The following is a 57,671-nucleotide window of genomic DNA, read 5'->3' as shown; positions in this document are numbered from 1 at the left end:
GGATTCGCGGTCCTCGCAAGCGAGTCGATCGTCGCAGAGTTGGAACACCTCTACGAGACTCGTGTCAAGACCGTTGCGAGGGTGAACTAACCCTTACAGGGTGAATTAACTCACTGAGGCGATTTTCGTGCCTCTCTGATGAACTGGGCGCACTGTTCTGGGTGACGCAAGTACGGAATGTGACCGGAGGCAACTGACTCGAACCGAGCATTCGGAATCAACTGGACGCTCGCTCGGACGTCGTCCGGTCTCCCGAGCGGGTCGTGTTCTCCCCAGACCATGGTTGTCGGGTGTTCGAGTCCACGCAACTCTTCGTCACTGATTCGAACTGACCTGTGCCACCCCCGAATCGAAAGCAACGCGTTGAATTCGCTGAGTCCTGCTGCCGCTGAGTTGGGGTCTCGTTCGTGAGCGGCAATCGCTTGGATGAACGCCGGGTAGTCCTGAATCGCATCTCGTTCCCCGAAGACTTCTGCGATGTCGAGGACACCTGCTTCGTCCGGTTTTTGCAGTCGCCGTATCACTCGATTGAGGAGTGGAACGGTGAGTGCTCGAAGTGGGAGTGGTGGCCGTGTTCCCGGGAACGCCGGAATCCCCCCGACGAGAAGTAGATTCCGGACTCGCTCGGGATGGGCGTTCGCAAACAGGATACCCGCATGTCCACCCATCGAATGCCCGACGAGGTCGACCTGTTCGATATTCAGTTCGTCTACGACGCCTCCGATGACGTCCACGACAGTCTGTCGAAGGTTTTGCTCGGTGCACACGAAGGCCTCACTGAGACCATACCCGGGCCTATCGAATCCAACGACGCGTGCGTCACCGAACTGGGCCATGAGCGGAGAAAGAAACGCTCCGAAAGCGGCTGTTCCGTGAACGAACAGCAGCGGAACGTCGTCGGTCGATGACCCCGCTTCGAACACGTGGGTTCGTCCGTATGGGTGGCCGAGGTCAATGAACGTCGACTTCGCATCGAGTCCAACTGCGTCGAACAGTGTGCGTTGTGCTGCTTCGAATCCCCCTCTCCACGTCTCCTCGGCTGGCGAGCTGTGCTCTGGTGTCCGGCTATCTGCCGATGTTGACATCGTCTCCCTCCCTCGTCGAACCCGACTCGGTGCTCTGTGTCTCTCTTCTCACCGAAGCGAGTACAACCCTAGAAATACGCGACGACGTGTGTTAACAATTGTCGTGTGCTCTCGCTCAGGGAAGTACGAATCGACGCCATGAAAGAACCAGTGAACGCCGAGAACAGTGAGAACTGGGAGATGGGTGGGTTGGCTGTCTCGGTCAGCGGTCCCGCGAGCGGTGACGGATGCCGACGGCGGCGATGACGATGACCACGAGGACCCACATAATGGCCAACAGGCCGTAGTTTAACCCACTCGATTCAGTAGGGTCGTCCTGACCAGTCCGTTCGGGCACTGTTGTACCGAACTTAGATTTCCCTTCTTCCACGTTCACGGTGATGGCCTCGCCGTTGACTGTGAGAGTATACTCGCCAGGCGAGTCGATGGTCTGTTCGAACGTGACGACTTCCGTCTGTCCGCCGGAGACGGAGACGGTTCTCGTCTCGACGACGCTATCGAACGCTTCGAACGTGAGGGTGTACGTACCCTCTTGGTCACCGGTGTTGGTGACCGTCGCGATGAGGGTGACACTCTCGCCCGGTCCGATGGTCGTTGCATCCGCCTTCAAGTCTGCGAGACTGAGGGTCGGGTTCGGTTCACCCACGACGACTTCTGTACTCGACTCCCCGATTGTGACGACGTACGTCCCGGCGGTGTCGAACCGGTAGTCGAAGGTGACGGTCTGCGATTCGCCAGACGCCACTGCCACTGTTTGGTTCGATACCACGTCGCCATCGACTGTGAGGTCGACTGTGACGTTCCCATCTGCACGTCCTGTGTTGGTGACGTCGGCGGAGAGAGACGTTGTCTCGTCAACTACCACGTTCGTGTCTGTGGAGATGTCCGAGACGGACAGTACCGGTTGACGAATCCCAACCGCGAAGTAGGACGTCCCGGGCGTGGTGGCTTCCATCACGTACCGACCATCGTTCTCTCGCAGCAGGCTCGTCTCGAGTTGTTCCCACGTTCCGTTGTGGTACCGATAGAGTGCGACGTTCTCGGGAGACGTCCCCCGGGCATCCAGGTCGCTCTTCGAGAGCGTGAAGACCACGGTGGCCTCTTCCAGATACTCGTCCATCGTCTCGTCTCCCTCTATTTCTAGGTAGAGCACTGTGTCGTCGACGGAGTCGACTTCTTCGACGTCTCTGGGTTTCTCTGTGAACCCTCTCACGTCCATGCTGAACGAGCGCGTGGACCGTGACAGCGTAACCGTGATCTCACGGATCTCTGTACCAGACTCTCCAGCCATCGATGACGGGGGTCTGAACTTGATTGGGTCTCCGCCTCTGGCGCCAGTCACGTCGTATTGCACGTGTGTCTCGGTCACTTCTGTCGTCTGCGTCTTCGCCGACGGCGACGACGACCCTCCACTACTGGAGCTACTGCTGCCGCCTCCACCGCCTCCGCCACCGCCTCCACCGCTGCTACGCGGGGTCGAGGTCGGAGTCGGTTCTGGCGTTGGGGTGGGGGTCGGCGTCGGCGTCGGAGTCGGTGTCGGAGTTGGGGTTGGAGTTGGGGTTGGCGTCGCGGTCGGCGTTGGTGTTGGTGTTGGGGTCGGTGTCGGAGTTGGGGTTGGAGTTGGGGTTGGCGTCGCGGTCGGCGTTGGTGTTGGTGTTGGGGTCGGTGTCGGTGTCGGTGTTGGGGTTGGAGTTGGGGTTGGCGTTGGAGTTGGGGTTGGCGTTGGAGTTGGAGTCGGGGTTGGGGTTGGAGTTGGAGTTGGAGTTGGAGTTGGAGTTGGGGTTGGAGTTGGGGTTGGGGTTGGAGTTGGAGTTGGGGTTGGGGTTGGGGTCGGTGTCGGTGTCGGTGTTGGGGTTGGAGTTGGGGTTGGCGTTGGGGTTGGAGTTGGGGTTGGCGTTGGGGTTGGAGTTGGAGTTGGGGTTGGGGTTGGAGTTGGTGTCGGCGTCGGCGTTGGGGTCGGTGTCGGGGTTGGCGTCGGCGTTGGAGTTGGTTCTTCACATGGACCCGCGCTTATGCTGACGTCCTGACTCATGTCGAGGGTGACTGTGCTCTGGTTTGCGTGGATGAGTCGGAACTCGCTGGTGCGGTTGTTTCCTCCGGTCCATGGCCAGTCGTTCCAGTGGTCTGCTTCCTCGTTGAACTCTGGGGTAATCGAGACGACGTCGCCGGCTTGGAGGTTCTCGAATCCGCGGTAGGCACCACCGTCACTTCGGTTGCCTGCCCACTTCCAGTCGATTTTCGCTGTCGAACCACTTATGATCCAGTCGTCGTCTTGGTTCCCGCCTGCGTAGTAGTCGTCTTGGACGACCCAGCCGTCCCCCGACGGAAGACCGTCGATGGTGAATGTCACTGTCCCTGCGTACGGGGCGTCACCGAGTTCGTCGTGGAGGATGACGAGACTGACGCCCTCTGAACCGTGGTAGAAGAAGATACTACTCACTTGGTTCTCTTGGAGATAGCCTGTTCCGTACGACGAGAAAATCCCAGACGGTGATGTCTCGTTGCTACGGTAGTCGTAGAACGATTCGACGGATTCGCTTCCGTCACCGAGCGCTTCGGCGGTGTAGCACATCCCGCCCTGCTCGACAGCGTAGACAGACGTGCCATCGTGTTGCGCAAGGGCGCCATTCATCCCTGTCGGGATGACCAGCATCAAGGCGATCACGACTACGAGGAGTCGTCGCAACGACCTCATCGTCTGACCCTTGGCCGAGTAGTCGCTGCCGCGTTCCGGTGCGAACCGGCTGGGTCGATCGGAGTCGCCGAAGGACGAAATACAGTATCTGAATCACTGGAGGGGGTCATAGACAGGTCTTGGTGAATGTTACGTTTGGAGGAGTTTGGTTATGGGCAGACAGAATGCTGGTTCCCAGTCGATGTGGTCTGGGTGTCCCTCGACAGGACACAGTTAACAGTTGTAGAATATCGGTTATTCACGACATAACGAGGCGGGTGATGGACAACATCGTGTGAAAATTAGCGTTCTGTATGACAGAGCTAATCCACGACACGAGCGGTTCACCACACGAAGGCAAAACGACGAACGCCGACACGTTGGATTCTCTGTCAGTCTGTCAACTAATAAATTGAAATTAATAGTGTTCCCATCGTCTGTATATTCTCCTGACGTACGCCTCGCGTACTCTGGTGGAGTGATCACGTATGGCTATGACCAATGTCGCCCCTGATGTAGAATCGATTGCTGAAGACGCATACCTCTACGGCCTCCAGCAGGTCATCTTCTACGAGACACGTTTCAATTACACCCAAAACGAGGGGAGTAACGTCTACACTGGTGTCAATCGCTGGTGTATCATCAACGATGGCCAACCAATAACGGCCGACTTCGATGCAGTCGTCACGCCGAACGCGACCACTCTCTATGCGACAGCGTTCCTCGACTTACAGGACGAACCCCTCGTCATCGAGATGCCTGAAGTGACGGACCGATACTTTTCGTTGCAGTTGATGAGCCAGTATGGGACGTATTTTCTCTACGCCGGCAACCAGTTCAACGGGACCGACGCTCGGTCGTACCTGATACTACCGGGGGATTACGACGGTGAGGTTCCGAGTGACTTCGTCACGACCGACGTCGTCTGGGCACCCACGAAGACTGCGTTCGCGAACGTCCGGTATGCCCTGCACGACCCGACCGACGAGGACGAAATCGCCCACATCAACGAACTACAGGCCGAGACGACCATCACGCCACTCAGCGAGTGGCTTGCAAACGGTCACTCAGGGGTGCCACGTGAAGAACAATCAGTCGTCCCCGGCGACTACGAGACCTTCCCACGAATGAGTGAACTCACTGCTCGACAGGTAGAAAAACAGACCGCTGAGGACTTTTTCACGTTCCTCTCCCTCGTCTTGAACGACCCGAGCATGCCACTACTCGGAGATTCACTGAGAGAGAGTGCGATGCTCGAGCGGTTAGAACGCGTCGGAGTTGCCTCCGGAACACAGTTCGACTGGGATAGCCTCGATAGTGACACGCGGAACGGACTCACTAGCGGGTTCAAAAAGGGGTTCGAGAACGTCAAAAACACCGGCCGTGAACAGTTGGCCGATATGAACGGGTGGGGAGTCATTCAGGTCTCTGGTGACTTCCAGACAGACTGGATGAGCCGGGCCGTATTGGCCGACTTTGGCTGGGCGGGACCCGACTGGGTTGGCTCACACACTGCCGCGTTCGCGTTTACTGGTTCAGATGGGAAGCAGTTACACGGGTCGAACAGATACACGATCACGTTCGACCTCGATAACCTGCCGCCAGTCACGCAGTTCTGGTCGATTCCGATATACGACGCTGAAGGGTACTTCGTCCACAACGAACTCGACCGCTACAGTATCAACAGCTTCATGCTAGACGCTGGGCTGCTGCACGTCGAAAACAACGAACTCGTCATCTACGTCCAGCACGACAAGCCGACCGACCCCGACAAAGCAAAGAACTGGCTCCCCGCTCCCGCTGAGGGATTCCGGTTTACCGCGCGGTTCTATGGCCCGCACTGGTCGCTCATCGATGGCTCGTACGAGATGCCCACTATCCAAAAGGAGTGAAGACCGATGGCAGTCGTCCTCGAATCACTGGCAACCCTGTCGGTTCTCGTCTTCGTCGTGACGAGTATGCTCGCGATGGGACTGAGTCTAACCATCTCACAGATTCTCGAGCCCTTGAGAAACGCGAGTTTGGTTGCCAAAGCATTGGCAGCCAACTTCGTGTTAGTGCCGATCGTCGCCTACGTTCTCGTCTTCGTGTTCCCACTCTCTGAAGGACAATCGGTCGGAATTATCCTCCTCGCGACTGCTGCTGGAGCGCCGTTCCTTCCGAAACTCGTGGAAGTAGCCAAAGGCAACATCGCATTCGGGGTTGGATTGATGGTACTCTTGATGGTCGTGACGGTCGCCTACGTGCCACTCGTCCTCCCGCTGTTACTGCCGGGTGTCCAAGTGAACCCACTCGACATCGCCAGTTCGCTCATCGTACTCATGTTGGTTCCGCTGGCAATTGGGCTCGTCGTGAAGGCTAGATACGACGGTATCGCCGCCTCGGTACAACCCGTGATGTCGCAAACGTCGACGGTCGCGTTAGTCTTCCTGACGGTGCTCATGTTGGTGCTGAACTTCGACAACCTCGTCAGTGTCATCGGAACGGGCGTGATACTCGCGTTGTTAGTGTTCGTCGCCATCTCGTTCGGACTCGGATACGTCCTCGGTGGACCAGCCGCTGATACGAAGTCAGTGATGGGGTTGGGAACCGGTCAGCGGAACATCTCCGCAGCGCTCGTCGTCGCAGCACAGAACTTTCAGGACCCGGACGTGGTGACCATCTTACTCGTCGGTGCCTTGGTCATGCTGGTGGTCCTGATGGTCGCAGGTGGGGAACTCGGGAAACGCAGTAAAGCTCCCGAAGATACTGGTGAGGTACTTGGAGACCGTGGAGACCAGAAGGTGGTGCCCGAGTGAGAACATCCCGTATGGACTCGGGATATTTCACATAGAGACCGAGATCGGTTGTTGAGCCACTCACCTTCTGTCTACACTGAAGCGGGCTCGGCCAGCAAAGGCATCGCGCTTCACTCTAGCTGAGTTCACGGACTAACGGGTGACACGTACACCGAATCGAGCCACCGTCTTCGGTGTGGTTCTCGTAGGCGATGCGGTGGACTGTGATGCCGTGTTCTTCGAGTCCTTCTTGGACGGTCGAGCCGTCTTCGACGTCGTTGTAGCCGAGGATGTAATTGTCGGGGTCGAGTGGCATCCCGTTGCACGCGAGGAACTGCGCTTGGTCTTTCGTGACTTCGATGAGGTCCCACCCGTCGAAGTACGACGGGATACCGTCGACGAATGCGTCAGGACACAGGATGGCTACTCCGTCACGTGGAACCGACAGTACCACGTCCAAGTGCAGGAACTCCTCGCCGATTCGGACTCGCTCGACGGTGTAGCCCTGCGGTTCGAGCAGGTCGCGCAACCACTCGAACCCGAGCGCGCTCGACCCGACTTTCGGATTGAGTGACGTTCCGACCAGAACCGTCTTGCCGAGGACGAGCAAATCGCCACCCTCCAGGGCAGCGTGCGTCTCTTTCGTGTACTCGGGGTCGGTCAAATTTCTGGCGTCGGCCATGGGCATTTGCACCCACTTCGCACTCGTCGGCTCCACACGGTCGTAGAGCAGTTTTCGATAGGCGAGGAGTTCGGCGCGACGGTTCGGCGCACCTGGTGCCAGTTCGATAACGTTGTCTCCTACCACGAAGATTGGGTCACGGCTGTACGACGTCATATATCCGTTCACGAGCCACTTCTCGCCGAAGTTCGCCGCAACCATCTCGTCTGTGAGTTCCTCAGTTCGATAGACAGTCACGTCGAATCGGTCGAATATTTCGATGAGCGCTTGGCACTCGGCTTCCATCTGTTCGAACTTGTCCAAGTCGTATTTTGAGTGCTTCCCGGAACGTTCGAGAGCTTTGTCACCCTCGGACTCGGGGGAGAATTTTGAGCGCCTCCGAGACCCACTTCGCGTGCTCAGCGTCGGGGTATCGCATCACGGGGTACCCCACGATGACTTCTTTCAGGTCGCCGTACTCGTAGTCCACGCTGATTTCTGGGTGGCTGGTGTCGCTCATACGGCGGTCTCCTCACACTCGTCTGTGCGGCCGCTCTCGGGTTGTCTCGTAGCGTATTTCGCACTCATGTTGAAATAGTAATACTAACCGATTCTAATTAAATCTGATTTCAACGCATCGTGAGTGTTCTTACACCCTGAACAGTTCTAGTTTTCAAATCGATGCGAATCAGTTCGTGGTTCTGAACGACTCCGCAATTCAGCGTGCTGAGGGGACCTTTGACTCGCTCCGGTTATCCGACAGCGAGCGGTCTATTTCGTGTCGTCGGACCCCTCTAGCCCGACCTTTTCGAGCTGCTCACGCCAGTAGGGTTTGAATCCTGTTGGCGTTGGTCGTTCCACACCCGTCTCTTCTGTCAGGATTCGGTTGAGTTCGACTTCGACATCTGCCAGTAAGCGTTCCCCGATGTCCTTGCTTATCTCTCCTCGAACTATCGCTTCGTAAATCGCCTGATGCTCTGCGACTAGGATGCGGTGTTTTCCGAGTCGTTCTTCGTGGTCCCGAATGTCTGGGTGGTCGTCCAAGAGCGACTCGATACCAGCAGTGAGGGCGGTACGCTCGCGTTTGTAAACTGCGGTGACGTCTTCGAAGACACTCGTCGGAATCTCGTCGCGTTCGAGGAGGTTTTCTGCTGTCTCGAGTGCGGCGTCGACTCCGTGGAGTCGGCCGACGAGTGCCTCGTAGAGTCGCTGGGACGGTCGCGACTTGCTGATACCGACTCTGTCGATGAGTCGCCCCATCGTGGGACCATTCACGAGGAGTGTGAAGGCAGCGACGCCGAAGACGAGCGCTGAGAGTTGCTCTGCAAGTGGTCCGGTGAACTGTTCGGACACACCGAGGACGAGTGCGATAGAGACTGACGCGTGGATACCGCTCCACGACAGAATGTGCTGGTATGCACGGGAGATGGGAGTGTCCGTCCACCGATTGAGGAGTCCGACCAGGGGGTAGATGACGACGGCTCGTGCGAGGAAGACGACGACGATGGCTGCGACGATTTGTGGGGCATATTCTACGAGAAGGTCGAAGGGGGTGATGATTCCGAGGGCGACGAAGATGATGGTGTTCGCGATGAAGGCCGCATACCCCCAGATAGCTTCCACTGTGAAGTTTGTCTCGGGAGAAATCTCCGTCTGACCGACACGAGACGCGAGGAAGACACCGGCTGTGAGTGTCCCGATGACGCCGCTGCTTCCGAGCATGTCGAGGAAGAGGTAGACACCGTATGCAGCGAGGACCGAGATGACCACGGCGGTCAGTTCGTCGTCCACTCTCGAGACGACTTTGTACGCGACGTATCCGACTGCACCGCCGACGAGTGCGCCACCAATCAGTGCGACCAGGATTCCGATTCCGACCTCAGCGAAGAACGCACTGACCGTGACGAAGTCAGCGACTTCGACACCTCGGGTCTCTGCCTCGACGAGGACTGCGAGAATCGATGAGTAGACCACGATGGAGACACCGTCGTTCAGGAGGCTCTCCCCTTCGACGAGAATGTTGAGTCGTTCGGGAACTCCCAGGTCTTCGAAGACGGCGAGCACCGAGACGGGGTCGGTCGGCATGATAATCGCCCCAAAGAGTACAGCGACGATGAGTGAGAACCCGAACACGACTGGCCCCACGATGGCGATGATACCGATAGATGCGAGGAGGCCAACGACTGCGAGTGCCAGAATCGGAACGATGTTCTCGCGGAGCGCCTCTACGTTGATTCTGATTGCATCGTTGAAAATCAAGGCCGGAAGTAGAGCCAGCAAGATGAAATCGGAGGTGAGTTCGACTTCGACCGGGGACCCGATAATCGAGATGAGTAACCCCGCGATGAGGAGCCCGGTCGTGTACTGCACCTGGGCCAACCGTGCAGTTACGAGACCGACAGCACCGGCGATGGCGAAGAGATACAGAAGGACTATCAGCTGCTCTTCGACCCCCGCCATACGTGTTACTTAACTCACATTATCTTAAATGGTCGTACGGACGCCGGTGAGTCTGATGCAACTGTACTATCTCTGGGTCATCGGCCACACATCCGTAGAATTTCATCGTCAAGGGAGAGTCTCTCAACTAATAAATTCAGAGATTCTTTAAAAGATATTTATTGTCAATACTGTAGATATGTTATGTAAACTGGTGTTCTCCCCAACACGTCATCAACGTGATGTTGCTGTGGTGGATGTGATTCACGTTGGTGGCTGGTACTGTGAGACCAGTGGTGAACCCTTCGTCCACCACGAAGCCGAGGTGGACCGCATCATGGCCAGGGAGTAATCCCCCGGCCACGGTGCATCTGGCTCGGTGACGTTCATCCAGAGAGGACCTGCTTCTGGATGAGCGTCACAGCCACGACGTCTCTCACGACGCGTTCCAACAACGACCTGCTGGACCACTATGCAACAACTGATACATCACTCGACGATGGCCGTGCTTCCGAGCGTGCAGTACCGAGGTGATGCAGTGTGATACTCGCTGTGGCTACTGGAACGGTCGACACGTTGACGCAGGTTCTTGGCACACTGCAAGGAGTTTTTATATCGGTGTTCATGGCTGGGACGATGGCTGTCGTCGGGATGCAACTCACACGCGGAGACCTCTTTGAGACTGTCCGCTCGTACAATCTCCTCGCCAGGTGGCTTCTAGCAAACGTGGTTGCAGTCCCACTGTTTGCTGTCGTGCTGTGGTTCGTGTTCGACCTCTCAGACCCGCTGTTGACCGGACTCGTGTTGATTTCGCTTGCGCCAGGTGCACCGTTTATTCCCCGTCTCGTCCTGTTGGCAGGCGAGGACTCCAAGCAGGCGTTGGAGTTGACGGCATCGCTAACTGTTGTCGCGGCAGTTCTCGTCCCAGTATTTGCCACCGGAGTACTCGTGCTCATCGAACTCCATGAGGGCGTCTCACTCTTCCGCTTTCTCGGTCCGCTCCTGCTCGTACTCGTCGTTCCGATAGTAGTCGGCGCACTCGTGCGTGACTTGAGGCCAGCCCTCGCAACTCGGGCAACCAAACCTCTCGCCCGAATTTCGAATCTCTCGCTCGTCGCTGCACTCGCCGTCATCGTCATTCTGGACCCCGGTGGAATCATCCGAATCCTGCTATCCCTCGTCGGAACGGGGACGTTGCTCATACTTCTGGTGTTCATCATTGGGTCGATCGCGATTGGATGGCTCATCGGTGGACCGACAGCAGAGGGCCGTCGGATTCTCGGACTCGCATGCGCTGCTCGAAACATCGGTGTCGCACTGTTCGCCGTAACTGGGGCCTTCCCAGACTCGAACGCAGATTCGGCAATCGTCGCGTACACCGTCCTCATGTTCGTCGTCTCGGGAGGCGTCGCGTACTACTGGGGTCGAACGAGGCGCGCAATTCCTTCGACGGCGTAGACTTCAGGCAAGTGGCGTTTGGAGCAGGCAGTTGAGTATCGAATCGAGTTCGGAACGTTCGTCTCACCGACGCAGGTGACTGTGTTCGACCGTCTGGGTTTCCCAGAAGCGAAGATTGGAGTCACGACGTCCTCGATACGTTCTCACGTGGGCGAATGGCCGTACGTCCGTGAAAAACCATTATCCTTTCATCGAACGTACAGAAGTGTATGGCCACTGAGCGAAGGCTTCCGGATACGGTGAGTGTGCAGTTACGGCGGCCAGATCTCGGGTGGTGGCTCGTCGGCCTTGCGCTGTTCGCTGTTCTCGCATGGGTTGGATTCGAATACCTCGGGTGGGTCGTGTTCGGGCTGTTTGTCTACTACGTTGCACGACCGATTTCCCGCCGATTACATCGTCGTATCTCGTCACCTACGCTCGATGCCGGGCTCACGCTCACGTTCATCATCGTCCCGATTCTCCTGTTTATCGCAGCGTTCCTCGCTGTTGCCCTTGGGCAAGCGATATCTCTGCTCTCTTCTGATGCGGCCCAAGCTATCATCGACAGACTCCCTGTTCAGACGTCGGGACTGCCTACGGAACCTGTCGATGTCATCGTCGTCATCTTGGAAGACCCAGCGTTCTCTTCGGTGCTGGACACGTTTGGTGTCGCAGTTGGAGCGTTCACCGCGACGCTGTTCAACGTGTTCCTCATGCTCATCTTCGCGTTCTTCCTGCTCGTCGAGGACCGAAAGATTTCGCGCTGGTTCGAAACGAACGTCTTTGGCACGGAGTCGTTGACCACGTCGTACCTTCGTGCTGTCGACCGGGGTCTGACGTCGGTGTACTTCGGGTACACGCTCACCATCTTCGCGATTATCATCATCGCTGCCATCATCTACATGGTTTTCAACTTCGTCGCACCCGGTGGATTACGGATTCCATCTGCTCTCTTGTTGGCAGTCATCACTGGTGTCTTCACGCTCATTCCACTCGTGGGGCGCTCTGTCGTGTACGCGCTTATCTTCGCCATACTGTCCGCACAGGCGCTCAACACCAACCCGACGTTACTCTGGGTACCAATCGTATTCTTTGTGCTGATGGTGCTCGTGTTCGACAACGTCGTCCGGACGTACATCCGTCCGTACCTCTCGGGGAAGTCCTACCACATGGCGCTGGTCATGTTCGCGTACCTCCTCGGACCACTTCTTTTCGGATGGTACGGTATCTTCATGGGGCCATTGCTGATGGTGCTCATCGTCGAGTTCATCACCAAAGTTCTCCCTCGTCTCAGCCCTGCCGTGTCTGGTGAGGTCGACACAACCCAAGAAGGCCCCGAACTTGCACCAGGAGAGGTGGACCAAGTGACGTTCGACGAGTCTCCCGACACTGGCAGAGACGATGTCCGTCCTGGATGATCATGGACGGAGAAACGTGTTGGGACACGCGGTTCCGCGAGTATAGCAGACGCAGAAACTGACGCCCTCGAACGCCACCGACATTGTTGGTGCAGTGGAGACGGACTACGTCTTCCACATTCGAACGATAGACGTGGTTTCGACCTCGCGTCGTCACTCCAACGAGACGGTTCCTGGTCCATCGATTCCGATTCCACCAGAGAGCTGGACCGCCTCTGGGTCTCGCGTGATTCCTTCTTTGGTGAACCGTCGAACCACTTTCGTGATAAACTCTCCTCGGAGGCGGTTGAAGTGGGGCCGTGAGGGTTCGTCCATCCAGACTCGTGCTCTCAACCCGACGTAGGTGTCTCCCAGTTCGTAGACGATGACACTTGGTGTCGGCTCTGTGAGGATTTTTGGGAACGAGTTTGCCTCCTCCATGATTACGTTGATTGCTCGATCGACGTGCTCGAAGCCGACGGCGAATTCGACCGAGATTCGAAGTTTGCCATACGCCACAGGGTTGGTAATCACTGTGTTCGCTAATTCTGAATTGGGGACTGCCACGAGTTCGTTGTCGAACGTTCGAACTCGCGTGATTCGGAGGTCGATTTGCTCGACTCGCCCGCGGTTGTCTTCCCACTCGATCCAGTCGCCGACCACGAAGAGTTTCTCGTTGATGATGTACAACCCGGCGAGGAGGTTAGCGATGAGGTCGTTCGCTGCGAGACCGACTGCGATGACCAGCGCACCACTCACGGCAGACATCGCAGTCAGAAATGAGCCGAACCCCGCTATAGCGAACGCGAGACCGAATGCGAGGACCGCACTCATGATTGTCCCGACGAGCCGACCGAGGCTGATAATCGAAGGGTCGAACTCCCGACGCCTCATCACCCGCATGATGTGTCGGACGATCCCGAAGCGAGCGATTGCATAGGTAATAATGAGTGTGAGAAAGAAGGCGATGATGTCCCGTATGAGGTTTGCTTCTTCACCTTCTATTAGTTCGGCCAGCCACCTGGCTAGTTCTTGGGAAACTGTGTCGGTTTGCAAGAGGAGCATCGGCTGGAGTGACAGCAATTCTGCCATACCACTGAAACGACGTCTATCCACAAAACTGATTGCTTGGCCTTCATATCTCCCTACTGACGTGGACACGTCGACGGATACTGGGCCAATAGATGACCGCTTCGTAGGCTCTGGTCCGCCGTACGCTCAACTGCGTTCGAGCGATTCCTCTGGGTTGTCTCTCTAACGTTCTCGATTGTCTGACACTCGAGATACCGATTTCCCTTCAGACTGCGTACGTGTTGGGTATGAGCCAAGCGAGCAGTGCCGCTGACCGGATTCGACGTATTTTCGAACATCTAGAACTCGGGTGGTGGGCATTCGCACTCGTCGTTGGGGCAATTATCGCGTTCGTTGGGTGGGTGTACCTCCCGTGGGTCGTCTTTGGGTTGTTCATCTACTACGTTGCACGCCCAATCGCAAAGCGACTGGAAGGGCGACTTCCGTCGAAGAATATCACTGCCGTCGTGACTCTGCTGCTCATCGTTCTCCCGATTGTTGGCATTCTCGGTGGTGCGATTCTCTTCACGATTGCCGAACTGAGTCGATTCCTCACGGCTGAAGTCGTCACGCGAATCACCGCAGCGCTCCCGTTTACCATCGACGCGTTGCCACAGGACCCAATCGAACTCCTTCGGCAAGTAGGCGAAGTGTTCAGTGGGGGTGCGATTCAGGGTGTGTTCGGGTCTCTCACGCAGACGGTTGGGTCTGTGGCCAATAGTCTGTTCAATGCATTCCTCTCGCTTCTCTTCGCGTTCTTCCTCCTCCGGGAGGACACCCGACTCGCCGATTGGTTCCACACGAATATCGCAGACGAGGACTCGGACGTTTCGCAGTACCTCTCTGCGGTCGACGAAGGACTGGAGTCTGTCTACTTTGGATACACGGTCACGATCTTCGTCGTCATCGTTCTCTCCGCAATCGTCTATCTCGCGTTCAATCTCATCGCCCCACCGGGCCTCGAAATACCGGCACCGATTCCCCTCGCCGTCATCACGGGTCTGTTCACCATCGTCCCGCTCGTCGGTCGGAGTATCGTCTACGCTGTCGTCACCGCGTATCTCGCCATTCTCGCACTGCAGTCGAACCCAGCGTACCTCTGGTTCCCACTGGTGTTCGTGGTCGTGATGGAACTGCCGTTCGATAATCTCATCCGAATATACGTTCGCCCGACCCTCTCGGGTCGACTGTTCCCGATGAGTCTCATCGTCTTCGCCTACCTCATCGGCCCACCGCTGTTTGGCTGGTACGGCATCTTCTTCGGGCCGTTCCTCATGGTGGTCGTCTTCTTGTTCCTCCAGTTGAAGTTCCCGAGAATGCTTCACCCTTCCACTGAGGACGCGCCGCTTCGGCCATTAGAACCGAGTGAACAGTGGCCTGTAGACGACGGACAGACGAGGCTCGACGACGTTCGAACGGACATCGACGAACCCACGGGAACGTCCGACTGAGCCCCGTCGATATCGGCCGCATCGGCGGAAAAGAGTCTCCGGAACACGGACGATACAGGGCCGTGTCGGAGCGTCGTGGGTGTGGATTCTATATACTTCGCTGTCATCTTTCTCTGTATGAGCGTTATCTTGGAGTTCTCAATCGCTGCCGAGGACTTCGGCCTCGGTGAGGTGTTGATGGGGCCGCCCACCATGCATCTCGAACTCGAACGGGTCGTCCCGACTGGGGGTATGGTTATGCCGTTCGTGTGGGTGACCGGTGACGACCAAGACCTGTTCGAACAAAGCGTTCGGAACAGTCCTCGGGTCAAAGAACTTCTCCTCCTCGATTCCATCGAGAATAGTCGACTCTATCGTATCGAGTGGAACGAGGAACCCACACACCTCATCGAAAGCATCGCAGCAGCGGATGCGACTGTGCTCGAGGCGCGGGGCAACGACGAGTGGTTCTTCCGCCTTCGGTTCTCGACTCACGACAAACTCTCCATGTTTCACGACGATGTCACGGGACAGAACATCCCACTCACCGTCGAACGGACGTTCACGCTCACGGACGAAGACGGACATGGCTACAGATTCGACCTCACGCACGAACAACGCGAAGCACTCGTTCTCGCCCTCACACGTGGCTATTTCGCGACACCGAGCGAGGTGAGTCTCGACGATTTGGCCGCCGAACTCGAAATCAGTAGACAAGCGCTGTCACATCGTATTCGTCTCGGCAACGAGAAAGTCCTCCGTAGCACGCTTCTGTCGTCGACGGCGGATTCAGAATGATCATCAATATTTAAATGGATTTACGAGTCAACCTGTAACCTCAACCCACAGGCTGACGTATTCCGTGTATGGCGCGTGAGACATTGGACCACGAGACGACGACGCGCACATCGAGGATCGATGACGTCTTCGAAGCTCTCTCCAACCCATATCGCCGCCAGTTACTTTTTGCTCTCGAAGAGAGGAACCGTACCCGTAACGGTTCTTTCGCTCCATTCGAGGTCTTCACCGAAGGCCGGGATGACGATGGTGATGGTGTTGACTCTACACAGATTGAGCTCGTTCACGTCCACCTCCCAAAACTCAGCAATCTGGGGTTCATCGACTGGAATCGAGAGACGAACGAAATCAGTACGGGTTCGGAGTGGAACGAGATTGAACCACTCCTTCAATTGCTACTGACTCATCGAGACGAACTGCCCGTTGGGTGACTGTAACGGGCTGGACGGACAGTTGTCGTCTAACGAGGCGTCGGTTTCGTTCGCTCGCGCCTCCCAAGAGTTCGTTGTAGCGCTCAGTCCGTGTTGTCCTCGCTTCTCCAGTGGTCGATGACCGACGCGATGGACTCTCCGGCGCGAATATCTCCGAGGTCTTCGTCTAGACCCGCGGCCTCCAGGAGTGACGTGACTCGCTCCCTCGCCTCGGCGATTCGAAGGTCGATTCCTTCGGAGTCGAGACTATTGTATAGCTCGTCGAGTATCTCGGAAACCATCCCGTTCTCGTGGGGAATGTGGCCGTGGAATTCTTGCTTAGACATACACTGTCTCTCCCCACATCCTCGGGGACAAGAGTCGATTCGTGCGATGTACCACCGTCGACCCCTTCGCCTGTGGCGTCGACTCTCACCGTCAGCGCTTGAATTGTGGTTGGAAGATACTATGTCCGTTTTTCACATCCGAGATAAGAATCCGATTCTTGAAACATTCAGCATAAAAGCCGCTATTCGTAGTTACCCAAAAATCCGTTCGGAGACGACGTGTTGGACACACTGTCCCCGGTTTGTGCCTCCGCGAAGGCGAGAGGCTTCTCTGGAGGGCTATTCTCTCGCCATTATCTGGTCCATTGCGGCTTCGTGGTGGGTGAATGGTTCACCACTGACGTCGACGGTCACTCGTGTGATGTCACCCGTGAATTCGAACGGGGTCTGGTCACGGTACTCGTCGGTGACTGCGTTGACGGCATCGCGGCCGCAACTCAGGCCAGCAGTCAGTCCCATCGTGTTGGGGATCGACGTCGGGATGTCGCCTTCTCCGACCTGTTCGTCACCGTAGTAGAGCCGGATGGTCGCGGGGGCGCCTTTCCCTTCACTCATATTGGGCTCACCAGTGGCATCGAACTCCATTCGGACCGAAATTTCTCCTTCCGGGATTGGCTTGTCGGCGATGACTTCGTACTCCTCGACACCCACGTAGTTGTGGACGTAGCGGAGGCGATTGTTCTTGACGTACAGCGAGTAGCCACCGGACCGCGCACCGTGGGCGAGGAGGACACCTTCGGCCCCACCCTCGGGGACTGTGATATCTGCCGTGATGCTGTGGTCGCGGTTGAGGACCCTGACGGCGGCGTTCTCTGGAATGTGCTGGGTTCCCGGATAGTAGACGTACCGGTCACGGGATTTGCCGGGCTGAGGCCGGGGTTCAGCGAGGCGCTGGATGCCGCGGCCGTCGAGTGGAAGGACGTTGTGCTTGCCAGCTTCTGTCCACCACAGCTGAGCGAGTTCGAGAATCTTTTCTGGGTTCTCTGCTGCCACGTCGTGCGCTTCGGAGAAGTCCTCACGGAGGTTGTACAGTTCCCACTCAGAGTCTTCGAGCGTCGTCGCCGAGAGGTCCTCAGCGGTCATGACCTTGCCGAGTGGCCACGGGTGGACGGCGCGCCAGCCATCGTGGTAGATGGCGCGAGTACCGAGCATCTCGAAGTACTGCGTGGTGTGCTGTTCGGGTGCGTCTGGTTCCTCCAAGGAGTAGGCGAAACTGATTCCTTCGATGGGCGACTGCGACACGCCCTTAATCTCGTCAGGTGCATCGATGCCGACCAATTCCAGAATGGTCGGTACGAGGTCGATTGCGTGGGTGAACTGACTTCGAATCTCGCCGCGGGCGTCGATACCCTCGGGCCACGAGACGACGAGTGGGTCGCTCGTGCCGCCGCGGTGGGTCTCGCGCTTCCAGCGCTGGAACGGCGTATCACCAGCCCACGTCCACCCCCACGGGTAGTGGTTGAAATACTTCGGGCCACCCAGCTCGTCCATCGCTTCGAGGTTCTCTTCGAGCGACTCTGGGACGTTGTTGAAGAAGCGGTTCTCGTTGACTGAACCGGTTGGTCCACCCTCGGCGCTCGCGCCGTTGTCCGAGACGAGCATGATGATCGTGTTGTCGAGTTCGCCGAGTTCTTCGAGGTAGTCGAGGACCTTTCCAATCTGGGCGTCGGTGTGTTCGAGGAACCCCGCGAACACTTCCATCATACGGGCGTACAGGCGCTGTTCGTCTTCTGAGAGTGAATCCCAGTGCGGAACGTCCGGGTTGTGCGGTGAGAGGTCCGTGTTCTCGGGGACGATGCCCATTTTCTTCTGTTGTTCGAGAATCATCTCGCGGGCTTCGTCCCAGCCCATGTCGAATTCTCCTGCGTATTTGTCTGCCCACTCTTTGGGCACCTGGTGCGGCGCGTGACACGCACCGGGACAGAAGTACGTGAAGAACGGTTTGTCGGGGTCGACCTGTTTAGCGTCACTGATGAACTCGATAGTGCGCTGGGCGAGATCTTCGGTGAGGTGGTACCCCTCATCTGGCGTCGCGGGTGGCTCGGCCTGATGGTTGTCGTGTACCAGTGTGGGTGTATACTGGTCGGTGTCGCCGCCGAGGAAGCCGTAGAAGCGTTCGAAGCCACGGCCAAGTGGCCACTGGTCGTACGGGCCGGCCGCACTACCTGCCTCGGCAGGTGTAAGGTGCCACTTCCCGAGGGCATACGTGCTGTAGCCCTGTTCGACGAGCATCTCGGAAACCATCCCGTTCTCGTGGGGAATGTGGCCGTTGTAGCCGGGGAACCCCGTCGAAATCTCGGTAATTCCAGCCATGGCGTTCGAGTGGTGGTTTCGCCCCGTCATGAGACACGACCGCGTCGGTGAACAGAGTGCAGTCGTGTGGAAGTTGTTGTACCGAAGACCGTTGTCTGCAATCCGGTCGATGTTCGGGGTGTCGATGAGCCCACCATAGCATCCTAATTGACCAAACCCGACGTCGTCGAGGACGACCATCATGACGTTCGGGGCATCTTCTGGAGCGCGTGTTTGTTCGGGCCACCAGGGTTCTGATTCGTCGTACGTGCGGCCGATGTGGCCGTGGAATTCTCGGTTAGACATTGATATGTTTCTCCACAGGTAGCCGAGAGTCAGTGCGAGCGAGGTGACTCCTCTCCCATATCACTGGACTAGGCGACTTCCACCACCAACTCTCTCGGCCGTGGGATGTCTGAGAAATCAACGGGTGGAACAATAACGATTTTTTACGCGATGGATGATTGTCCAGAAAATCTATAGTTTCTACCTCTCCCGAACTTCGGTTCGAGAGGTGAGTCTGTCCGTTCTTTCTCAGCGCTCTGCAGACTCCCCTTCCATTCTGCCGAGGAGTTCGTCGGATAGACCGGCCAGGTGTGCAGTCCCGAAGATTGCGACCAGCAGTCCACCGAGTGTGTTGTACATCAGGTCGAGGACGGTGTCGTCGAGTCCGTACTGGGTGAGAACCTCTTCTGCGCCGGCCAGCTGGGATACGACACCGATGTAGAACTCGAGGAGTTCCCACAGCACACCGAAGGCCATCACGAAGATGAGGAGATACGCGAACATGAACCTCGGCGGCATGTTGATGTACTCTGTGTACTCCATCAGCGCCCGTGTCACCGCGTACGCAGCACCTGCAACCAGCGACGACGACAGCGCGTGGGTCATGTGGTCCCACCACCAGACGGCCTTGTACGGGCTCAGGAAGTCGAGACCCGGGAGTGGGAGCGTCCCGAAGGCGTGCAGGAACATCGCGACGGATATCCAGAGGACGATCCCGATGTTCATGGTAAAGTCGTACCGGCGCTTGAGAATCCCCGGAAGGAAGGTGACGAAGAGTCCGACGCCAGCGTTGACGAACACACCGCTGTTTCCGTAGTACAACCCCAGCGCGAAGATGATGAGCATCAACACTTGGAGGATGCGGACGAGTATTCGCTCTACTCGTCCAGTCTTCTTCACCTGCTTTTCGGCAATCATGCTGCCACCTCCGCGTCAGGCATCGCTTCGAGATTCGCCTTGAGTTGTCTTCTGAAGTACCAGCGGAAGAGGAGTCCACCCAGTACGCCTGCAATCGCTGCTGCGGTGAAGATGATCATGAGTTGCTCGTTGGTCTCGACGAACGCCGTTCCAAGATACTGGGCAGAGATTGCAGAACCCACTGCCCAGAACCCCGCGAACGCCAACGTCGCCAACATGACGAAGAAGATCGCGAACCTGGGTGTCATCCGAACTGTCGTCGTCATCTGGAGTGCGACGACGACGAGCATCGAGAGGGTGGCGATGCTGAGGCCGATGACGACATCTGTGAAGAACGCTGGTCGCCCGACGCCGAGCACTAACGGGAGCGATGCAAGGAGCAACAGCGGCCACGAAACTGTTCGTGTCCACGATTTGGTGACCGCTGCAGGTGTGATGGCGACGAGCGCCGCGACTGCTGCAATCGCCATGACGACGAGCAGGCCGGCGAGGAAGCCGATGACTGCGATGATGGCGAGGATAGCAGTAATCACCCACGCGATTGCTGCATTGATCTTCTCGTCACGAACGAACCACTCTTCGGGTAACTGTTGACTCATGATTTCCCTCCATGGATGTGAATCGGTGTACCCGACGAACATCGTCCGGAATGCGCTAGAAATCGTTCTACATTCAAATAAAGATTGGCGCATAAATTGGGCTTTCTCTGTGTCTAGTCGTTCAGAAAACACAGACTGTATGGTTTTGAGTAACGCATATTTATTCTCTGCCAGACTGTTATATCGATTGACAACTGAACGCGCGAGAGGACGTGTGTTCCGACACATCGAGCGCACTGATTGGTCTCCATGAGAGTGTGCTCGCCTCTAGGTTCCGAGACCAAGTGAGTCTGGAGTGGGCTGCTCGTCCACCACTCAGTATGCAACGTGAACGACGATGATGACAGCAGAGAGAAAGCGGATAAACCGAGTACCGAGAAGTCGGAGACTCCCACCCGGCACCGTGGGTGTACTCCGTCGGAAGCGACTGCACGTTTCTCCGTCCATCGATGGGCGTCCGACTGCAGACCAACACGTGTCATGGAGGAGAGAGCATGCACGGTAGCCGACTCTCTCGCAGATTACTCATCGGCATGGTGATGGTCCTAGTCGTCCTCGCGACGATTCCCGGACTGGCCAGTGCCAAGACGGAGGTTGGTCCGACCGTCGTTGTCGAGCGTGGTGAGACACTCGCTGACGACCTGACGACGGCTGCTGGGACGGTCATCGTTCTCGGAACCGTTGACGGGGATGTGACCGCACTCGCAGGCGATGTGGTCGTCTCAGGCGAGGTCACCGGTGACGTAACTGCCGTGGCGGGTCGAGTCGAGGTGACTGGACAGGTCGGTGGGAAAGTCACAGCGTTTGGCGGAGTAACGACGATCGAAGGGACTGTTGGTGACGGCATCGACTCAGTCGGTGGGGCATTGAGTGTCTCAGGTGAGGTTGCGGGAACGGTCGATGCCATTGGCGTCTTAGTCACTATCGAAGAGGGTGCAACGGTCGACGGTCGACTGAAAACGACAGCAGTCAGAACGAACGTCAATGGGACTGTTCTCGGCGAGGCGGGAACGACGACGAACCAATCAGTCGCGAGAACGGCTGATGTGCTACCACTCTCGCACGCTGCGTCAGATTCATCACCCGGCTCAGTTGCGTCGTTCCTCGACTGGAACACTCCCGTGAGAACACCGACAGTGCTGGTGTCGACGATTGCGCCAGTTCCAGTTCAGATACTGCCGTTTAATATCTCGTTCCTCGATGCGTACGGCTTCTTCGTCAACCTGCTCCTCGGCGTCGTGCTCGTTGGACTCCTTCCTCGATTCTCGAGCACTGTCGCGTCCCAGGTCGTCCGTGACCCAGTTCGAACTGCTGGGTTCGGACTCGCGACCGTTATCGTTGCACCGATTGCCCTCGTGCTCCTCGGGCTCAGTCTCTTCGGCCTCCCCTTAGCGCTCGCCGGTGGTGCGCTCTTCCTCGTGCTCTGGTGGGTTGGTGCAATCTACGGTCGGTTCGCTGTTGGTGTCTGGCTTCTCGAAGCTGTTCCCCGAGTACTCGCGTACGCAGATATCGAACGTGAGCCACTCGAGAACCGATGGGTGAGTCTCATCGTTGGTGTACTCGTGGTTGGACTGCTCGTTGCACTTCCTGCTATCGGCCCAGTCGTCGATACTGGTGTTGCTGTTCTCGGTACCGGCGCACTCGCTCAACTCGTCTACCGTGCATACGTCCGAACTGAACGGGGCGTGTACGAGGACACAGACGCATCTGAATCACTCGCAGACGACTGATGCGATAGCACTCTTACGGTTGGGTCTGGGTGAAACTTATCGTCCTACGTATTATACAATTGACGTGGAAGCTCACGAATAGTCGGTCTTCTCAGACCACACGTGAGGGCATTCCTGCCCACGACAGCACCAAAGACTTCACAATGACCAACGAATCCGAACAACAGAGAGAGGACGCACCAACTGACCCACCTCACGAGGATATGGTCTGGATTCCGGGTGGCACGTACACCATGGGGTCTGACGAGTTCTATCCAGAGGAGGGTCCGCCGCACACGGTCTCTGTCGATGGGTTCTGGATGGATACACATCACGTCACGAACGCGGAGTTTGCAGCGTTCGTCGACGACACCGGATACACGACGTTCGCTGAACGGCCACCGAACCCAGACGACTACCCCGGTGTGGACCCTGACAACCTCGTCGCCGGTTCGGCCGTATTTTCGTCACCGAACCACCCGGTCGATACGAGAGAGCCGAGTAACTGGTGGTCGTACGTCCCCGGTGCTGACTGGCGGCATCCACTCGGCCCCGACAGCACCATCGATGGCAAGGACGACCACCCTGTTGTCCACGTCACCTACGAAGATGCTGTCGCCTACGCGGAGTGGGCCGGAAAGACGCTCCCGACGGAGGCACAGTGGGAGCGCGCCGCACGAGGCGGGTTGGAAGGAAAGCGGTTCGTCTGGGGCGACGAACACGTCGTCGACGGCAAACTGATGGCGAACACGTGGCAAGGGCAGTTCCCGTACCAAAACGAGGCGCTCGATGGGTACGAGCGGACCTCACCAGTTGGTGCGTTCCCACCGAACGAGTACGGGCTGTACGATATGGCGGGGAACGCGTGGCAGTGGACACGTGACTGGTACAGCGACGACCCTGAGGCAGGTTCGTCTGACTCTCCATCGTGTTGTACCCCGACGAACCCACGGGGGGTCACAGAAGAACAGAGTCTCCATCCACAAGACCCGACGAGGATTCCGCGGAAAGTACTCAAAGGTGGGTCGCATCTCTGTGCGCCGAACTACTGCTTCCGATACCGGCCGGCGGCACGCTACCCAGAGCCAATCGACACCTCGACGAACCACGTGAGCTTTCGATGCATCGTCGAGTCAGCCTAGCCCCGGTATGATCCAGAGATGGTGACCCCGCCGGTCGTATTGGCCAGTGAGGTAGATGCTGGCTATCCCATCGCTGCGGGAGTATTCGCGCTCGGACTTGCTGCGGTACATCTCGCATCGGGACGCTTGGACTTCGCCCATCGAGGACGTCGTCGTCAGTTCTTATCTGCTGGTGGTGGGGCGTCCGTCGCGTACGTCTTCGTGTTGATGCTTCCGGAAGTTGCTGAAGCGGCTGCGACGGTCAGCGAAGCACGAGGAGGTGGATTGTTCCCCGAACAACTCGTGTTCATCGTCGCGCTCACTGGATTCGTGCTGTACTACGGTATCGAGGTTTTCGTCACACAACGGTGGGGAGAAGACGTCGAAGAGTCGAAATCCGTCTACCGCGTGCACTTGGTCTCGTTCATGGTGTACAGTGGTATCATCGGGTACCTGCTGTTTCATCAGGAAGTAGAAACGCTGCCGAACCTCTTCTTCTACGCAGTCGCGATGGCTCTCCACTTTGGTGTCACTGACTATGGCTTTCACCGTCACTACGGTGCCATCTACGATACTCGTGGAAGGATAGTGCTCGCGGTGGGAACCCTCGTTGGTGCAGCGATTGGGGCCGTAACGGAGATTGGCGAGTACCAGCTCTCCATCGTGTTCGCGTTCGTCGCGGGTGCGATCGTGTTCAACGTACTCAAAGAAGAACTCCCCGACCTCACAGAGAGTCGGTTCGTCTCGTTCGTACTGGGTACGCTCGCGTTTGTAACCCTCGCGTTGCTCACGTGAACGGCCTCGTACTGTACTCACACGAGTGTCTCCGATTCTGTTATTGACTCCTCTCTTCTGGCGAGTTTCGTTGCGTGGTCGGTGCACCGATTTCCGTCCGTGGACCGTTCCACTCGGTACCGACGACGGTCCGTTCTGGGATGGAGACCTCGGTGGTGGGTTTTCGGGTGAGCAACTTCTCGAGGAGGGTCAGGTCGTTTGGGTTCTCCTTCTCGATACGGTGATATTCGATGGACACAGCGTCACCGTCGGCAGCGACCACGAAGTAGTTGAGGCGGAACGACGAGTAGAATACTCTCGGGAGAATCCCAAATAAGACTGTTTTCTGATGCAGTCGCTTCAGCCACGTTCCTGTGTTGACGACGGCTCGGTCATCGACTTCCGTGAGTGAGGGGCGGTGGGTGTGACCGTAGATGAATACCGCAACGTTGGGGTTGTCTTCGAACACCGCTCGTGCGCCAACGACGTACGAATCTGCTATCTCTTGTGGTTTCTCGCCCTCGATGAGGCCGAACCGTTTGAGGGTCTTTCGGATATCTCCCACGAGGAAGAACGCTGGAACTGACACGAGGATGAGAAGGATGATGACGAGGATGTTGATAAATAGGATTAGATCGATAATCGTCCCGACGATTCCAAAACTCTGAAGAAACCGTTCGAGTGCGAGGAACGGATACGTCCAGACCCCTGTCGCGAAGAGGATGACCGAAAGGAGGACGAAGAAACTGAAGTTGAACAGCAAGAGGAACGGGAGTGCTGCGTATCTGAGGAGTGGACTCATCTCACGGTAGAAGTACTTCGATAGCATCCAATCGGGAATCTCGGTCATCGGCGTCACCGATTGGATATCTTTGAGCCAGTTGAATCTCCCCCGTGCCGAGAGTTTTCCCGCTCGACTCGTGATGTGTTGATTCACGAAGTAGCCCGGTGGGTTCGCGTATGGGTTCCCAAACTCTGGGCTCTCGTTGTTCGGGTCCCGTTGTTGTCCGTGTTCTATCCAGATGAGGCGTTCACCGACGTTGCGCATGATAACGACTTCCTGTTCGAGCGTGACGTTGTACTCGGCCAGACGGTCGACGTACGCTGGATAACACGCGAGTTCGTAATCGTGATTTCCGGGGATGAACGTGATTGGAATCCGCTCACCGGTTGCTCTGAGTTGTTCGAAGATGTCGGGGTACCGGTCGACGAGTGCGTCGAATTTTTCCATCCCTTCGAGGTCGGTGTACTCCCACAACCCGAACGCGTCGCCATTGACGATGAGCTCTGCGTTCTCGTCGCCTCTTTCGAGGTTGCGAAGAAACGAGACGAGTTCGTCTTTGAACTCGACGTGTTGGAGTTGCTCGTCCCCACCGATGTGGAGGTCGCTAATGAAATAGTACCGTGTTCCGTCTCGTCGAGTTGTGTGTGAGGGCATACTGACTGGCTGTGTATTCTTTTCGTCTCTGGGCGTTCTAGCGGGACCGAAGGGAGTTGTTCTTACATAGATTAGTCATCTGTACATATGATTTGATACGGTACGTTGGCAGGTCGTTCGAGCGAACCAACTCACGTGGTGGCAGTACAACTCGCGAAGGCAAGATCGCATCGCGTACCGGATAGTGCCGTATCGTCAGACAATCTATAATTACTGATGTATGGGTGTAATGGACAATCCTGCACTCTGATAACTGTGAACTGGCTGCCAAGATATGATAATTATTTTGAGTAGATAGAAGTAGTATCTACTATCGATACTACTAATATTGCCACAAATCACTCCCCCGTAACTACTGTACCAGTATCCGATTAATCGTGAAACTATCTCAGTACTCTTCTATACTATATTGTGAAGTATTTGCAATTATTTTGTATTTTCGGGGAGGGTCGTTTTCTGTTGCTATAGGTTCAAATAAAGTGAATAACTGGCAATTCAGTTTCCTCTAAAACTGCATTTATATTGGGGGATATATACAATTTTAGTAGTTCTTTGGATATTCTCACTTCGATGAATCGCCATTGGATGGAGCAGCACACTCTCGAATTGAACTGACATACTTATCAGCTAATTATAATATCCATGTATTCGGTAGTTAGGTCACTAGCGTTCCTAACTGCTTCTTCTCGGCGAGACATATCTCCCAACACTCGACAGAAACACCCACCTGTTCGGCCACCACGAAACAGAGACTCATAGAGGAGCAAGGATGACCACTGCGACTCGAATCGTGGGGTCGATGTCTCACCTCTCTCGGTGGATGACAATTGGGATGCTATTTGATGCTCCTTTGTGGTGAATATCCAGTATGAGCACCTACGTGGATTCGCGCGTCGGTACCCGCAAGGGACGGTCGTTTCCAGCGTACGGCCCAATCGATTCCATTCTCGGGTTCGTCGTGTTCTACATCTTCGTAGAGCGAGCGACGCCAACCATCGTGGCGGTGTTTTCGACGGCGATTCCAGGGTTGTCAGCGTCGGCTATCGGGTTCGGAATTGCAGCGTTGCTGTGGTTCATCTTTGTGGTGACTATCTTGGACCAACTACGACGACAGCTCGCGGCGCTCGGTGTCGGGTCTCGTGGGGATGTCGAGCGAAGTACTCGGGAAGGCGGTACCCCATCTGGAACGTTGGTACTGCTGTACGTCGGTGCCGTGGTACTCGGGGGTGCCATCGCAGCGTGGTCGTTCGAACGTGCTGTAGACGCCGGAATCATGATGATTCAGATAGTTGGCACCCTCGACATCACGAGGTTTGACCTTCTCGCATTCGTCGTGATGATTGTCTTTTTCGTCTCGTTTGGTGCAGCGACTCGCGCACTCGACCGGCTGGTCATCGGGGGTTTCAGGGCGGTGCTGACTTCGTAATTGATGAGCGGTGAACGCGGTATGGTGAGCCAGTATTCGAGGTGGGCCTGCGAGTTTCTGAAATAATTCTCACGCTTGACGTGATAGTCAGCAATAGTGCATCTATATGGTATCAACGATAGTATGGATTGTGAGAATGCTCCCGTCAGTATTCTCCCAAAGATAGGGTAACTAATGAAGAAAACCACTCGCTGTGTCGGAGGCAAAACGAACGATGGAACGATGAGTGATGACGGGCAAATCATCGACGCTCTCGTCGGCTCAGCGATAGAACTCGGAATCGATCCAGACAGAACGTCAGCACTTCTCTACGACGTCCTCGACGTGGAGGCATTGGTGACGCTCGTCAACGAGGACGATGAAAGCCAAACGAACGCTCATCTTCAGATATCATTCAATATCTGGGGAATCCACTTCCTCGTGACGTCGCGAGAAGTGATTGCGACCCAACTCAGCTAAGTGTTGGGTCTCCATGGTGGTCTGAATAGGGAGGGCACACCCACCGACGGCGCATTTTTCATATCGACTCAGGAGGGAGACACGTTCGGACGCGGCTCTCTCGGAGATACTGTACTGTCACTCCATCTCTGGATGCTTTCCGTCGATTTTCAGCATCTCTTCGATTTCGAAGTCACCGGGGTGTTCGTCGAAGCGACTTGGCTTCCACTCGGGATACTCGCTTTCACCATCGCAGATGATGTCTGCCACTGCACGTCCGACTGCTGGTGACCGCATGAACCCGTGGCCTTGCAACCCTGCTGCGACGAGGAGACCGTCTGGACCGGTGTCACCTCCGGGTTCGTACGTAGGTTGTCCCACGAGCGGGCGGCCATCTGGAGTGGCGGTGCACAGTCCCGCCCACGCGTTTTGGATTCCTACGTCGTCTACGGGTAATCGTTGCTCGACGACGTCGCTCGTCTCCACGAGGAACTCGAAGTCAGCAGTCTGGGTGTACCCATCTGGGTCCGACTCGACTTCTTCTGTCCCATCTCCAACGAGGAGGCCACCGCTCTGTTCCGACCGGAAGTAGACGCCCTCGTGTGCGTCGTAGACAGTCCCGATTTCGAAATCTACGGGAGTCGTGACGAGCGCCTGTGCGCGGTATGGTTTCACTGGTAACTCGACGTCTGCCAACGCCGCAACGTGGTGTGACCACGGCCCTGCAGCGATGACGACGACGTCGGTTCGAATCGTTCCCGACTCAGTTTCGACAGTCGGAGTCGAAGAGACGTCGATGTCGGTTACCATGGTTCCCGGTCTGTAGTCGACACCACACTCCTGTGCCGCAGCCAGGAGCGTCGTCGTGAACGTGTGTGGATCCGCATACCCATCTTCGGATGCGTACGTTCCCACAGTCACGCCGTCGAGAGACAAGGTCGGATAGATGTCCCGAATCTCTGCTGGTTCGACGAGTCGAACGTCTGCACCTTCGCGCCGCTGCATCGCCACTTCTCGTTCGAAGGCTGGGCGCTCTCTTTCGGTCCCTGTTCGGAGAAACCCGACCTCGTGGTACGTGAAATGGTTGTCTTCCTCAGAAAGGTCCCGGAAGAAGTCGATACTGTAGCCCATCGCGCGGACGTCTGCTGGTTCGTGGAGTTGTCGGAACACGAGGCCGCCCGCCTTTCCAGTCGTTTCACCTGCGACGTGACCTTTGTCCACAACCGATACGTCGATTCCTTGCCCTGTGAGGTGGTACGCGGCGCTCACACCAATCGCACCTGCCCCGATTATCGTCACGTGTGTCATGAGTGCCCTTGCCAACCTGCTGTCTAGGGATTGTCGTATATTTTCACACACTATTTAGTATTGCCGTCTGCGCTCTCGGAGTCCAGAAAATCATCACGACAGCCTTCGAGCACTCCATCTACGTCGGCGATCACAGTGCTATTGGAAACACCGCTCATATCGTGAAATGAGGATGTCATTTAACGTCTTAGAAGGCGAACCTCACTCCTATGGCACTGGATGTCGAGAGCCCAAACCACCCCGACCTGACGAATCAGGGGACTCCAAGCGAATTAGCAGCAAGCGAAGTAATCGGAAGCGAGAGTGACCTCCGCCGAGAAGAGTTAGAGCGATTCTTAGGGGATGGTGCGTGGAACGAAGCGTTCGAAGAGTGGGCGGAGTACACGGACCTCTCGCAAACGGAGTACGAGGCGATTCTCGAACGGGGATTGGTCGAGCAGATCGATTTCTTCTGGGACCCTGTCGAGACGAGACTCCGGTTCGTAATCCCACCAGTCCCAGACGAGTGGCCAGATGGGAGAGATATCTCCTCGAAGGTCAGGACTGAGTTGACTGACCTCGGTCAGGCAGTTATCGAGATGCTCGAAGACGGATACGTAGACTGGGAGGACAAAGACCGTTCGGAGAAAGTGTGGTCCGAAGAGAAATCGAGTGAAGAGCCAGTGTTCGACCAGTAGTCGTTGCGTTAGTTTCGGGCCGCGCGTGCCTGGTCCTCTTCGTACACGTCGAGAAGTTCCTGATACCGATTTCGGATGGTGACTGTACTGACGTCGGCGACGTCGCTGACCTCGTCTTGAGTCAGGTTTTTGTCGGCGAGTCTTCCTGCAGCGTAGATGGCGGCGGCAGCGAGACCGATGGGGCTCTTGCCGGTGAACGCCCCAGTCCCTTCGGCGACTTTGAGCATGTCGCGAGCGAGACGTTCAGTCTCCGAGTCGATGTCGAGCTCCGAAGCGAGACGTCCCACGTATTGCTGTGGACTCGCGGGCATGACGGCCAGTCCGAGTTCTCGGACGATATACCGGTACGCCCGCTTGAATTCGATTTCGTCGACTCGACTCACAGCGTCCACTTCGAGAATGCTCCGGGGAGTCTTCATCTGCCGTGCGGCCGCATACAGCGATGCGGTGGCAATCCCTTCGATAGTCCGGCCGGGAAGGAGGTTCGATTCGAGGGCACGACGGTAGATGACACTCGCAGTCTCTCGAACCTCGTCTGAGAGTCCGAGCGCACTTCCCATGCGGTCGATCTCCCCGAGTGCCTGTTTGAGATTGCGCTCTTTGTGGTCGCGTGTTCGGAACCGTTCGTCCCACGTGCGGAGTCGCTGAATCTGTTGTCGCTGGCGACTGCTCAACGCGTTCCCGTAGCTATCGCGGTTCTCCCACCCAATGTGGCTCGACAGCCCTTTGTCGTGGAGGAGTTTGGTCGTCGGTGCACCTACCCGACTCTTGTCTCCTTCCTCTGATGCATCGTAGGCCCGCCATTCGGGTCCTCTGTCGATGTGGTTCTCGTCGACGACGAGGCCACAGGTGGCACAGGTCGTTTCAGCGTGCTCCGCGTCTGTCGTGAGATGCCCGCCACATTCTGGGCACTCGGTGTGTTCTTTCCGGTTGACCTCTTTTTCGGTGATGGTCTGTCTGAACTGCTCTCTCTCGGTGTTGATTTCTGCTGAACTCATGATACGAATAAGGTGTTCTCCCGGTGGTTTCGATACCTTCCGGGCCAACTACGCTTACCATGGGTAAGGGTTACAAATATATAAACCAACCGCATAGCTTATATACTAGATTCACTTCAAACACCTATTTTGATCGTTCACTCGACCAAACACACATCGACTATCGCCCTCGAAGAAATATAGTGCACAGCCTTGCTGAGTCACTCTGTTAGCGGTGGTCGTCGAGGACTACCTGACTCCGTGCAGGCTGTGTGCTACCCGCACATCTGTGCTCTGTGTCCAGCCCGACCGGCGAAACTGACCACGTGTCGAGGTCTTGAACAGAGCCAGTAGTTTATACAGGTGCAGAGTAGCTATCGCATATGGGAACGCAGACGCTGTCGTTGCTCGATCAGTTCTCGGCTGAGCGGCGGGCCGAAATCGAAGAACAGGTCGAGACACTTCTCTCTGAGCTAACTCTCGAACAGAAAGTAGGGCAACTGAATCAGGTGAACGCCGACTTCGCAACGGGGACTGCTGTCGGTGATATGGACGTCGAACAGGGAATTCTGGATGGTGACATCGGTTCGGTCCTCAACTTCGCGGACCTCGAAGAGGCCCGCAAGTTCCAGAAACTCGCAGTCGAAGAGTCCGACCACGGAATCCCGCTCGTGCTGGCGCTGGACGTCATCCACGGTCACCGAACGATCTTCCCGATTCCACTCGGCGAAGCGGCGTCGTGGAATCCGGAAATGGCGGAGTTGTCGGCTCGCGTCGCTGCGACCGAGGCGGCTGCAAACGGGGTTCAGTGGACGTTCGCACCGTCGGTCGACGTCGGTCGTGACCCTCGCTGGGGCCGTGTCATGGAGGCGGCAGGTGAGGACCCATATCTCTCCGGTGAAATCTCGAACGCACGCGTCCGTGGATTTCAGGGCGACGACCTCACTGCCGACGACACAATCCTCGCCTGCGCGAAACACTACGTCGGCTACGGTGCCTCCGAGGCTGGCCGCGAGTACAACACCGTCGACATCTCCGAGACGAACCTCCGAGAAGTTCACCTCCCACCGTTCGAAGCCTGTCTGGAAGCGGGCGTCGGCAGTGTGATGAACGCGTTCAGCCTCTACGACCGCATCCCGGCGAGCAGCAACGAAGCGCTCGTCGACGACTTACTACGAAGCGAACTCGGCTTCGAAGACCTCGTCGTATCTGACTGGAACTCGTTCGGTGAACTCGTCAACCACGGCGTCGCCGGGGACCTGCGTGACGTGGCACAGGCGTGCATCGAGGCCGGCTCTGACGTCGACATGGTCAGCGGTGCCTACGTAACCGAGCTAGTCGAACTGGTCGAAGACGGCGTCGTCGACGAGTCGCTCGTCGACCAGGCGGTCCGACGTCTGCTAACCGTCAAAGCTGTGTTGGGTCTGTTCGAGGACCCCTACCGGTACTTCGACGAGGAGCGACAGTCTCAACGGACCCTCACCGACGAGCACCGCGAGGCCGCCCGTGAAGTTGCTCGTGAGTCTCAGGTCCTGTTGAAAAACGAGGACGGTCTGTTGCCACTGGATGATGGCCAGGAAGTCGCACTCGTCGGCGGACTCGCAGACAGTGCCACTGACATGCTCGGTGCTTGGCGTGCCGAAGGCAACCCAGACGACGTGGTAACGCTCAGGACGACACTCACGGACCGCATTGAGAACCTGACGTACACTGAAGGAAGCGACCTGGATGGCTCTGTCAGCGACGAGCAGCTGGAGGCGGCAGTCGAGTCTGTCAGGTCTGCAGACGTCGCTGTCGTCGCCGTGGGCGAGCGCTACAGCCAAAGTGGTGAGGCGGCGAGTCGCGCCCACATCGACCTGCCTGGCGACCAGCGTGCACTGCTCGAAGCCCTCGTCGAGACGGAGACGCCCGTGGTCACCGTGCTGTTCAACGGCCGGCCGTTGGCGCTCAACTGGGAGGCTGAGCACGTCCCTGCAATCCTCGAAGCGTGGTTCCCGGGTATCGAGGCTGGCCCCGCGATCGCCGACGTGCTCCTGGGTGAGTACAACCCATCGGGTCGACTCCCGATGACCTTCCCAATCACCGAAGGCCAGATTCCCATCTACTACAACCATCTGAAAACCGGCCGGCCAGCAGAGGACGCCGACGTGGACCTGACGGAACCGCCGGCAAACCACGGTGAGAAGTACGTCTCCCGGTATATCGATATCCCGAACGAACCGTTGTACGCGTTCGGTCACGGTGAGAGCTACACCACCTTCGCGTACACCGACCTGTCTCTCGATGCAGCAACGATCACTGCCGAAGAGACGCTTTCCGTCGACATTACTGTCGAAAACACTGGTGACCGGGCTGGAACCGAGGTCGTTCAGGTGTACATCCGAGACGTGATTGGCAGCCGAGCACGACCGGTCAGAGAGCTGGTCCGCTTCGAGAACGTCGACCTCGACGCTGGTAAATCGACGACCGTCTCGTTCGAACTGACGACGGCTGACCTCGAGTTCTGGACTGCCGACGACGCGTACGCCGCAGAACCCGGTGAGTTCGAGGTGCAGATTGGCCACGCGGCCGACGACGTCACTGCTGTCGAGACGTTCGAACTGGTCGAGTAGAGCGGTATCGAACTCGGTGCCCGGCGCGTACAGCTAGTCGTCGTGCTGGGCACCGTTGCCCCTCCGCTTTACCAGTTTCCTGTGATTACACTGGTTTCACTCGGCCACTCGGACGACCTGCTTCCCGATGTTGTCGCCGGAGAACAGTCCGAGGAATGCGTCCGGTGCGTTCTCTAACCCCTCGACGGTTGTTTCACGGTGGGTTATCTCTCCGTTCGCAACCCACGTTGCGAGTTGTTCGTTCGCCTTCCCAAACCGAGTCGCGTAGTCGCTCACGAGGAGCCCTTGAACTTTCGCTCGTGGTGCGATGAGCATGGGCAACTTCCGCGGCCCTGTCGGCACTGTCTCGTCGTTATAGTACGCGATTTGCCCGCAGACTGCCACACGTGCGTCGAGGTTCAGTTTCGTGAACACCGCGTCCGTAATCGGCCCACCGACGTTGTCGAAGTAGACGTCGACTCCGTCTGGTGCAACGCTATCCAGTGCACTCCGATAGTCATCGGTCTCTTTGTAATTCACTGCGGCGTCGAATCCGAGGTCCTCGGTGAGCCAGCGCGTCTTCTCATCTGACCCGGCGAAGCCGATAACGCGACAGCCATTCAATTTCGCAATCTGCCCGACAACCGACCCAACTGCTCCTGCTGCGCCGGAAACGACAACTGTGTCTCCGGGCTGAGGCTCGCCGACATCGAGCAACCCAAAGTACGCTGTCCGGCCCGGCATTCCGAGCACGCCGAGATAGGCTGGTAAGTCAGCAACTTCGGGGTCCGCCGGGACAACATCATCTGCATCGAGGACACTGTACTCTGCCCACGTCCCTTCACCGGTGACGAAGTCTCCCTCGTCGTACTGCTCGCTGTTACTCTCGATAACTTCACCGACGATTCTCCCTTTGAGTACGTCTCCGACGTCCCAGGGCTCAGCGTACGATTTTCTGTCTCGCATCCGACCGCGCATGTACGGGTCTACAGACAGATACGTGACGCGTACGAGGAGTTCTCCAGCAGTAATTTCTGGTACGTCGTCTTCTCTGAGTTCGAAGCTCTCTGCATCTGGCTCTCCAGTTGGCCGCTCTGCGAGGTACCATCGACGGTTCGTATCGTTCACATTTCCGTTCGGGCCGTTTCGCTAAAGAGCGTTCGGGAATCTGTATTTTCGGCTGACAAATTCTGCCGATTGAACCCACTACAACCTGTACGACGAGAGATGACCCACGACTCGGCTGCAGTCTCGGACGTGTGTCTCACAGCAGGCTGGTGAGGTGCCGGAGTGTTCATCCGCTGTTGTGTAGTATATTATGTCATGATGAACCGGAGACGAGACGACCGGCTGTCTGGCCGAAGGCCGGCAGACGACAGCGGTCGCGACTCCACGCACCCGTATCGGAGAACGTGGGTGTCACGGCTGTTTCCATCAAGTGACCTCGGTTCGGTCGTCCGACGCGCAGCGCTCTTGAGTGTCGCCTATTTCGCAGTCGGACTCGTGCTCTCGGTTATCGTCGGTCAGTGGTCCTCGTATCTGTTTTTGAACCGCCCGTTCGACGGGTGGTCGTTCTTCGAGGTGAATTTCCTTGGCCTCTCAGCGGTGATGGGCACAGTTGGTATCTTTATCGAACTGCTCATCATCGGCCAGTGGTCTGTCGCCTACACGTACATCTGGGATTCTGTGGAAGCGTGCTTTGCTGTCGACGAACGTGAGCGGTACCGAACCCTCGTCGACACATATCTCGACCGAATGTATCGAATTCGGGGCAACCGTGTGGTCGATGGTAAACTGGTCCTCATCACGTTCGTCGTGTTCGAACCCGTGTTTATCGTGGTTGGAAACGGACTCGACCCACGATTTGGCTGGGACCTCGTCCTCATCTACCTCAACGTATGGTTGGTCTTCCTCGGATTCGTTGCCATCTTCCTGTTTCTCCTCCACCTTCGGCTGTTAACCGCGCTTCGTACGTTCAAAATTTCGAACCTCCACACTGCCGCGAGCCAGTTCGAACCCGTCGCTAGCCTCGGTGTCTCCGTCGCAGTCAGTTGGTTCGTCGGTGTGACCGTGCTCGTAGTCTACTATTGGCTCGACTCTGGGATTTCACTCTTGGAGCCTTTCACGACCCGCGGCGCTCCCACGTCGCCCGGTCTAGCACTCCATCTTTTCTTGGTCTCCGTCCTCATCGTCGTGGGACTGCTCATCTTCGCCGTACCAATCTGGGTAATTCACCTCCACATCGTCACCGGAAAGCGTCACTTGATCGATGAAATCGACCAGCGCCGCGACGAACTGCTCGTCGGATGGACCGCAGGAACGACTCTCGACTCGAGCGTCGTTGGTGAGATAAGTCTCCTCGAAGACGTTAACCGGACGACAGACCGTATCCGTACATGGCCGTCTTTCGTTTCTGATCTGATTCCCATCGCCGTCTCCGCATTTGTCCCCGTCGCAGAGGTTGTCGTTCTATTGGTGTGAGTCTGAATGTGAGTTGGTTGTTTTGATGGACGAAGCGAGACTTCCCCGAAGACCGGCCACGAACGAGCGTCAGTGGTTTCGATACATACCCCTGTGGAGCGTCCAATCGTACGTGTCGTACCGAACACGGGGGCGCTCGCCTTCGTCGATGACGTCGTACCGTTCGAGGATATCGTAGATTCCGCTTCTGCCGCCGAAATCACCACGATAGTAGACGAAGAGTCGCGTCACCCAGACGGAGTCTGTTTCGCGGTCGTATCGCGACGACTGTTGGAGGAACGACGCAGTACTCGTTTCCAGTTCACTATCGAGCGCGTTCGCGGAGTACGCGGCGATTGGGGGGCAACTTTCAGCACCACAGTTCAGTGCGAAGTGGATTCGGGGGTCGACAGTTGGGAGTCGATGCTCGCGTTCGAACTCGCTGGCGAACGGTCGGGGCACGTACCCAAGTCCGTACTTCCACTTCGACGACCGGAGGATACCGTGTTCGATATCGTCGAGACTCAGGTCGGTGCCCGCGATGGCGTGCCGCCTTTGCCCGAAGAACCGACGTTTACTCTCGTACAACGATGGGTCTGATTTCAGGTCTCGCTGGACGAACGCGTTGTACACGTTGACCCAGAAGGCAGTTGCCGTGTTCGGTTGCTCTGCCGGTGGTAACTGTGCGCTATCGACGGTTGCCAGTTCCGCTCGATACTGTTCACTGTCCTCACCACGTTTGACAGCGTTGAGGAACTCGGACGAGAGGTCGGTGGGTGTCGAGAGCGAACTCATCAGGGGACTTCTCCACTAGTAGATGCGCGAACGTCTTTACGTCACCGTGGCTGGGTAAGCGCCGAGTCAGACATCGTCGTGAACAGAGGGACACGGGAAACAGTATTTGTCCCTGCAGAGAAATGTGGTCGTAGCTAGCTCATGAGGCCGTATCCACTAACTCCGCAACTCGCCGACGCCCCCGACGAGGTACTCTCGAGTGGCCACCTCTGGCTTCGTGAGTACGTGTGTGGGCTTCGAATGCGGTTTCAGATGACGTCGTCGGGGCTCCTCGTGTTCGGTGACCGAGAACGCGTCTTCGACGACGTACCGCCACCGTACCAACATGCGGTCCGTCGCGTTCGAGAACAGTTCGACCGTGATGCCTTCCACGACGCCGTCGACGACCCTGCAGCGTTCGTTTTCTTTGGTGTGGCGCCGTGTAACGTCGGAGTCGACTACGACTGGGGCCGAACCCCCGCGTTTCTGGGGCGGAGCATCTGGAACGAGACAACCGAACGATTCCTTCCAATCGACAGAGCTGAACAGGTGTTCGAGCGACTCGGTCTACCGCCGCTGAACACCTTCCAGAAGGAGGTGAACGTCAGAGACTTTCATCCAGACCGTTACGCGATTCCCGACTCTCTCTGGTACGATGGGCCAGCAGCAGGCGTCATCGTCGAGAACCGACGCGGAGGCAGCGCAGTGGTAGAGAACGCGACTGTCGCCGAGCACAGTGCTCGTGAACCCATCCGTGGAGACCCAAAATCGGTCGCGAACACGGTCGTAACCGACACCCGACTCGAACGGGCAATCGATGCTGTCGAGGGGCGAGGGAAGCCCGTAACGACGGACGAGGTTCAGGCGCGAGTGTTCGAGATGTGTGCCTGTGAGGAGTACGACCGACTCGACGACAACAGATTCGACTGGGATGGGTTGCGGTCAGCAATCGGGTCACTCGTCGGTGTGAGACTCGGCGAGCGGGCCGACACCTAACGCTGTCGCTCCGTCACGTGTTTCGACACCGACTCCGGGGGGCCTTTACTCTTCGACCACGTTCCGCCGTGTATGGACCCGGATGAGAACCACCGTGGGTGGGCCGAACGCTCGGGAGACTTCTCTCCTGCGTACTACGCCGAGATTGGACCAAACGAGGTGAGCGAGACACTCGCGACGGTCTTCGACCTCTACGTGAGCGACGACGCCAACATCCTCGAAGTTGGGTGCAGTTCTGGCCGCCACCTCGCCCACCTTCTCGACCACGGCTACGAGAACCTCACTGGCATCGACCTCAACGACGAGTCGTTCGACGTGATGGCAGAGTACTTCCCTGAACTCGCCGAGACGGGGACGTTCCACACGGGTGCCATCGAAGAACTCGTCCCCGAATTCGACGATAACCAGTTCGACGTCGTCTACTCGGTCGAAACGCTCCAGCACGTCCACCCTGACGACACGTGGGTCTTCGAGGAGTTAGCTCGCGTCTCTTCTGACCTGCTCATCACCGCGGAGAACGAAGGAAACAGCCCACACCGCGGTCGAGAGGGTGCAGAAGTGAGCTACGTCAACGACGACTTCCCGCTGTTTCATCGTAACTGGAAGCAGGTGTTCTCGCAACTCGGCCTCGCCCAACTGCTCAAAGAACCGGGCAAGCGCGATACGGTTCGCGTGTTTCGGGTTCTCTGATTTCTCGGAGTCGTAGCGTCTATTGGCGAGTGCCGTTTCTCCTCTTTGGCCCACCCCTGGACTATCTGCGAGTACTATCCAGATTGGAACCGACCGAACGTGTCGTACGGAAACTGAATGTAGAACATCGACGATAAGTTGGACATACTCGTTGTGGGGTGGGGGAATGTTTAAACGATAGTCCAAGGATGTTACTTTCAACCATGGCATATGATTACATAGTTGTCGGTGGTGGGGTGTACGGTGCAGGGACTGCGTGGGAACTCGCATCACGTGGTGAAGATGTCTTGCTTTTGGAGGCTGAAGAAATCGCGAGTGGCGCCTCTGGTGGTCTCGGAAAACGCGGCGTGAGGGCCAACGGCCGCGACCTTCGGGAACTTCCGTTGATGAACTTGGCGTACGACCTGTGGCCAACGCTTTCGGACAGAATTGGTGCGGAAACGGGATACGAACGGACGGGACATCTGCGCCTGTTCGAACGCGAGACTGGCGGTCTCCAAGGCGGCTTTGCCAGTGCACAGGCACGGGCAAACGTTCAAAACGAGTTTGGAGTCGAGACAGAGGTCCTGACAGGAGACGCTGTTAGAGAACTTGAACCCGAACTTAGTGACGATGTCGTTGGCGCACTGTACTGCCCGAACGATGGCGTTGCTGACCAGACCGCAACCACTCGGGGGCTGGCCGCTGCCGCCGCAGAACTCGGTGCAACCATCCGAGAACACACTCCTGTCCGTGGAGTGGAACGCGATGGCGACCGAGTGACTGCACTCGTGACTGACGAAGAACGCTTCGAGGTCGAGAAAGCGGTACTCCTTCTTTCGAATGCACACGTTCCCAAACTCGTCGAATCCGAACTGGGTATCACCCTTCCCGTCTGGGAGACGTTCCCGCAAGTGAGCGCGACCGAACCGATGGATGAGGCTCCTGTGAATCATCTCATCGGGCACGACCATCGGCGGTTGGCACTCAAAGTACTCTCTGATAACCGAGTGATGATCTCTGGTGGGTGGCGAGGAGAGTGGGACGACGACACCAATCAAGCAATCACCATCGACGAGCGTGTTCAGGGGAATGCAGCTGAGGCACGTGCGGTGTTTCCTGTGCTGGAGGACGTACAACTCGAAACTGCGGATGCAAGCAGGCGAGAAACCGCCACTGTCGATCACATCCCGATTATCGATACGCTCCCTGGTGCGACTAACATGATAATCGGTACTGGATGGACTGGCCACGGGTTTGCGATTTCCCTCGCTGTCAACCAACTGCTCGCAACGTGGGCGATCGAAGGTGAACGGCCGAGGCGTCTTGCACCGTTCAGCACCGACCGATTTTCAAAAACAGGTTTGCCCGGACTCTGAGGGGCGTTTGGGGACTCACTCACTCGATTTTTGTCACATGGTCTGCAGCGTCTCTCCGAGGTCGATATCGACCAGTGAGACCGTCCGCATCTCGATGTCTTCGAACACTGCGCCCCATCCCCCGACGACGACGATGCCGTCGTCTGTGTCGAGTGCGATGCTCTTGTACGACGCGAGGTCTGATAGTGTTACACGCGACCATCGACGGTAGTCTTCGTGGAACGAAACGTCGGTGACAGTCCCTTCGACGGTGACTTCGGTGTCGGTCGAGAGGTCGATTCCTTCGACGACGACACCGAGATTGTACCCCTCGTCCCAGAGAGGTAAACAATCTCGAATGAGTTCCTCGATGGTGACGTAGGTGAATCGGTCGCGCTCGTCCACATAGACCGTTGGGTAGTGGTTCCACAGGCACGTCAGGTAGTACCAGTGAAACACGAACGGAAGGATACGGTCGTAGACGAGAACACCGTAGTCCTCGTCTGAACGCGTGTTCGGTGCGAAACACGTCCGATGTCGGTCGATGACGACGAGGAACGGCCCCGGGATAGTACACGCCCGCAGTTCAGAGATGACTCCGTTTGGGTCGAACTCCTCGTCAGGCTCTTGACCGTCGTCGAGGTACACGGATGCACGGACGACAACACCACGCTCTCGGGCCGCACGAAGCGCAGACGAGAGTGATTCCAGTTGTTCGAACGTCCCAGCAACTTCGACGACCGTCTCGGCTTCGTCGATGAGGTTCTGTGCGCTTTCGACCGCTGTCTCGACACGTTTCGTGACGCCAACTCGTGCATCCATCCGTTTCGGCGTCTGATACCGTTCGCGAACTTCTTCGGCGGCGTCGTGAAGGAGTTCGCCCCGTGTTTCCAGGTCTGCCATCGCGGTGTCAGGGTCACACGGTCGGACGTAGAGTTTCTCCCGTTCGATCGTTTCGACGTACCCCTTCGACTCCAAACTTCGGAGGACGTCGTAGATTTGCGAGACGGGAACAGAACTTTCGCGACCCACCTCGATGGCGGGTGAAGCGCCCATCGTCAAGAGCGTGAGGTAGGCGTCGGCTTGGTACGACGTGAGGTCTGCGTACTCTAATGCCTGTGCGAGCGTCTCGCGGTCCATGTCAGCACACTCATCTTACCGATACATGAACGCTTCGTCAACTGTTGCTGGTCTGGTGTCCGATACACGAACGCTGTGGAGGGGTTGCTGTCTGGCCCAGATACGTAGGTCGGCTCTGTTTGCTCCAGAGAAAATATACTGTCATATCTAATTTTCTGATACTTACTATCTCTATCTAGTGTTTTGTACGAGTATTGCCAACACTCTCTGTGTGACATAGATTCTACTTCTCAGGAAATATCTCGAAACATCTCTGTATTGTACTGGACTTCATTACTGACGCAAGGAACTATGCAGTTTATCACTGAAAAACTACTGGTAATGGCTTCGCTCCCATTCGCTACACTGACCCACCAACTATCTGGTGAAATTATAATTTTACAAATACTTGAAGCTAATGTCGGATTTTGTGATATGAATTGTCGTCCGGATACACTCTTCGCTTGGGTCGACGTGTCTGTTCATCTAAACTGGAGACAGCCGCAGAGCTAGTAGTGGATTGATGCTATTCTCCTCGAGAGTTGGTGTGCACTCGTGAAAAGGGGCCGATGTGGGAGCTAACTGTCCCTCGATGAGTATCCAACCCGCCAACAGACAACCCATTAGTGTGCCACCACAAGTATGACGTGTCTGCCTCGGGCGTACTCTAGCCTCTCTCTGTTCTCTGTCTCCAGAGACAACGATTTCTACCAGAACTACTCATAAATATTTTACTCAGGTCGTGTCACGTATTCTATCCTGTGTAAACTCGTAATTTTTCGCCGAGCAATGAGCCCCGGAACGGACACATGGCGAGACTGTTTGGTTTGTACCGACTGTGAACGTAAGGCCTGTACTCCTCTCCTACAGTCGGCCGTCGAATTGGTGGACACTGATCGGGTTCTCGGTGTCTCCCTTTGTCGCGAAATCAGCTAACACCTCACCAACGACGCTACAAAACTTGTATCCGTGACCGGTGAAGCCAGCAGCGACCGATACGTGTGGGTACTCGGGGTGAGTGTCGAGGTAAAAATGTCCGTCGTGCGAGTAGGTGACGATACAGGACGCGAGCCTCATCGTCTCGCCCACCGCACCCGGGAAGTATCTCTCCGGGAACCGCCGCAGTCGTTGCTCGTCGTCGAGTGTCGGTTCTTCGTTCCACTCGTCGGGGTCTATTGCTTCGGGAGACTTCGGTGTCACGCCGATTTTGAACCCCGGTCTCTCGAACACGGGGAATCCGTAGCAACTCCCTTCTGGTACGTCGATGCTGAACACCGGGAAGTTCTCTGGACGGTAGTGCGCTGGCTCCGTAGGATGAAACCACCCCAAGACGCGACGTTGTGGCGTCAACAAGTCTGCGAGGAAGTCGAGGTGTGACCCAGCCCACGCACCCGCAGCGAGGACGAGATTGTCTGCAGTGTACGTGCCACGAGTCGTGTTCACGGTGACACTGGATTCGTCGATGTCGATGTTCTCGACTGCTTCACGTGCACGAACTGTCGCCCCGTGCTTCAATGCCTGTTTCACGTGGGTGGTAATCGCTCGTTCACAAGCCAGAAAGCCACCGTCTGGCTGATACACTGCATGATGTTCTTCGGGGAGGTTGTAGCCCGGGAATCGCTCGTTGAGTGCTTCCCCGGTCAACAGTTCGTAGTCGATATCGTGGACCTCGCACGACCGAACAGCATCTTCGACCATGCGTCCTCCCTGCGGTCCAGCGTGGACTGACCCGGTCTTCGTCAGTAGGTCTGTCCCTGACTCCGTTTCCAGCGTCCGCCAGAGTTCGTGCGCTCGTTGTGCGAGTGGGACATACTCCGGATGTTCGGGTTGGGTTAGTCGGAATATTCGTGTATCCCCATGCGAGGACCCCCGACTGTGGGGGATGTCGTAGCGCTCGACCCCGAGGACGTCAACACCACGTTTGGCCAACTGGTAGACCGCCGCACTACCCATCCCACCGACTCCGACGACAATTGTGTCATATGAGGTCGCAGACATCGATTTCACGTCGCTTGAGGCCACAATAAGTGTTGGCATATGACAAACGCTACTCGAGGCGAGCATTGCGTGTGAGCGGAGCAGTTGTTGTCGTGGCTGAACTGCTGGTTACGAGTCGCAGTCTCTCCGTGGCTGTTTCTCTCATACGACCATGATAGCGAGTTGACGGCAGGTCTGAGCCATTTCTAAATCTTTTTCACGAGATTCTGCAGAGATACTGCTGTGAAAGTCCTTGTCACAGCGAAGCAAGTGGCAACCGTCGACGACGACTTCGAAGTCGGAGCCGACGGTGTCGACGAAGCGTTCCTCGAGTACGACCTCAACGAGTGGGACGAGTACGCCGTAGAAGCGGGTGTCTCGTTCGCCGAACAGTGCGACGACGATGTCGAAGTCGTCAGCGTCACTATCGGCCCAGAGCAGTCAGAAGAGACGATACGGATGGTGCTCGCGAAAGGCGTCGACCGCGCAATTCGGGTCTGGGACGACGAACTCGACGAAGGTGCGCTCCACGATGTCGAGACCAAAGCGACGCTTCTCGAAGCAGTCGCGGAACGAGAGTCACCAGACCTCGTGCTCACTGGCGTTCAGGCGAGCGACGATGGCCTCGGTGCGACTGGGGTTGCACTTGCCGCCAAGCTGGACGTCGCTTGGGCGGCCGTCGCCAACGCTCTCGAAATCGACGAAGACGCTTGCACTGCACACGTCCGTCGAGAGTTGGAAGGTGGCATCGAGGAAGTGACCGACGTGACGTTACCCGGTGTACTGACCATTCAGACCGGAATCAACGAACCTCGGTACGCAAGCCTTCGTGGAATTCGGCAGGCACAAACGAAAGAGATTCTGGCGCTCGACCTTGCTGACCTCGATGTCGACCCTGCGGTATTGAAGCGACGGCTCTCCGTAAAGTCGACGCGCGTTCCTGAGGCGACTGACACGGCGACGCTCTTCGAAGGAGAACCGGACGAGACGGCAGCCAAACTTGCAGAGATGCTTCGTGATGAGGGGGTGACCGCAGAATGAGTGACGTACTCGTCGTCGCGGAACACCGACAAGGTTCGCTTCGTGAGGTGAGCTTCGAACTCGTCACCGCCGGTCGAGAACTAGCTTCCGAGAGTGGCGGACACCTCGATGTCGCGGTCATCGGTGGCGATATCGACTCGTTCGCCGAGGAACTCTCTCTGGACGGTGTCCACCAGATTCACACCGTCGACTATGGCGAAGAGTTCAACCACGACGTCTACACACAGGCAGTGACGCAGTTGCACGAGGCAGTTGACCCGACGGTTCTCCTCCTCCCGAACTCGGTAAACGGACTCGACTACGCGCCTGCGGTTGCGACCCGACTCGGCCTTCCGTACGTCAGCGACGTCGTCGAAGTCGAGTGGGGTGACGATGGTCTCGAAGCCGTCCGTGAGCGTTTCGGCGGCAAAGTCGAGACAGTGGTCGGTGTCGACGACGATGCAGCAGTGGTCACGGTCCGCCCAGGTGAGTACTCTCCTACGGATTCCGACGGCGACGCGCCGGTGGAGCCCTTCGACGCAGTAATCGAAACAGACGCTATCGTCACCGCTGTCCTCGGGTTCGAAGCAGTCGCTGGCGGAGATGTCGATATCACTGAAGCGGACGTCCTCGTGAGTGTCGGGCGCGGTATCGAAGAAGAGGAGAACCTCGACTTGATATTCGACCTCGCAGAGGCACTCGACGCCACCGTCTCGGCATCGCGACCGGTCGTCGACGATGGCTGGCTCGAAAAGGGTCGTCAGGTCGGCCAGTCCGGAAAAGTCGTCACGCCGGACGTCTACCTCGCTATTGGTATCTCCGGTGCAGTCCAGCACGTCGCCGGGATGAAGGGCGCTGAAACGATTGTCGCCATCAACACCGACCCCAATGCACCAATCTTCGACATCGCGGATTATGGGGTCGTCGACGACCTGTTCGACGTCGTTCCGGAACTCATCGCACAGTTCGAGTAGGCCAACGGCGGATTCTCCCCGCCCTGTCTTTTTAGACGACTACCGAACGCCGACCAGTGTAACTCCTAACCGTGCGTGCTGTGTGATTTTCTTCTTCCGACCGCAACCCAAGAAAGAGAACCGGGTGGTAGCTTCAGTCTGCGATACTGATTCTGGGGTCTATCATGCCATAGACGATGTCAACGACGTAGTTCCCGATGATGACGAACGCTGCCGTGAGGAAGAACACGAACTGGATGACAGGGTAATCCTGTTGCAACACTGCCTCGACGAGCGCATTTCCGATTCCCGGCCAGTTGAACACGATTTCGATGAGGACGAGTCCACTGATTGCCCGCCCAAGCGAGATTGGGTAGAACGTGATGATGGGGATAATCGCGTGCTTACCCAGGTGGCGAACCCACCGGTTCCTCGGGAGGCCGGTGAGCTTGTGGTACTTGAGGAAGTCCTGTCCGGCGACCTCCACGACGCTCGTCCGCATGATGAGGAGCGGTTCGTACATGTATTTAATCGCGATGACACCGAACGGCAGGATGTAGTGCCAGAGGAAGTTGCCCGTCGTGTATATCTTCCACCACGGGGCGTCTTCTCCGAGTTCGACCGCAACCTGTGGTGCTATCATTCCCGACGTGGGCACGAGGTTCAACCACCCTGCAAAGATGATGACCCCAATAATCGCGAGGAAGAACGACGGAGTCGTCCCAACCCCGACAATTGGGAAGATGCCGTATTTCTCCAAGATGGAATCACGTTTGATGCCCATCATGGTCCCGAGCGAGGTCCCGAGTAGGTACCCGGCAGTTACGCCGGGAGCCACGAGGATGAACGTGTTGAACATCTTGTATTTGACGTACTCCAAAACCGGTTTCCGGTAGTGAAGCGACGTGCCCGGGTCGAGCTGGGCCATGTTCACGAGGTAGTGCCAGTACTGAATGTGGAGTGGGTCGTTCAGCCCCCACTGCTCTTCGAATGCGGCGACCGCTTCTGGACTCGCCCCCTGGAAGACCAGTTGGTCGGAGATACTTCCGGGGATAAGCCGGAAGAGCAAGAAGAGGAACGTCAGTATGAGCAGCAGAAGCACACCCGTTTGGATGGTTCTCACGACGAAGTAGCGCTTCATGCTCATCGTGCTCCCTCCTGTGGGATTTCGTAGTGGTTCGAGTCAGTGTTCATAGTTGGTTCCCCTGTTGGACTGGTGCGTCTGCGTTCGGCTGAACGTTTGATTCTTCGTAATGTAGGTGGCATGCGGTGAACTGTTCAGGTTCTGCTTCGACTGTTTTCGGTGCGGTATCACATCTCGGCATTCGGTCTGGACACCGGTCTTTGAACCGGCACCCTTCTTCGAGTTCCTCTGGGCTCGGTGGACTCCCTTCCAATCGCGTTCGAGGCCGGTCGTGGAAGGGGTCTGGAATCGGGATCGCCTGGATGAGCGCCTGTGAGTACGGGTGCATCGGGTTGTCCAGTATCTGATTCGTCGGTGCACTCTCTACGACACGCCCCAAGTACATCACGTGAATCTGATCGCAAATGTCAGAGACCGTCGAAAGGTCGTGTGAGATGTACATCATCGAGAGTCCCAGGTCTTCGGTGAGGTCAGACAACAGTCTGAGAATCGCCGCCTGTGTCGACACGTCGAGCATCGAGACTGGTTCGTCGGCGAGGATGACGTCTGGTTCGACGATTATCGCCCTCGCAATCGAGACCCGCTGTTTCTCACCACCACTCAGTTGCTTCGGAAGCCGGTCGAGATACTTCTGTGGAGGGTTTAGTTGGACACGCTCGAGGGCTTCGTGAATTCGTTCTTCGGAGTAGTCGATGCCGTGTATGTTCAACGGCTCGGCGAGCGACTCGCGCACCGTGAACTTCGGATCGAGCGATTCGAACGGGTTTTGGAAGATTATCTGGACGTTCTTCCTGAACTCCTTCCAATCGTCCTGTGAGAAGTCTGCGAGGCGCTTCCCCTTGTAGACGATATCTCCGCCAGTGGGGTCGTTGAGGCCGATAACCGTCTTCAGGAGCGTACTCTTTCCACAGCCACTCTCACCGATGATTCCTTGGACCTCGTTTTCTCTCAGCTCGATCGAGACATCGTCGACCGCCCGTATTGGTTTCTTCGTGGTCCCGAGGAGTGAACTGATGAACCCCTCTTTCCGATTGAAGTATTTCTTCAGATTCCGTATCTCTAACACCGGTGTCTCAGTCATTTCGTTCGCCTCCATCTGTGAGTCCCGCGAGTTCCACTAACTCGCCTTTTAACTCCCTCATCTCGTCGTTCCGATAACACGCTGACTGATGGCTTTGAGTGGAATCAGCCACGCCATCGAGCGATGGTGGGTGTTCATGGCATTCATCGACAGCCCATGGACATCGGTCGACGAACGAGCACTCAGTGACTTCTCCCAGTTGTTCTGGCGGATGTCCTTCGATAATCTCGAGTTGTCTGTCCGGATATCGGATGTCGGGGAACGCACGCTGGAGGAGAACCGTGTACGGATGCGTCGGATTCCGATAGACGTCTTCGACCGACCCACTCTCACAGACTTGGCCACCGTGCAAGACGGCTATCTGCTCACACGACTCGAACACGACGCTGATGTCGTGGGTGATGAGTAACATGCTCGTGTCGGTGCTGGCTTTCACCCGGTCGAGATACTTGAAGATTTGATCCTGCATGATTACGTCCAGCGCGGTTGTTGGTTCGTCTGCGATGATGAGCGCAGGATCTAAGAACAGCGCCAGTGCAGTGATCGCTCGTTGTTGCATCCCACCAGAGAACTGGTGTGGGTAGTCGTCGATTCTATCGGGTGACAGGCCGACGATTTCGAACAGTTCTCTGAAGCGCTCGAGTGCCTCCGCCTTCGAGAGGTCAGAGTGGACGCTGGCGATATCGAGCGCCTGTTCGCTCACACGCTGGAGTGGGTCCAGACTGTTCATCGAGCTCTGTGGGATGTACGAGATTTCCTTCCAGCGGATGTGTTTGTTCAGTTCGGCTTCGGTGTAATCTTGAATCTCTTCACCCTTGTACAGGATTTTGCCCGATGTGACACTGCCATTCGAGTCGAGCCCGCCGATGACTGACTTCACGAGCGTGCTTTTTCCACTTCCGGACTCACCGACGAGCCCGGAGAACTCCCCTTGTTCGATACTGAACGAGGCACCGGAAACTGCAGTGATTGGTCCCCGGTTCGTCTGGTATTGGATCGTTACGTCTCGGAATTCGAGTAATGGTTCTGTCATTTATCCCATCTCCAGCATGGCGTCGTCAGTCTGTCCAGACAGCACTTCGAATCGTCGCCCCAGCATGATTGCCGACAACACGGTCGTAGAAATCAACACTCCTGGCGGAAGTGACCACCACCACGCGTCAGCGACTAACCCCGACCGGTACGCGTTCCGAATCATGATTCCCCAGGAGGGGATGAACGGGTCCGAAACACCGACGAAGGCCAAGCCAGCCTGTGCGATAATCGCGTATCCAATCCCCATCGCGAAGAAGAGGATAACCATCGACCCGACGTTCGGAACGATGTGCTTGAAGATGATGTACGGTGTGCTGGCACCACTCGCCTTCGTCATGAGAATGTACGGTCGTTGCTTTATCTGCAAGACCTTCGAGCGAAGGACACGGGCACTTCCCCGCCACAGAACCGCTCCGATGATGAATATCGTGACGAAGAAGTCGATTCCGAACACTCCAACGAGAACGATGGCGAATGGAATCAGTGGGATGCCGTAGATGAAATCGGTGATTCGCATGAGTGCGTTGTCGGTTTGTCCGCCGAGGTAGCCTGCAGTGATGCCGACTAACCCCCCGAGTGAAACGATTATCAACCCACCGAGGAGCCCGGTTATCATCGTTGGGCGAACGCCGTAGATTATCCGAGAGAGGACGTCTTGCCCCGTGGAAGTCGTCCCGAGCGGATGCATAAGTGACGGTGGCTGGGCACGGAGAATCTGGCCAGCATCGTTGAAGAGAATCTCGTCGTACGGGTACGGTGCGATATAGGGGCCGACGATGGCGATAACCAACATGAACGATAGATACCCCATAGCCAGTTTTGCTGGCCGATCGTCCATCAGCCTCCTCAGCCCTGAGAGTACGTCTCGAATGAGAAACCGGTCTTTGAGCGACCTGATTTCTCCCACCTCTAAACTCATTGTTCATGGTTAGCACGAAGTCCCATTATAAAGGTGTTTTCCCTGATTGTTTAACAACAATGTGTCGCCCAGTATGCGCAGTACCGAGCTATCACGTGCTGTATGCGACGTCTCCGACGCTACCAAGACGGAACAGTTCAGTTCGTGAGGAAAAATTTGATACTGTGGACCAGTGATAGCCTCGACATGGACGGAAACACCGTAGTAAGTCTGTTAGACGAGGGTGTAATTCGGGAAGCTTCGACCGGTGACATCGAACTAGGCACTGAGTTTCTGGAGACAGTCGATGGATGGTTGGTTGACAGAGACCTGAGTACGGCCGGTGAACTCGGAACGGGTATCGACGAGCACGTCTCGTCTCCGGTCGTACGGAACATCCTCGAAACACACGGAACGCAGGAGGCCTCGTTGCTGGCCGTTTTCCGTGCGCTGAGTGACTACCTCCCGTCCTCCGACGAAGCGTCGCGTCTTCAGTTGTCGGTCTTCTTGACCCAGTTGATGCGGGGGTTACCATCGGGCGATGGAACTCCGGCGAATTTCTTCCCAATCGACGCCAACTTGCTTCCCGTCGCCCTCGATGCCTTCGACAAGGCGGTGGTGTACGTCTGGCGGGAAGACTGCCCACCCTGTGACCTCATGCGGGACGACCTTGGGACGATCGGTGAGAATCGCGAGGGGGTTGCACTGTTCTCTGTCTACGGTCCTGAGTGGAAAGAATCGCTCAACGACCAGTTCGAGGTGGTCGGCGCACCGACGACGCTCTTTGTCACGGATGGGACGGTCGACTCTCGACTGCACGGTGCGCACTATCCAGAGGTTATCACTGAAGAACTCGAAAAGACGCTCTCGTCGTAAAAAGGAATGCCAGGCGGTCTTGGTGTTGAATCTCGCGTCTTTGTTATCCACTCAGGCAGGGGAATTCGCCGGTGTCTGGTTCCTCACCTTTCGGCCATAATGGTGACGTGTCGGCGTCTGCTGGGTAGTGAAGATTTCCGTTGTCGTCCCATCCCCAACCGTTCTCCTCGAGTAGTGCCTTCGCACCTTCGATGTCACCGGTCGGGTCGTCCGTGAATTTGGGGACGACGCCTTCTGGCGGCGACCCAGGGTGGTTCCCGAGCAGGGGTGAGCCACGCAGCACGGGTTCCTCTTTGCCGAGATACCCGATTTGGGAGATTTTCTGGCGGTCGATGGCTGCACCGAGCGCTTTCCTGAACTCCTTGAACTGTCCGGGCGCGAAACTCGACTGCGGGTACAGCACGTGCGGGAGGAAGCCCTTGAGGCGACCAATCTCCATGTCGTCGCCGAGTTTACCCTTTATCTGTTCGAGAATCGTCGGCACGATGTTCGAGATGACGCCGACCTCACCAGCCTCGAACGCCTGCCGCGCACTGTTGCTGTCATCGAAGCTTTGGATGATGACAGGGGAGTTCGGTTCGTGAACCGGGTGTCCGTCGTGTGGGACCATCTTCATGAACTGACCAATCTCGTAGTCGTCGACTGCGAACGGTCCGGACCCGATAAGGTCCGTAATCGTCGCACCCGCGGGGTCTTCCGGTGCACCGGCGTCGACCCACGTCTGTTTGTGCAGGATTCCCCATAGCGGGATGACCTTCGTGATGAACAGCGGGTACGAGTCCGTGAAGTTGAACACGACGGTCTTCTCGTCGGGCGTCTCGATGGAGTCGAGTGGCATCTGGTCCATCTTCGGGTACGCACCGATGTTGTTGTTCAGTTGCTCGAACGTGAACTTGACGTCCTCTGGCGTAATCGGGTCGCCGTTGTGGAACGTCGCGTCACGGAGCGTGAACGTGAAGCGTTTGGCCTCGTTCTCCTCCGTGTAGTCTGAGGCGAGCATGTTCTGCAGTTCGCGATTCTCGTCGTATTCGAGCAACGGCGAGTGGAGCATGTGCCCGTATGGGTACATGTCTGCGTGGGACGACATCGTGAGGAAGTTGAGAGACTCCGCGATGCTGAACCCGGAGTACCCGGCCACGATGCTGTCGCCGGTCTTCGCTTCGGACTGGATGTAGAAGTGCGGGTTCATCGGTCCCATCCCGGATTGGCCGACCCCTGCGATATCGATGAAGTCGGACCGGGCAGCGTAGTAGTAGGAGAACCGGATGAGCGGAATCACTGGGGCCTCTTCGCCCATCACTTTGTGGGCTTCATTGATGAGTTTCTGACGCTCTTCGAGGCTTGCCGCGTTCGCCTGCGCGAGTGCCGGTTCGGTGTACGCACAGTTTGCCCAGTTTGGATAATTCGGCCGCCCGTTGCCGCCCGCGTAGTCTGCAGCGAAGATACGAGTGAACTCGAAGGGATCGGCACGGTCGGGTGCAGACTCGTGGTACCCTTTCGTGATGTGGTTCGTCCGCTGGTCGGCGAACGTCTGTGAGAGCTGTGTTCCACCATTGACCGGTTTAATCTCCGTCGTGAGACCGAGTTCTTCGAAGTTCTGGGCAACGACGGGAAGGAAGTCCTCCTCGGCTTTTGCCTGCGACCAGTTCGTCCAATACTCGATGACGAGGGGTGGCACGCGTTCTCCTAAGTTTTGACTGCCACCGCCACTCGACCCACCGCTCTGGTCGCTGCCGCCTCCCGACCCTCCGGAACCAGAGTCATTCTGGCTCCCGCCACACCCGGCTAGCCCTGCAGTGACTGCGCCACCAATACTAGCGAGAACGGTTCTTCGATTGACACTCCTTCGACTCGTCGATGTATCGCCTTTGGCATCAGGCTCTGAACCTTCGATGTCAAGGCCTTTGCTATCATCCAACATCGAATTGCCACTCCTCCACAAGACTATATAAATCTTAGGGGACGTTAATGATGGATAACATGTGGGGTTGTGGTTTGACGTTCATCTACCTGTTCTTCACCAACCCACGCGAGGGTTGGTACGATTGTACCGTTCTTGACCAGCAGGCCAACTTCCGTGGTTACACGCTCGAAAACGTGAGAGGATATCGCGATTCTGTTGTGGCGCTATGAACACACCGAACGACGACAGGATGCTGGTGTCGGAGAGCGGCGAACAGTGGTCACCAAACAGCCCCTTACCGACGACGGCAGCGACCGAGGCGTACAGGACCGGACCGAAAGTGCCGCCATTCACACTTGCTTGTTGTCATGTTGCAAGGTCACAACACGTCCGCTAACACCGCCCAATCTCTCGATTGGGAAACTGGAGCTATTCGGAGAAGTTAGGCGAACCGAGATGGGGATAGATACGCTTCTACATCGTCATCAACGTCTCCGCCTTTGATGATGGTGGCCAGATACTCGCTTACTGCCGGCGCCAGTGTGACACCGAGTCCGTTCATCCCGGCGGCGATGAAGAAGTCGTCGACGTTGGTTTCACCGACAATGGGAACGCCATCTGGTGTGAGTGTCCGTACGCCGACCCACTCGTTTGCGAGTTCGACACCCTCAAGCCGTGGAATGGCTTCCTGAATACGGTCGTCGATTTCGAGGTAGAAGTCGTGGTCGACCGAGCGTGCACCCGATGGATTCAGAAGCTCTGCGTCCTCGTAGCTCGCACCGAAATTCCCAGCGAACGCCTGGTTCCGTCCTTCACTGCGGAAGTAGAGCCCGTCATCGAACTGGATGAATGGGAGGCCAAAGGACTCGTCCTTTTGCAGGACGACCACGGGGCCGCGATTATGCCTGAACGGCTGGGGCACGTCAACCATCTCGTTCACGGTTGGAGCCCACGGACCTGCCGCATTCACTACGACCGCTGCCGACTGGGTGCCTATTTCGGTTTCGACGCCCGTGACACGACCCTCTTCGGTGATGATGTCTGTGACGGCGGTCTGCGTCTCGACGGTGGCACCCGAGTCAGTTGCCTCCCGAATGTAATGCTGGATGATCTCTGATGGGTCGAGATATCCATCCTCTGGGGTCCACATCGCACCTGCAACAGCGTCAGGGTTGAGGCCGTGTTCGGCCAATGCATCCGGACCGAGGAAGGACGCCTCAGCACCAAATTCTTGGAGGCTTCCAGTGAGGTCACGAAGTGCTTCGGCTTCGTCGTCATCTCTGGTGACGTCGAGTGTTCCGATCTGCTCGAAACTGATAGTCCCGCTCTGGATGAGCGGTTCGTACTGTTCCCACGAACGCGTGCGTAGTTTGTGGCTCGACCGGTCTGGTGTGGATTGGTGCCAAACGAAGAGTGCGACAGAGTCAGCGGACGTTCCAGACCCGAGGGCGTCTCGTTCGTACAGGATAACGGGACGAGGGTGGTCACGGAGGTGGTATGCGAGGCTGGCGCCGATGATGCCTCCGCCTATAATCACTATGGGTTCCATTACCACTCCCCTGAGCCTCACCTACTAAATAGTTTTTCACGAATTTTGCTGCCCGCTCACATTTTTGAGGAATTTTCTGTTTGGTAATCCCAAACAGTTATCAAAGAGGTCGAAGAGGTGGGTGTATGGGTACCAACGGACCGGAACAACGCTCTATCAAGTCGGTCATCACGACGTTTGCAATCGTGGACGAACTAATCGACCGACAGGGTGCTGGAGTGACCGAATTATCCGACGCACTCGACTGTTCGAAGACGACGGTGCACACGCATCTTTCGACACTGTCTCAGCTCGGTTACGTAAGCCAACAGGGTGACGAGTATCACGCGAGTCTTGGGTTCCTCTCGACGGGAAATCGAGTTCGAGAGAACTTCGATTTCTACCACTATGGGGCATCGATTGCGAATTCGCTCGCTGAAAAAACGGGTGAAGTGGTGCACCTCGCTGTCGAGGAGGACCAGATGGTTCATTTCGTTCATGCGACCCGTGGTGGCCCAGAAGCGATCGAGTCTGTGACCCCGATTGGTCGGAAAACGCTACTCCACGCGACGGCGGTGGGAAAAGCGATGTTAGCCCACATGCCGGATGAGTGCCGAGATGCTGTGCTCGATCGAGAGTTAGAACCGATGACGTCGGAGACGATAACTGACCGTGAGCTGCTGGATGAAGAACTCGAACTCGTTCGCGAACGGGGTTTCGCCGTGAACAACCAAGAACAAGTGCTCGGTGCTCGGTCCGTCGCGTGTCCCGTGAAGTACGTCTCTGGTGAACTCATGGGTGCAATAGCCATTAGTGGGCACGCCTCTCGATTAGACGACACTCGAATCGAGGAATTGGCTGCGAGCGTCAGGGGGGCAGCGAACCAGATCGAAATTGACCAAGGGTAACGGTAGTTCGGTTCGTTGAGGGAGTGGCATTTGTCGTTTGCCAATGCCAAACACGATATTGGCGGTATCTGACTTGCATTACGCCTGTACTTGTGTAATGGTCATTGGGTATGTGATTCTTCGTTCCCATTACAAGCATAATTATGTAAAAGAGAGAATCGAAACCCAAACTGCCGAATGCTGTTTTCGTCGGGTCAGGAGCAAAATTTCTGATTAGACACGGTGAAATCTCCGTGAATCTCTTTCTATACTTGTGGACTCTAACTGAGTCTGGCATTCCTCCTCGAATATCGGTCTCAATAGGAGGTCTGTTTGGCAATGACAAACGAAACTTGTCCTACAGTGTCATGTCTCACACGAGTGTTCTGTTATTCTTAGTAGACTCTCCTCTAGTTCAGTTTGTGTGGACAGTGTCTGTTCCTGACGTTCACACGCGAATTATCAGTCAGAACGGGCATTCCGCATGATTTATCTATTGAGTATTTGCACTGACTGTATGCAGCGTGAGACAGCAGAACCACGTGTTGAGCAGTTACCCGGCCCCAAGGCGAGTCAGTGGGTAGATTTCCATCGTCAGTCGTCTGCACCGAGCACGTACGTCTACGACTTCGTTTGGGATATTACGAAAGATGCAGAGGGGCCGTTCTGCACCGATGCTGATGGTAACGTCCTGTTAGATTTCACGAGCCACGTTGCTGCGGCACCACTTGGGTACAACAATCCGAAAATCGTGGATAAACTCCACGAGTTCGACATCGTCGACCCGCTGAAGATTGCGGGACAGGATTTCTACGTTAGCACTGGGGGGACACCGGACGAAACAGATGTTCCCGGTCCAGCACACTTGATGGACAAACTCACCGAAATCACATCGCACTACGACATGGACACTGTCTTCCTCTCGAACTCCGGAGCGGAAGCCGTCGAGAATGCGATCAAGATCTGTTACGATAACTGTGAGCTACCCAAATATGGCATCACGTTCGAAGGTGCCTTCCACGGACGAACGCTCGGTGCACTGTCCCTGAACCGTTCGAAATCGGTTCACAGGCGAAAATTCCCCGAACTGAGCGGTATCCACGACGTCCCCTACTCAGTCGAGGGGGTCGAACGCCTCCGGAAAAAACTCGACTCAAAACACGGTCACATTCCGGCAGAACAAGTCGGGTTCATCATTCTCGAACCAGTCCAAGGTGAAGGTGGCTATCAAGTCCCTGACCCGCAGTTCATGCGCGAACTCGACGAGTTGGCTACCGAACACGACATCCCTGTTATCGCCGACGAAATACAGTCCGGTGTCGGTCGAACAGGTGAGATGTGGGCAGTCGACCACTACGACTTGGACCCGGACGTCATCACGAGTGCCAAGGCCCTCCGCGTCGGTGCAACTATCTCCAGCATGGACATCTTCCCCGAAGAAAAGAGTCGGCTTTCCTCTACGTGGGGTGCCGGAGACATTCTCTCGTCGATTCAGGGCACGCTGACACTCGCTGCCATCGAAGAGCACGACCTTCTCAGTCACGCTGAACAGAAGGGCGAACGCTTACTCGGGCAACTTCGCGACCTTCAGGAACGTCACGAAGATGCCGTGGTCGACGCACGAGGTCTCGGGTTGATGGTCGCCATCGAATTCGATACCAAAGAACGGCGAGACGTTGTCGTCGACGAAGCTCTCAAACGAGGACTGTTGACCCTCGGCTGCGGGAAGAAGGCACTTCGGCTTCTTCCTCCGTTAGATGTCCGTGACCGTGAACTCGACATCGCTGTCGAACTCCTCGACGACTCGATTACTGCGGCGTAATCTACTCGCAGAACTGTCGAAGGGAGATGACGGAGCAGAGGGGCGGGCACCACTGTGAGCGTAGTTTCCGATCCCAAAAAACCCCTGTCGGTATTAGTAACCGTTTGGCCATCGCAAACAATCTGATTTTGATAAGGTCGAGTAAGTACTGTCCGTGCTGTGCCACCTATGACGTAATGGGGGTGTGCTCAGTTGGTAACCCGTTCACATTGATTCGCACTCTGCGAGTTGATCGACCCACCTATACTCGAAACGATGTGTGGTCGTGACAGGCCTACGCTTGTAATAGACGGAAATTGGACTCGTTTCACTCACGACTCGCCCTCAACTCCCCGATACGTTCTCGGCGAAGTGCCTCTCTCCCACTCTGTCTCCTCGTATTTCAGAACGCCTTCCGTGATTCGCAATCGGAATACGAATCTCAGCGGACTCGACATAGACGCTCGTATCTGACCTGCTGTCTGTCGAATCACCCGTTTTCCAGGGAACGTTGACCACTTCTCCGTTACGTCAGTAATTATATTGTTAGACATACTATACAAATTCTGACTTCATATAAGATAACTTACCAAAAATAGTGGCTGAATCCTAAACGCTGGTTTTGGCCCTCAGATAAGCTGAATCCAGATGTGTCACTGACCGAGGGGGCCAATTAATGATTACACTTAGAACCAATCAATAGGATATATGATATAATTGAAATATTACACGTGTGTTGGGTGTTCTGCCCACCACAATCCACCACGGTAAAATAACCACTTCCCGACGGATGAAAGGCCTGAAACCGGTGTCTACGCCGAATATTCGAATATCAGATGCTTCTATCCTCACTGAAACTGCACCCCCCTAGACCGGGATTCGAATACGGTTCTCCCAGAAAGTGACGAAGAAACGTCTACGACGCTGTGGAAATGAAGAGAATGTCACTCGGCGCGGATTCCGACCGCGCTGACGGTGCTCAGTTGAAGTCCGATTCGATGGTGACCGTTACCGACTGGTCCTCGACGTGTAGCGTGTACTCGCCAGGAACCGCTCGAAGTGTTCCTGAGGAGTCGACACGCCCGAGTGACGGTGCGTCGATTGGGATAGTCACTGTCTCCGCTTTCCCTGCGTCGAGTGAGACTCGTTCGAACCCACAGAGTTCCCGAACAGGAGTGACTCGCGAACTAGCATGGTCGGTGACGTACACGTGCACAACGGTCGAACCGGACCGGTCGCCGACGTTCTCGACCGGGACCTCGACGGTCGTCGTCCCGTGTGGAGGAAGGGTCTCTTCGGTGACCGACACGGAACCGAACTCGAAGTCGGTGTAACTCAGCCCGTGCCCGAACTCGAACAGCGGGTCGTACGACGAGAGATGTTCCTCCGAACCAATCGGCGTGGGGTGAGGGAAGTGGTTGAACCGAGTCGGCAGGTGGCCAGTCGAGCGCGGAATCGAGATGGGCAATCGCCCACCGGGGTCACACACGCCGAAGAGTGTTTCAGCCACTGCCTGCCCGCCCATCGTTCCGGGGTAGTAAGCCATCAACAGCGAAGGGAGGTTGCTCGCCATCCAGTCGACGGCCAGTGGCCGACCGGTGACGAGTACCCCGACGACGGGTGTTCCCGTCTCGTGGAGTGCTTTCACGAGGTCACGTTGTGCATCGGGAAGCGTGAGTGTGGTTCGGTTCGGGAACTCGTCCATCGCTGTACCGCTCTCTTCGGTGGGGCCGAACTCGTGGAGATACCAGTTCTCTCCGACTGCGACGATTGCGACGTCGGCATCTTCTGCGGCCGCCACGGCAGCGTCGATGTCGAGTCGTTCGTTCATCGTGGCACCCTGTTCGTAGGTTACCGTCCCGTTACAGACGGATTCGATTCCGTCTCTGATGGTGACGACGTCGGTTCCTTCCGGGTCCGGAACACTCCATCCACCGAGTTGGTGGATGGGATCGTCGGCGTTTGGTCCCGCGACGAGGACGTCTGCGTCGGGGTCCAGCGGGAGCGTCTCGTCGTTCTGGAGGAGTGTCATCGACTTCCGTGCTGTCTCCAGTGCTTCGGAGCGATGCGCGTCGCTTCCGACGACGTCCCGAGCTTCGTTCGGGTCGACGAA

Annotated in this window: 49 protein-coding genes (2 of these 49 cut by a window edge); 25 read left to right on the top strand and 24 right to left on the bottom strand. The window is 56.6% G+C overall.

The genetic code is table 11. From position 1 onward, the window contains the following. On the top strand, window positions 1-90 hold the 3' portion of the coding sequence (locus tag GJR98_RS15135) for a DMT family transporter (RefSeq protein ID WP_151139567.1). It extends 855 nt beyond the left edge of the window; the window shows 90 of its 945 coding nt (coding positions 856-945); its start codon lies off the left edge, out of view; it ends in the stop codon at window positions 88-90. Between the two features lie 20 nt (window positions 91-110). Here the strand turns inward: GJR98_RS15135 and GJR98_RS15130 are convergent, their stop codons facing one another. After that, window positions 111-1,085: an alpha/beta fold hydrolase gene (locus GJR98_RS15130; RefSeq protein WP_151139566.1), complete on the bottom strand. Its 975-nt coding sequence runs from the start codon at window positions 1,083-1,085 to the stop codon at window positions 111-113. Window positions 1,086-1,287: 202 nt separating this feature from the next. Then, a complete protein-coding gene (locus GJR98_RS17725) occupies window positions 1,288-2,376 on the bottom strand; it encodes a PGF-pre-PGF domain-containing protein (protein WP_225316435.1) in 1,089 nt (362 codons plus the stop codon). A gap of 65 nt (window positions 2,377-2,441) precedes the next feature. Between GJR98_RS17725 and GJR98_RS17720 the strand changes: the two genes are divergently transcribed. The 3 genes from GJR98_RS17720 to GJR98_RS15115 all read left to right on the top strand — a co-directional run bounded on the left by GJR98_RS17720 (window position 2,442) and on the right by GJR98_RS15115 (window position 6,557). Next, window positions 2,442-3,104 carry a hypothetical protein gene (locus tag GJR98_RS17720; protein ID WP_225316434.1) on the top strand — a complete coding sequence of 221 codons (663 nt, stop codon included), beginning with the start codon at window positions 2,442-2,444 and terminating at the stop codon, window positions 3,102-3,104. A gap of 1,143 nt (window positions 3,105-4,247) precedes the next feature. Beyond that, entirely contained in the window at window positions 4,248-5,651 is a 1,404-nt protein-coding gene (locus GJR98_RS15120) for a DUF1254 domain-containing protein (RefSeq protein ID WP_151139564.1), read from the top strand. Between the two features lie 6 nt (window positions 5,652-5,657). After that, the gene (locus GJR98_RS15115; protein WP_151139563.1) at window positions 5,658-6,557 is read left to right on the top strand and encodes a bile acid:sodium symporter family protein; all 900 of its coding nucleotides are present in this window, start codon (window positions 5,658-5,660) and stop codon (window positions 6,555-6,557) included. A 115-nt stretch (window positions 6,558-6,672) separates the two neighbouring features. Here GJR98_RS15115 and GJR98_RS15110 read toward each other — a convergent pair whose 3' ends face one another. From GJR98_RS15110 to GJR98_RS15100, 3 genes are all read right to left on the bottom strand, one after another. After that, a complete protein-coding gene (locus GJR98_RS15110) occupies window positions 6,673-7,503 on the bottom strand; it encodes a dimethylarginine dimethylaminohydrolase family protein (protein ID WP_151139562.1) in 831 nt (276 codons plus the stop codon). A 58-nt stretch (window positions 7,504-7,561) separates the two neighbouring features. After that, window positions 7,562-7,717, bottom strand: coding sequence for a hypothetical protein (locus GJR98_RS15105; RefSeq protein WP_154269863.1), 156 nt, complete (start codon window positions 7,715-7,717; stop codon window positions 7,562-7,564). A 251-nt stretch (window positions 7,718-7,968) separates the two neighbouring features. After that, window positions 7,969-9,657 (bottom strand): cation:proton antiporter, encoded by a 1,689-nt coding sequence (locus tag GJR98_RS15100; protein WP_151139561.1) that lies wholly within the window; start codon window positions 9,655-9,657, stop codon window positions 7,969-7,971. A 615-nt stretch (window positions 9,658-10,272) separates the two neighbouring features. On the opposite strand from GJR98_RS15100, the gene GJR98_RS15095 reads away from it, so the two are divergent. Further along, a complete protein-coding gene (locus tag GJR98_RS15095) occupies window positions 10,273-11,094 on the top strand; it encodes a bile acid:sodium symporter family protein (RefSeq protein WP_191965505.1) in 822 nt (273 codons plus the stop codon). 209 nt (window positions 11,095-11,303) lie between these two features. Next, complete coding sequence (locus GJR98_RS15090; protein ID WP_151139559.1) at window positions 11,304-12,491, top strand: AI-2E family transporter; 1,188 nt, start codon at window positions 11,304-11,306, stop codon at window positions 12,489-12,491. A gap of 153 nt (window positions 12,492-12,644) precedes the next feature. Here the strand turns inward: GJR98_RS15090 and GJR98_RS15085 are convergent, their stop codons facing one another. After that, window positions 12,645-13,562: a mechanosensitive ion channel family protein gene (locus GJR98_RS15085; protein WP_151139558.1), complete on the bottom strand. Its 918-nt coding sequence runs from the start codon at window positions 13,560-13,562 to the stop codon at window positions 12,645-12,647. A 227-nt stretch (window positions 13,563-13,789) separates the two neighbouring features. On the opposite strand from GJR98_RS15085, the gene GJR98_RS15080 reads away from it, so the two are divergent. The 3 genes from GJR98_RS15080 (at window position 13,790) to GJR98_RS15070 (ending at window position 16,200) form a co-directional block, all read left to right on the top strand. Beyond that, the gene (locus GJR98_RS15080) at window positions 13,790-14,992 is read left to right on the top strand and encodes an AI-2E family transporter (RefSeq protein WP_151139557.1); all 1,203 of its coding nucleotides are present in this window, start codon (window positions 13,790-13,792) and stop codon (window positions 14,990-14,992) included. Between the two features lie 117 nt (window positions 14,993-15,109). Continuing rightward, entirely contained in the window at window positions 15,110-15,769 is a 660-nt protein-coding gene (locus GJR98_RS15075) for a helix-turn-helix domain-containing protein (RefSeq protein ID WP_151139556.1), read from the top strand. 68 nt (window positions 15,770-15,837) lie between these two features. Continuing rightward, on the top strand, window positions 15,838-16,200 hold the full coding sequence (locus tag GJR98_RS15070; protein ID WP_151139555.1) for a DUF7344 domain-containing protein: 363 nt from the start codon (window positions 15,838-15,840) through the stop codon (window positions 16,198-16,200). Between the two features lie 83 nt (window positions 16,201-16,283). Here the strand turns inward: GJR98_RS15070 and GJR98_RS15065 are convergent, their stop codons facing one another. From GJR98_RS15065 to GJR98_RS15050, 4 genes are all read right to left on the bottom strand, one after another. Beyond that, a complete protein-coding gene (locus GJR98_RS15065) occupies window positions 16,284-16,526 on the bottom strand; it encodes a hypothetical protein (RefSeq protein WP_151139554.1) in 243 nt (80 codons plus the stop codon). 279 nt (window positions 16,527-16,805) lie between these two features. Then, window positions 16,806-19,124 carry an arylsulfatase gene (locus GJR98_RS15060; RefSeq protein WP_151139553.1) on the bottom strand — a complete coding sequence of 773 codons (2,319 nt, stop codon included), beginning with the start codon at window positions 19,122-19,124 and terminating at the stop codon, window positions 16,806-16,808. 228 nt (window positions 19,125-19,352) lie between these two features. After that, window positions 19,353-20,021, bottom strand: coding sequence for a hypothetical protein (locus tag GJR98_RS15055; protein WP_151139552.1), 669 nt, complete (start codon window positions 20,019-20,021; stop codon window positions 19,353-19,355). Further along, window positions 20,018-20,620, bottom strand: coding sequence for a hypothetical protein (locus GJR98_RS15050; protein WP_154269862.1), 603 nt, complete (start codon window positions 20,618-20,620; stop codon window positions 20,018-20,020). The genes GJR98_RS15055 and GJR98_RS15050 overlap by 4 nt, the downstream gene beginning before the upstream one ends. 494 nt (window positions 20,621-21,114) lie before the next feature. On the opposite strand from GJR98_RS15050, the gene GJR98_RS15045 reads away from it, so the two are divergent. The 3 genes from GJR98_RS15045 to GJR98_RS15035 all read left to right on the top strand — a co-directional run bounded on the left by GJR98_RS15045 (window position 21,115) and on the right by GJR98_RS15035 (window position 24,245). Continuing rightward, on the top strand, window positions 21,115-22,350 hold the full coding sequence (locus tag GJR98_RS15045) for a bactofilin family protein (protein WP_151139551.1): 1,236 nt from the start codon (window positions 21,115-21,117) through the stop codon (window positions 22,348-22,350). Between the two features lie 143 nt (window positions 22,351-22,493). Continuing rightward, a complete protein-coding gene (locus GJR98_RS15040; protein WP_151139550.1) occupies window positions 22,494-23,471 on the top strand; it encodes a formylglycine-generating enzyme family protein in 978 nt (325 codons plus the stop codon). Between the two features lie 18 nt (window positions 23,472-23,489). Next, on the top strand, window positions 23,490-24,245 hold the full coding sequence (locus GJR98_RS15035) for a hypothetical protein (RefSeq protein WP_225316433.1): 756 nt from the start codon (window positions 23,490-23,492) through the stop codon (window positions 24,243-24,245). 40 nt (window positions 24,246-24,285) lie between these two features. Here the strand turns inward: GJR98_RS15035 and GJR98_RS15030 are convergent, their stop codons facing one another. After that, the gene (locus tag GJR98_RS15030) at window positions 24,286-25,662 is read right to left on the bottom strand and encodes a metallophosphoesterase (protein ID WP_151139549.1); all 1,377 of its coding nucleotides are present in this window, start codon (window positions 25,660-25,662) and stop codon (window positions 24,286-24,288) included. Between the two features lie 868 nt (window positions 25,663-26,530). Between GJR98_RS15030 and GJR98_RS15025 the strand changes: the two genes are divergently transcribed. Together GJR98_RS15025 and GJR98_RS15020 are read left to right on the top strand one after the other, a co-directional pair. Beyond that, window positions 26,531-27,088 carry a hypothetical protein gene (locus GJR98_RS15025; RefSeq protein ID WP_151139548.1) on the top strand — a complete coding sequence of 186 codons (558 nt, stop codon included), beginning with the start codon at window positions 26,531-26,533 and terminating at the stop codon, window positions 27,086-27,088. Between the two features lie 222 nt (window positions 27,089-27,310). After that, complete coding sequence (locus GJR98_RS15020; RefSeq protein WP_151139547.1) at window positions 27,311-27,547, top strand: HalOD1 output domain-containing protein; 237 nt, start codon at window positions 27,311-27,313, stop codon at window positions 27,545-27,547. A 117-nt stretch (window positions 27,548-27,664) separates the two neighbouring features. Here the strand turns inward: GJR98_RS15020 and GJR98_RS15015 are convergent, their stop codons facing one another. Continuing rightward, window positions 27,665-28,834, bottom strand: coding sequence for an NAD(P)/FAD-dependent oxidoreductase (locus GJR98_RS15015; protein ID WP_151139546.1), 1,170 nt, complete (start codon window positions 28,832-28,834; stop codon window positions 27,665-27,667). Between the two features lie 209 nt (window positions 28,835-29,043). On the opposite strand from GJR98_RS15015, the gene GJR98_RS15010 reads away from it, so the two are divergent. Continuing rightward, complete coding sequence (locus tag GJR98_RS15010) at window positions 29,044-29,511, top strand: hypothetical protein (RefSeq protein ID WP_151139545.1); 468 nt, start codon at window positions 29,044-29,046, stop codon at window positions 29,509-29,511. Between the two features lie 8 nt (window positions 29,512-29,519). On the opposite strand, the gene GJR98_RS15005 is transcribed toward GJR98_RS15010, so the two are convergent. Further along, complete coding sequence (locus GJR98_RS15005) at window positions 29,520-30,509, bottom strand: transcription initiation factor IIB (protein WP_151139544.1); 990 nt, start codon at window positions 30,507-30,509, stop codon at window positions 29,520-29,522. Between the two features lie 362 nt (window positions 30,510-30,871). On the opposite strand from GJR98_RS15005, the gene bglX reads away from it, so the two are divergent. After that, window positions 30,872-33,100, top strand: a complete 2,229-nt coding sequence (gene bglX, locus GJR98_RS15000) for a beta-glucosidase BglX (RefSeq protein WP_151139543.1) — start codon at window positions 30,872-30,874, stop codon at window positions 33,098-33,100. Between the two features lie 96 nt (window positions 33,101-33,196). Here the strand turns inward: bglX and GJR98_RS14995 are convergent, their stop codons facing one another. Then, a complete protein-coding gene (locus GJR98_RS14995; RefSeq protein ID WP_151139542.1) occupies window positions 33,197-34,207 on the bottom strand; it encodes an NADP-dependent oxidoreductase in 1,011 nt (336 codons plus the stop codon). A 195-nt stretch (window positions 34,208-34,402) separates the two neighbouring features. Between GJR98_RS14995 and GJR98_RS14990 the strand changes: the two genes are divergently transcribed. Next, window positions 34,403-35,560: a hypothetical protein gene (locus GJR98_RS14990; RefSeq protein WP_151139541.1), complete on the top strand. Its 1,158-nt coding sequence runs from the start codon at window positions 34,403-34,405 to the stop codon at window positions 35,558-35,560. A gap of 69 nt (window positions 35,561-35,629) precedes the next feature. On the opposite strand, the gene GJR98_RS14985 is transcribed toward GJR98_RS14990, so the two are convergent. Further along, window positions 35,630-36,334 (bottom strand): DUF547 domain-containing protein, encoded by a 705-nt coding sequence (locus tag GJR98_RS14985; protein WP_151139540.1) that lies wholly within the window; start codon window positions 36,332-36,334, stop codon window positions 35,630-35,632. 252 nt (window positions 36,335-36,586) lie between these two features. On the opposite strand from GJR98_RS14985, the gene GJR98_RS14980 reads away from it, so the two are divergent. The 3 genes from GJR98_RS14980 to GJR98_RS14970 all read left to right on the top strand — a co-directional run bounded on the left by GJR98_RS14980 (window position 36,587) and on the right by GJR98_RS14970 (window position 39,357). Beyond that, window positions 36,587-37,309: a hypothetical protein gene (locus tag GJR98_RS14980; protein ID WP_151139701.1), complete on the top strand. Its 723-nt coding sequence runs from the start codon at window positions 36,587-36,589 to the stop codon at window positions 37,307-37,309. A gap of 72 nt (window positions 37,310-37,381) precedes the next feature. Continuing rightward, window positions 37,382-37,999, top strand: a complete 618-nt coding sequence (locus GJR98_RS14975) for a class I SAM-dependent methyltransferase (RefSeq protein ID WP_151139539.1) — start codon at window positions 37,382-37,384, stop codon at window positions 37,997-37,999. 203 nt (window positions 38,000-38,202) lie between these two features. Further along, entirely contained in the window at window positions 38,203-39,357 is a 1,155-nt protein-coding gene (locus GJR98_RS14970) for an NAD(P)/FAD-dependent oxidoreductase (RefSeq protein ID WP_151139538.1), read from the top strand. A gap of 33 nt (window positions 39,358-39,390) precedes the next feature. On the opposite strand, the gene GJR98_RS14965 is transcribed toward GJR98_RS14970, so the two are convergent. Both GJR98_RS14965 and solA read right to left on the bottom strand, forming a co-directional pair. Then, window positions 39,391-40,476, bottom strand: coding sequence for a TrmB family transcriptional regulator (locus GJR98_RS14965; RefSeq protein ID WP_151139537.1), 1,086 nt, complete (start codon window positions 40,474-40,476; stop codon window positions 39,391-39,393). An 843-nt stretch (window positions 40,477-41,319) separates the two neighbouring features. Beyond that, window positions 41,320-42,453, bottom strand: a complete 1,134-nt coding sequence (solA, locus tag GJR98_RS14960) for an N-methyl-L-tryptophan oxidase (protein WP_151139536.1) — start codon at window positions 42,451-42,453, stop codon at window positions 41,320-41,322. 222 nt (window positions 42,454-42,675) lie between these two features. On the opposite strand from solA, the gene GJR98_RS14955 reads away from it, so the two are divergent. After that, entirely contained in the window at window positions 42,676-43,473 is a 798-nt protein-coding gene (locus GJR98_RS14955) for an electron transfer flavoprotein subunit beta/FixA family protein (RefSeq protein ID WP_151139535.1), read from the top strand. Beyond that, window positions 43,470-44,426 carry an electron transfer flavoprotein subunit alpha/FixB family protein gene (locus GJR98_RS14950; RefSeq protein ID WP_151139534.1) on the top strand — a complete coding sequence of 319 codons (957 nt, stop codon included), beginning with the start codon at window positions 43,470-43,472 and terminating at the stop codon, window positions 44,424-44,426. The genes GJR98_RS14955 and GJR98_RS14950 overlap by 4 nt, the downstream gene beginning before the upstream one ends. A gap of 133 nt (window positions 44,427-44,559) precedes the next feature. Here the strand turns inward: GJR98_RS14950 and GJR98_RS14945 are convergent, their stop codons facing one another. The 4 genes from GJR98_RS14945 to GJR98_RS14930 are packed head-to-tail and all read right to left on the bottom strand — an operon-like array spanning window position 44,560 to window position 48,503. After that, window positions 44,560-45,552, bottom strand: a complete 993-nt coding sequence (locus GJR98_RS14945; RefSeq protein ID WP_151139533.1) for an ABC transporter permease — start codon at window positions 45,550-45,552, stop codon at window positions 44,560-44,562. Window positions 45,553-45,595: 43 nt separating this feature from the next. Continuing rightward, a complete protein-coding gene (locus GJR98_RS14940) occupies window positions 45,596-46,630 on the bottom strand; it encodes an ABC transporter ATP-binding protein (RefSeq protein WP_191965504.1) in 1,035 nt (344 codons plus the stop codon). Beyond that, window positions 46,623-47,663, bottom strand: a complete 1,041-nt coding sequence (locus tag GJR98_RS14935) for an ABC transporter ATP-binding protein (RefSeq protein WP_151139531.1) — start codon at window positions 47,661-47,663, stop codon at window positions 46,623-46,625. The genes GJR98_RS14940 and GJR98_RS14935 overlap by 8 nt, the downstream gene beginning before the upstream one ends. After that, window positions 47,664-48,503, bottom strand: coding sequence for an ABC transporter permease (locus GJR98_RS14930; protein WP_191965503.1), 840 nt, complete (start codon window positions 48,501-48,503; stop codon window positions 47,664-47,666). A gap of 267 nt (window positions 48,504-48,770) precedes the next feature. Here GJR98_RS14930 and GJR98_RS14925 point away from each other — a divergent pair, with 267 nt between their 5' ends. Continuing rightward, complete coding sequence (locus GJR98_RS14925; protein WP_151139529.1) at window positions 48,771-49,439, top strand: thioredoxin family protein; 669 nt, start codon at window positions 48,771-48,773, stop codon at window positions 49,437-49,439. A gap of 43 nt (window positions 49,440-49,482) precedes the next feature. On the opposite strand, the gene GJR98_RS18010 is transcribed toward GJR98_RS14925, so the two are convergent. Together GJR98_RS18010 and GJR98_RS14910 are read right to left on the bottom strand one after the other, a co-directional pair. Continuing rightward, a complete protein-coding gene (locus GJR98_RS18010; protein ID WP_191965502.1) occupies window positions 49,483-51,117 on the bottom strand; it encodes an ABC transporter substrate-binding protein in 1,635 nt (544 codons plus the stop codon). 667 nt (window positions 51,118-51,784) lie between these two features. Next, on the bottom strand, window positions 51,785-52,891 hold the full coding sequence (locus GJR98_RS14910) for an NAD(P)/FAD-dependent oxidoreductase (protein ID WP_151139526.1): 1,107 nt from the start codon (window positions 52,889-52,891) through the stop codon (window positions 51,785-51,787). A gap of 125 nt (window positions 52,892-53,016) precedes the next feature. Between GJR98_RS14910 and GJR98_RS14905 the strand changes: the two genes are divergently transcribed. Together GJR98_RS14905 and GJR98_RS14900 are read left to right on the top strand one after the other, a co-directional pair. Beyond that, window positions 53,017-53,778, top strand: coding sequence for an IclR family transcriptional regulator (locus tag GJR98_RS14905; protein ID WP_151139525.1), 762 nt, complete (start codon window positions 53,017-53,019; stop codon window positions 53,776-53,778). Window positions 53,779-54,274: 496 nt separating this feature from the next. Beyond that, window positions 54,275-55,579, top strand: coding sequence for a class-III pyridoxal-phosphate-dependent aminotransferase (locus tag GJR98_RS14900; protein ID WP_151139524.1), 1,305 nt, complete (start codon window positions 54,275-54,277; stop codon window positions 55,577-55,579). Between the two features lie 958 nt (window positions 55,580-56,537). On the opposite strand, the gene GJR98_RS14895 is transcribed toward GJR98_RS14900, so the two are convergent. Continuing rightward, window positions 56,538-57,671: the 3' portion of a glycoside hydrolase family 3 N-terminal domain-containing protein gene (locus tag GJR98_RS14895; protein WP_394349874.1), read on the bottom strand. Its footprint extends 1,098 nt past the window's final position; 1,134 of the gene's 2,232 nt are visible here — the last part of the coding sequence; its start codon lies off the right edge, out of view; it ends in the stop codon at window positions 56,538-56,540.

It is taken from the genome of Haloferax marinisediminis (assembly GCF_009674585.1).
In the GTDB taxonomy this organism is placed as follows: domain Archaea; phylum Halobacteriota; class Halobacteria; order Halobacteriales; family Haloferacaceae; genus Haloferax; species Haloferax marinisediminis.
Note: the sequence above shows the minus strand (reverse complement) of the source record. Positions and strands in the feature narration are given on the sequence as shown.

Coding starts and splice junctions, on each gene's coding strand:
- GJR98_RS15025 (WP_151139548.1), top strand. CDS start 26,531: ATGAGCACCTACGTGGATTCGCGCGTCGGTACCCGCAAGGGACGGTCG.
- GJR98_RS15035 (WP_225316433.1), top strand. CDS start 23,490: ATGGTGACCCCGCCGGTCGTATTGGCCAGTGAGGTAGATGCTGGCTAT.
- GJR98_RS15095 (WP_191965505.1), top strand. CDS start 10,273: ATGGCTGTCGTCGGGATGCAACTCACACGCGGAGACCTCTTTGAGACT.
- GJR98_RS15055 (WP_151139552.1), bottom strand. CDS start 20,021: ATGATTGCCGAAAAGCAGGTGAAGAAGACTGGACGAGTAGAGCGAATA.
- GJR98_RS14975 (WP_151139539.1), top strand. CDS start 37,382: ATGGACCCGGATGAGAACCACCGTGGGTGGGCCGAACGCTCGGGAGAC.
- GJR98_RS17725 (WP_225316435.1), bottom strand. CDS start 2,376: ATGGCTGGAGAGTCTGGTACAGAGATCCGTGAGATCACGGTTACGCTG.
- bglX (WP_151139543.1), top strand. CDS start 30,872: ATGGGAACGCAGACGCTGTCGTTGCTCGATCAGTTCTCGGCTGAGCGG.
- GJR98_RS15040 (WP_151139550.1), top strand. CDS start 22,494: ATGACCAACGAATCCGAACAACAGAGAGAGGACGCACCAACTGACCCA.
- GJR98_RS14950 (WP_151139534.1), top strand. CDS start 43,470: ATGAGTGACGTACTCGTCGTCGCGGAACACCGACAAGGTTCGCTTCGT.
- GJR98_RS15080 (WP_151139557.1), top strand. CDS start 13,790: ATGAGCCAAGCGAGCAGTGCCGCTGACCGGATTCGACGTATTTTCGAA.
- GJR98_RS15015 (WP_151139546.1), bottom strand. CDS start 28,834: ATGACACACGTGACGATAATCGGGGCAGGTGCGATTGGTGTGAGCGCC.
- GJR98_RS15100 (WP_151139561.1), bottom strand. CDS start 9,657: ATGGCGGGGGTCGAAGAGCAGCTGATAGTCCTTCTGTATCTCTTCGCC.
- GJR98_RS15105 (WP_154269863.1), bottom strand. CDS start 7,717: ATGAGCGACACCAGCCACCCAGAAATCAGCGTGGACTACGAGTACGGC.
- GJR98_RS15010 (WP_151139545.1), top strand. CDS start 29,044: ATGGCACTGGATGTCGAGAGCCCAAACCACCCCGACCTGACGAATCAG.
- GJR98_RS15120 (WP_151139564.1), top strand. CDS start 4,248: ATGGCTATGACCAATGTCGCCCCTGATGTAGAATCGATTGCTGAAGAC.
- GJR98_RS15070 (WP_151139555.1), top strand. CDS start 15,838: ATGGCGCGTGAGACATTGGACCACGAGACGACGACGCGCACATCGAGG.
- GJR98_RS15005 (WP_151139544.1), bottom strand. CDS start 30,509: ATGAGTTCAGCAGAAATCAACACCGAGAGAGAGCAGTTCAGACAGACC.
- GJR98_RS15115 (WP_151139563.1), top strand. CDS start 5,658: ATGGCAGTCGTCCTCGAATCACTGGCAACCCTGTCGGTTCTCGTCTTC.
- GJR98_RS15045 (WP_151139551.1), top strand. CDS start 21,115: ATGCACGGTAGCCGACTCTCTCGCAGATTACTCATCGGCATGGTGATG.
- GJR98_RS14905 (WP_151139525.1), top strand. CDS start 53,017: ATGGGTACCAACGGACCGGAACAACGCTCTATCAAGTCGGTCATCACG.
- GJR98_RS14925 (WP_151139529.1), top strand. CDS start 48,771: ATGGACGGAAACACCGTAGTAAGTCTGTTAGACGAGGGTGTAATTCGG.
- GJR98_RS15085 (WP_151139558.1), bottom strand. CDS start 13,562: ATGGCAGAATTGCTGTCACTCCAGCCGATGCTCCTCTTGCAAACCGAC.
- GJR98_RS15065 (WP_151139554.1), bottom strand. CDS start 16,526: ATGTCTAAGCAAGAATTCCACGGCCACATTCCCCACGAGAACGGGATG.
- GJR98_RS14945 (WP_151139533.1), bottom strand. CDS start 45,552: ATGAGCATGAAGCGCTACTTCGTCGTGAGAACCATCCAAACGGGTGTG.
- GJR98_RS15050 (WP_154269862.1), bottom strand. CDS start 20,620: ATGAGTCAACAGTTACCCGAAGAGTGGTTCGTTCGTGACGAGAAGATC.
- GJR98_RS14935 (WP_151139531.1), bottom strand. CDS start 47,663: ATGACAGAACCATTACTCGAATTCCGAGACGTAACGATCCAATACCAG.
- GJR98_RS14980 (WP_151139701.1), top strand. CDS start 36,587: ATGACGTCGTCGGGGCTCCTCGTGTTCGGTGACCGAGAACGCGTCTTC.
- GJR98_RS15060 (WP_151139553.1), bottom strand. CDS start 19,124: ATGTCTAACCGAGAATTCCACGGCCACATCGGCCGCACGTACGACGAA.
- GJR98_RS14985 (WP_151139540.1), bottom strand. CDS start 36,334: ATGAGTTCGCTCTCGACACCCACCGACCTCTCGTCCGAGTTCCTCAAC.
- GJR98_RS14900 (WP_151139524.1), top strand. CDS start 54,275: ATGCAGCGTGAGACAGCAGAACCACGTGTTGAGCAGTTACCCGGCCCC.
- GJR98_RS15075 (WP_151139556.1), top strand. CDS start 15,110: ATGAGCGTTATCTTGGAGTTCTCAATCGCTGCCGAGGACTTCGGCCTC.
- solA (WP_151139536.1), bottom strand. CDS start 42,453: ATGTCTGCGACCTCATATGACACAATTGTCGTCGGAGTCGGTGGGATG.
- GJR98_RS15110 (WP_151139562.1), bottom strand. CDS start 7,503: ATGGAAGCCGAGTGCCAAGCGCTCATCGAAATATTCGACCGATTCGAC.
- GJR98_RS15090 (WP_151139559.1), top strand. CDS start 11,304: ATGGCCACTGAGCGAAGGCTTCCGGATACGGTGAGTGTGCAGTTACGG.
- GJR98_RS14970 (WP_151139538.1), top strand. CDS start 38,203: ATGGCATATGATTACATAGTTGTCGGTGGTGGGGTGTACGGTGCAGGG.
- GJR98_RS15020 (WP_151139547.1), top strand. CDS start 27,311: ATGAGTGATGACGGGCAAATCATCGACGCTCTCGTCGGCTCAGCGATA.
- GJR98_RS15030 (WP_151139549.1), bottom strand. CDS start 25,662: ATGCCCTCACACACAACTCGACGAGACGGAACACGGTACTATTTCATT.
- GJR98_RS14910 (WP_151139526.1), bottom strand. CDS start 52,891: ATGGAACCCATAGTGATTATAGGCGGAGGCATCATCGGCGCCAGCCTC.
- GJR98_RS14940 (WP_191965504.1), bottom strand. CDS start 46,630: ATGACTGAGACACCGGTGTTAGAGATACGGAATCTGAAGAAATACTTC.
- GJR98_RS15130 (WP_151139566.1), bottom strand. CDS start 1,085: ATGTCAACATCGGCAGATAGCCGGACACCAGAGCACAGCTCGCCAGCC.
- GJR98_RS14990 (WP_151139541.1), top strand. CDS start 34,403: ATGATGAACCGGAGACGAGACGACCGGCTGTCTGGCCGAAGGCCGGCA.
- GJR98_RS14965 (WP_151139537.1), bottom strand. CDS start 40,476: ATGGACCGCGAGACGCTCGCACAGGCATTAGAGTACGCAGACCTCACG.
- GJR98_RS14930 (WP_191965503.1), bottom strand. CDS start 48,503: ATGGACGATCGGCCAGCAAAACTGGCTATGGGGTATCTATCGTTCATG.